Source organism: Streptomyces monomycini (assembly GCF_022271435.1).
GTDB lineage: Bacteria > Actinomycetota > Actinomycetes > Streptomycetales > Streptomycetaceae > Streptomyces > Streptomyces monomycini.
Genome location: NZ_JAFIQY010000007.1, coordinates 230686 through 285482 on the forward strand (window position 1 = coordinate 230686; position 54797 = coordinate 285482).

The window sequence follows — 54797 nt, forward strand, 5'->3', positions numbered from 1 at the left end:
GCCTGCCTACCTCTTCCACCGCCGGGTGCACGAGCACCTCCGCGGCCGGAACTGCCCGCGCGCCGAACGGCTCACCGACCGGTTGCTGTGCCCCTGCCTGCACCCACGGGTCCCCGCTGCCGACGAGCAGCAGATCACCGACGCCATCCGGCAGGCCACCGCCCAGGTCGCCCGCACGTACCCCGCACCGTGACCCCGAAGGACGACCGATGATGGCACGCCGCGCCCCTGCTTCGCCCCGCCCCGACACCCGCCCCGCCGCCCCCGGCACGTCCGCCGACCGCGCCGTACCCGCCCAGGCGGCCCCCGCGGCGGAGCACTCGGAGACCCCGCACGGCCCGTCCGCCAACACCACGCCCGACCAGCCCCGCACTCACCCGCACCGCCGTGAGGTACCGCACGCCCTCAGCTCCGGCCCGGCGTCGGTCCTCGATGAGGAGATCGCCAACCTGCACGAGACCCGTCTGACCGCCCCGTACCCGCGCAAGATTTCCGGCGGGCTGCTGCGCATGGTCTTCATGCTTCCGTTCGGCCACGCCTTCTCGCTGATGTGCAACGGGCCGATGGCTCTGTACGACCTGGTCAACCGCAGTCCCAACATCCCGGCCGTCGCCGAACGGGCCCTGCAGTACGACTGTCTCGTCCGGGAGGGCAACCGCCTCTCCACCCCGGACGGTGTGCCCTACCGCACGATCGAGTCGCCCCGTCCGGTGCGGGAGGCGGACATCGTCGGCATCTCCATGATCAACGCCGGGGATCTGCACAGCGTGCTGCGCCTGCTGGATCTGGCCGGGGTCCCCCGGCGCAGCCGCGACCGTGTTCCGGGCCGCCACCCGCTCGTCATCGGCGGCAACCAGGGCCTGGCCGACCCCGAACCGCTGGCGGACTACCTCGACGTGGTGGCCATCGGCGAAGCCGAACAGTCCCTCGCCGAGCTGCTGCACCTTGTCCATCGGGCCAAGGCCGCGCACCCCGCGGCTGGCACGCCGCCCGCGCGGGCGGCCCTGCTGCAGGACCTTGCGCGGGTGCCCGGGCTCTATGTGCCGGCCCTGTACGAACCGCACTTCGCTCCCGGCGGCGGCGTTCAGGCGCTGGGCCCCCGGAGCGTCAGAGTGCCGGCGCGCGTGCACGCCCAGTACCTCGGCGTCGGCGAGCTGCGCGACGCACACTTCGTCTACCCGATCACTGACGGGACGGCCGCCGGCATGCACCCGGTCATCGGCTGCCGCCACACCTGCTCGTTCTGCAACCTCGGCATCCCGCCCTTCCGGCAGGCACCTCTCCCACTGCTGCTCGCCTACATCGACCGTCTCGAAGAACTCCAGGTCCCCACCGTCATCATCAGCGCACCGACCTTCACCCAGTACCGGCACCGCCAACAGCTCCTGGAGCGCCTGCGCGCCTACGCCCACCGTGCCGCCGCCGCAGGCCGCCAGGTGACCACGATCATCGGTTCTATCCGGGCCGACGAGATCAGCGCCGACTATCTCGACGCCGTCACCGAACTGGGCGACTTCGGCCACCTGTTCACCGAACTGCACGTGGCGAAGGCGCGCGGCGTGATCACCATTGCCCCCGAGTGGGCCAGTCCCGACCTCGTCGCGCTGTACGGCAAGACCCAGACTCCCGCGCGCATCCACCGGGCCCTTGAACTGTGCCGGGCGAACGGGAACATCAACACGGTCATGCTTTACTTCATCCTCGGCGCCCCCGGCGAGCGCCCCGCAGACCGTCTCGCCATCGCCGACTACGCCGTGGACGTGCGGCGGCGGCTCGGTGCCACGGACACCAACGTGATCATCAAGCTGCACCAGTTCATGCCGAAGCCCGGCACGCCCACACAGCGTCTGGCGATGATGGACCCGGACGTGGTCCACGCCTACGGCGACCAGGTCCGCGACCGCGTCCGCGCGCTGGCCGGTGACACGGACTTCGCGGCGCACTACCGGGTGGAGCAGTTCGCCACCGGCCGGATGCACCTGGAAGTCGTCTGCTCCCGCGGCGACCGCCGCGTCGGCCACGTCCTGGAAGACCTCTACGACGCCGGCACCGACCTGGCGGAACTGACCAAGGACCAACTCGTCGAGGCGCTCGACCGACACGGCCTGGACTACGACCGGCACCTGCGGCACATGGACGATCCCGTCCTGCCGTGGCACGTCCTCAACCACGTCAACCGCACCGCCGAAGACCAGCTCGCCACCGCCCTGGCCGCACGAGAGGCCGCCCAGTGAGCGGCGACGGGCTTCTCCCAGGTCCCGGCAAACACACTCTCCCAGCGGTGACCGACCCCACGGAGCACGCCGCCTGGGTACGCTCCCGGCACCCGCATGCGACGCTCACGGGCCTGGCCGGCGTCATCCTCGTCTACCAGCGGACCGTCCTGTACGACGCTCAGGCCCGCTTCGCCGTGCACCCGCTCCCGGGGTGGGTCCGCGGGGACCTGGGACTGATCGAGCGCCACGGCGCGACGGTGGGCCTGTGCGGCGGCTTCGGCCCGGGCGCCCCCGCCGCCGGCCTGGTGCTCGAACAACTGATCGCGCTAGGTGCGCGCACGGTCATCACCGTCGGGACCGCGGCATCACTGCAGACGTCCCTCACAGCCGGAGACGTGGTGGTGTGCTCCCAAGCCCTGCGCGACGAAGGCCTCTCCCACCACTACCTCGCCCCCGCACGCTATGCCCGCCCCGCCTCCGCGCTGAGCCGACGCCTGCACCGGACCCTTCGCACCCACGGCTTGCCGGCACGCACCGGCGCCGCGTGGAGCACCGATGCGCCCTACCGGGAAACCGTGCAGGAGGTAACGTGGTACGGCGCCGAAGGCATCCTCGTCGCGGACATGGAGGCCGCCGCCGTCTTCGCCGTCGCCGAGCACCGGGGCACCGCGGCAGCGGCCACCTTCGTTGTCGCCGATGCGCTCGTCAACCGTCGGCCGCGCACCGACGCCCCGCACGTGCGTGCAGTGCTGGGCGGCGTGGTGCGGACCGCGATCGACACCTTGGCCCCGGCCCCCTGAACCGTCCGGCACAGGGGTGGCGTGCATTACGGTAAGGCGACCAGTAGGTGACGTTGCCGCTACCGAAAGATCCTGCCCGTGAGCACTGGCGCTTCCCGGCCGACCGTCGGCGCGGTCGTCCTGACCATGAACGACCGCCCCGATGAGGAACCGAGAAGCCTGGCTTCCCTCCTGGAGCAGGAGGACGTCACCCTCGACGTCGTGGTGGTCGGCAACGGTGTCGCCCCCGCCCACGTCCCCGACGGCGTACGCACCGTGGAATTGCCGGACAACGTGGGCATCCCCGAAGGCCGCAACGTCGGCGCCGCCAACGTCAAGGGCGACCTGCTGTTCTTCTTCGACAACGACGCCGTCTTGCCCGCCCGCGACGTGCTGGCCCGGCTCGCCGCCGAGCTCACCCGTGACCTTGCGCTGGCCTACGTCCAGCCGCGTATCGCCGACCCCGTCACCGGCGCTACCTTGCGCCGCTGGGTGCCGCGCCTGCGCTCCGCCGATGTGACGCGCCCGGGCATCGTGACGGTCATGGCCGAGGGCGTCGTCATGGTGCGCCGGTCGGCCTTCGAAAGCGCCGGGGCCTGGCCCGGCGCCTTCCGGCTCTTCCATGAAGGCGTGGACCTCGCCTGGCGGCTGTGGGACCGGGGCTATCGGGGCCTGTACCGGCCCGAGATCGTCGTCCACCACCCGGCTACCCATCCGGCCCGGCATGCCGAGTTCTACCGGCTCACCGCGCGCAACCGGGTGTGGCTGGCCCGCCGCAACCTCCCCGCCCCACTGATCCCGCTCAGCCTGGCGACCTGGGTGGTGCTGACCGTATGGCGGGTGCGCGGCTGGGACGCCTGGCGGGCCACATTTGCCGGACTCCGTGAGGGCCTGAGCGCCCGCCCCGGTGCGCGCTCACCCATGAGCTGGCGCACCGTGATCCGGTTGATTCGTGCGGGACGCCCCCCGATCTTCTGACCAGCGGGCACACGGGTACCCAGGCTGCACAGCGCCCGCATTCGACTGTGCTGCCGCCCCAGTACAGTCTGTCGGACACCAACTTCCACAGAAGGACCTGTGTGCCTGCGTCCCAGCGCCCCTCCGTCGTCTTCGCCGGCCTCATCATCGAAAACCGTGAAGGCCTCATTCTGTTCATGCGGCGTGCGAACACCGGGTTCGCCGACGGCATGTGGTCGCTGCCCGGTGGCCGTGTCGAGCACGGCGAACTGCTGGTCCAGGCAGCCGCGCGCGAGGCCGAAGAAGAAGTCGGCCTCCACGTACCTGCCGAAGTTCTGCGCACCGCCCATGTGCTGAACAAGATCAGCGACGACGGCACACCCGTCGTCGGATGGTATTTTCACACCGCCCGGTGGGACGGCGTACCCGAGAACCGCGAACCCGATCGGTGCTCCGAGCTGGCGTGGTTCTCGCCAGATGCCATGGATCCCTGCACCGAAACAACGGACCGCCACGCGGTCCGCGCCTGGCAACTCGGTCGGGCAACAAGCTGGTTCTGACCCGGAGGACACCGGCCGGGGCACCGGGCTGGGCTGCACTTCGTGTCGTCCGGGCCGGCCGGTGGATGGAACAGGCGTCGGCCGGGCGTTGGCACACTGACGGGACGCCTGAGCAGGGCCCCGCCTGGAACAGATCAGTCAGCGGTTGCGGCAGGAGGCAGGTAGCCGCGCCGGCGCAGCTCCTCCACCACGTGCTGCTTCAGCTTGCGCACGTCGGCGGTCGTCAGGTTGTCCGTCGCGGTGATCGCGGCGGCCTGTACCGCCTCCTCGATGTCCCGTTGGAACACCTCCGGGGAGGCCGCGCGGGGTGCCCCGTACTCGGAGGACGTCATGGCCACGGGAGCCTCGTCGGCTCCGGCGAGCACCTCCCGGCAGGCGCCGGTGGCCCAGCCGAGCACGGGCTCGATCTTCCCGTACGTGGTGTCCCGGACGGGTCGGGCGGCCTCGACCTTGTTGTAGGTGTTGATGGTCAGCCCGGCGGCCCGCGCCAGGTCGCTCTTGGTCATGCCCAGCTGGATGCGGCGTTCCGTGGTCAGGTCGGCGAGACGCTGCAGGGCGGCGCTGTCCTGGGTGGCGGCCATGGGGCACATCGTCCCAGAAACCCGCAGAGGCAGCCAGAGAAGCCCGCAGTGGGGGCGTGATCCTCGCAGAACCGCCGACGAGCACCGGCAGAATCTTTCAAATTACCGGCGCGTATTGCTGGTTAATGATATGAGAAACGATTACCTTGCTCTCGTGGAACCGCACCGCCCACCGCTTCGGTGAGCGGGCCGCCACGTCGCACCGGCCGCACACTCCCAGGACGCGGCACCATACGGGTCGATGTGAGCCGCACGGCAGCACGACCCGTCCCCGGCGCCCCAGGTCAGGCGGCCACCAACTCGACGAGATCTACGTGCGCTTCAGGGCCCCGCCGGCCCCTTCGTCCGCCGGACGGTGACCCTGGGAGAAGAGGGCACCGTGCCCGCTAAGACGCTTCCCGTCGTCCACGACGGGTTCATGAAACCCGGTGAGGCAGCCCGGGAACTCGGCTGCGGCGAACGCTGGTTGCGAGACGGCGCCAACCACCGCGGTTTCCCGCACCACCGGCTCGGTAAGTTCCTGCAGTTCAGCCGCCAGGACCGCGACGAGATCCGGTTCCTGTGCCGAGTTCCGACGCACGCGGTGAGAACGGTGCCACGCCGACGACCGAACCGCGCGGGACACCCTGTACGCCCGGATGCCTGACGCGGTTGTGGCCCCGCTGCCGCAGAGCCGCGCGGCGGTCGGAGCCTGGGCCCCTCTCAGCACTCCCTCAGAGACGAGGCAGATCGTGCCCGTAGCAGTTCAGAGCCGCGACGGTACGGCCGTCGTGGTGGTGACTTTCGATCTCGGGTCGGCGGTGCAGCCGCTGATCACCCGCCTCCCGGCCATGGCCGAGGACGTGGAACGGTACCTGCGCCGCCTCACCGAGGAGCCCCTCGACGTGCAGGTCAGTGCCCGTACGGGGCTGGGCGCGGTGTACGGCGGTGATCGCCGCCTGTTCGCCGCGTTCGCGTACGTCACGTATCCCCTTGGCGGGAGCGTGGCGGCATGAGCGACGACGCGTTCTTCGCCGCGCTGACGGTGGACCTGGCCGACGAGTCTTACCGCCCCTTCCGTGCCTTGTTCGAGCAGGCGCAGACGCGCCTGCGGCACGAGCACCCCGACGGTGTCGATCCCGCTGTGATCGGTTTCCGTGCGTGGGAGGGGCTACGGCCGGAGGAGCAGGGGGCGGCGCTGGCCGACCTGTTCTACGTGTACTGGTCGGCGCAGCAGTGCGAGGCGGACGAGCAGGCCCGCTTCGATTGGCAGATCTCCCAGTCGCTGCTGGACGCCCTTGACGAGTCGGTGCTGCAGCACGCTCTGGGATGCCCGGCCGGCGAGTCGGTTCGGGTGGAACGTGCCCGGCTGGCCCGCGTGCTGGCGGAACTGGAGCGCCTGCAGTTGCAGGTCGATGAACTGGTCCGCCAGGTCGGGCTGCCCCTGCCCGAGGGAGGCGAGCCGCATGCCTGAGCCGATGCCTTCCGAGCAGCTGGACCTGGTGCGTCGGCGGCAGCTCGGCGAGTGGCTCGCGGGCCCGTGGACGATCCACGAAGCCGTTGCGTCCGACGGCGAGGTGTGGCAGGTCAAGCACGAGGGGCAAGTTTTGGCGACGCTGCCGGACTGGGCCGGAAACCTGGCCCTGTGGATCGCCGAGGCGCACGACGACGTCCCGCTCCTGCTCGCCGAGATCGACTGGCTGTTGGCTGTCGCTGCGCCCCTGTCGGAGCCGGAACGTGTCACCCTCGGCAGGGAGATTGAGGGTGGTGCTGCATCGACAGACGAACTGCGTGCCGTCGCACGGCGGTTGCTCGCGGCGAATGAGCGCCTGACCCGTCTGTTGGAGCAGGCACAGGGCGAGGCCCGCACCGCTCTGACCGAGGCTGCTGAGTTCGGCATCCGAGTGCGCGCCGGGGACACGGCTGGTGAGCACGTCGTGGGCCGGACACCGGACCGGGGCGTGGCGCGGATCCGTCTGGCCCGGTACCGCGACCGGGCGCCGGACGCGCAGCTCGTGGTTCGCACGGTGCGCTACGGCGCATGGGACGAGGAGCCGTCATGACGGCCCCGGCCCCGCGCTCGGACGCTCCCTTGCCCGCAGATGTCGCCGACCAGCTCGGTGCCCTGTATCGCGAGCACCAATCCCGGGTGGTGGCCTACGCGCGGCTGGGCGGGGTGGACGCCGTTCTCGCGGACGACATCGCCTCCGAGACCTGGCTGGCCCTTGCTTCCCAGCTGCGGCGGGGACGGCTGCTGGTCGGTCCCGCGCTGCCCCGGCTGTTGAGGATGATGGTGAGCAACGCCATCGTCGCCCACTTCCGTGTCGCCCGGAACCGGGAGCGCCCGGTGGCCTGGTGGGCTGACCCGGCCACGGTCGACGAGCGCTTCCCGGCCTGTCGACCTGCTGATCGTGCGGCACCGGACTACGACGGGCCGCAGTTCCCCGCTCGTCTGCGCCAGGCCATCGACTTGCTGCCTGATGCCTGGCGCTGGGTGGTCGAGTTCCGCGGCGAGGGCACGTCCTACGCAGCGGTGGCCTCCCACGTGGGCTGTTCCGCCGTGCGCGTCCGGCAGATCGAGAAGGCGGCCATGAAGGCGCTGCGCCCGGTGGTGACCGGCGAGCGCGACACTCCGGCCGTTCCCGAGCGTGCCCGCGCCCGTCAAGGCGGCCCTCCCCGCATGACGCCGTCCACGCCGCTTCACCTGCTGGAGCCAGCCTGATGACCGGAAACGGAGCAACGGCTCCCAAGCCCACCCATCAGTCCATGCGGGCCGACGCCCTGCTGGCCGAAGCGCGATGCCGCCCGCAGGGGAGGATCACGTCGGGTGCGGCGAGGGCGGCCTACGCCCGTCTCGGGCTTGCCGCGAAGCGGAGGACCGCGCGACGCGACCTCAAGGCGCTCGCGGCCGAGGGCCTGCTCACCGCGTGCGGGCCGGACTCGCAGCGCTACTACGTCGCCACCCGTACGCGGATGGGCGGCAGCCACCCGGGCGGTGAGGCCGATGGCTGAGGTCGGCCCGTCCCGGCCGCCGGGGCCGTGCCTGCCCGCGCACCAGCACTGCCGCGACACACGCCGCGCGCCCAAACCTCCGGAGGACCTGATGAACACCGCGATGCTGCGGGCCGTCCGCGTCGCACCGGACGGCACCTACCGCCCCCTGACGGTGCCCCGTGATGGGGAGGCCCGACGCGCCGCGCTGAGCGCCGCCGTCGGTGGCGCGCCCGAGTACGCCCGCTATGGGCGCTTCGGACGCGGCGCCGTCTGCGCCGTCGTGCACGAGACAGGGCGCGGTGACGGCCTGCCGTCGAACTGGCTGGCCACCGGCTTCGTCGCGCGGGTGCGCGGCGGCCCGCTCCCGTACTGCCTGTACGGCCCCGTCGTCCTCCTCGGATACGACCCGCACACCCGCCAACTGGCCGATCTGGGCGATGAGGACCGCGCCACCGTGGAGCAACTCGCCGTGCGGCGAAGCGCCCCCGGCGCGCCGCACCCGCCCCAGGGCGGCCCGACCACCGCCGACGAGCGGACGGTACCCCGCCCGTCACTCCGCCCACGGAAGACGTGATCTCCATGAATCAGACCGCCCTCAACACCGCTGTGGCCGCCGCATCCGGCCTCTCCCAAAGCCAGGCCGCCCGGGCCGTCACCGCCCTGTTCGACGTCGTCGTGCGTACGGTGACAGCCGGTGAGCCGGTCAGTGTCACGAACTTCGGCACCTTCCGTCCGGCGCAGCGGCCCGCCGGTACCCGTCAAAACCCCCGCACGGGGGAACGGTTCACCGCCGACGCGAAGACGTGCATGCGCTTCAGGGTGTCACCGAAGACCCGCCGCATCGTCGCGGCGGGCGACCCGAACGCGGTGCGCCGCAAGGGCACCGGACAGCGCCACGCCGACCAACGGGGCCTCAGGGCCCGCTGAGTGCCCCCACCGCGCGGGCCGTGCGGCACTGTCCCCCAGCGCCCGGCCCGCCCCCGGCCGCCCGCCCCCCCTCCTTGCTGCGGGCGGCCGGGTTCTCTCGCTCGGATGTGTCATCGCCTGACCGCCAACCCGCTATCGGGAGCCCACCATGGGAACGCTCCTTCACCGCGCCGTGCGCCGTACCGGCCTCCGGTACCAGCCGCACTGCGCCCGCCCGCCCCTGACGCCCGGCCCGGCCCAGTGCATCAGCCGTGCCCGCCGCGCCGTCATCGTCGTACCCCGGGCGCGTGCCGCATCGAACCACCGCACCGGAAGCGCCGCCCGATGAGTACGCTCACCGACCCCCAGCTGAAGGTTCTCCTCGCACCGGTCAGCCCTCAACGTGTCAGCATGTTCCGGGGACTGGCCCACATGGAGGCCTGGGACATCCGCCGCCAGCTCCTTCGTGTCTTCGGTTTCGGTGGCTACGGCATCCGCACTCTCGCCCTGGACCTGGTGGCCGAACACAGCGCCCAACTGCGCAAGAAGGACGCCGACGGCCGCCCCTACGGTGCCCCGTACACGGCCTGGACCGTCGTCTACCGGGCACAGGTCCGTCTCACCGTCTATGCCACCGACGGCCGCCGGATCGGAGCCTGGGACGACGGCGCCGTGGGCGAGGCCGTACACCAGCCGTCCTTCGGCGACGCCCACGACATGGCGCTGAAGACGGCTCTGTCCCAGGCGCTAAAACGCTGTGCCACCAACCTGGGGGACCAGTTCGGTCTGTCGCTGTACGACGATGGCTCCCGTGAGGCGGTCGTGCGCTGGTCGGCCGCGCACCCGCCCCCAGGCGACGCCGGGAAGACACCGGCTGCCCCAGATCTGAACGCCGACCCACCCGTACGTCCGGAACCCCGCACGCCGCAGCCCACCGCGCCTGAACCAGCCGGACGGGACACGGCTGCGGGGCACCCGGCGTCACCGGACGGCGATGCTGTCGCCCGTGAGGCCGCGCTGGCCGGCATGTGGGACGCCGCCCGGCAGATCCAGTTCACCGACGCCCTGCCCGAGCAGTTCGCGGACACCTTCGGCCACCCCCTGTCCAAAGGGACCACCACCGAATTCCAGCAGGCCCGCGCGCTGATGCTGGGAGGCGAAGCGGCATGAACGTCAAGGACGCGGTCGCCCGCGAGGCGGTCCTGCGCGCCCTGCTGGACGCGATCGGCACGGCATACCAGCAGGCCCGCGCCGAGGCCCAGCAACTGCTGGACGCGGCCGCACAGGACCATGGCCTCCGCCAGGTCGCCGCCGCGCTACCCGACGGCCGTCAGGTCGCCGTGGTCAGCCTCACCGGTAGCACCGCCGAAGCACAGGTCACCGACGAGCGGGCGTTCACCCGATGGGTGGCGGCCGAGTACCCCACCGAAGTCGAGCGCCGGTTCGTCACCACCGTCCGTCCCGCGTTCGCCGAGCGGATCCTGCACGACCTGACCGCCACGGGCCGCACGGCGTGGGCCGACCCGCAGACCGGGGTCCTGCACGAGGTGCCGGGCGTTCGCATCGCGCCCCGCCGGGCCCGCACGCACTCCGTGCGCTTCGCCAGGACCGGCCGCGCCGATATCGCCCGCGCGTGGCACGACGGGCACCTGACTGCCCTCGCCCTGCCCCACCTTCCCGCCGACCCGGGGAAGTCTCCATGACACGGAGGCGCGGGCAGAGTCCGCGCGGGCGGCCGTACGCCTCGGCACCGTCTGTGGCCCCGGACAGAGTCGAGACCGCGTGGCAGCGCCGTGCCGCCTGCCGCGGCCAGGACCCCGACCTGTTCTTCCCCAAAGGCTGGGGCGCGCTTTACCACGCTCAGATCGAGCGGGCCATGGCCATCTGTGACGGGTGCCCGGTCCGCGCCGCCTGCCTGTCCGCGGCCCTGACCATGGAAGACGGCAAAAGCATCACCGAGCGCGCCGGGATCTGGGGCGGTGCCACCGCCCTGGAGCGCCACCGGATGGCGCCTTCCGTCGGGCTCCCGGCACCGCAGACCACCGCCTCCGAGCGCCGCACAGAGGTCGCGCACCTCGCCGCGTACCATCTGGCCGAAAACGAGATCGCCGACCGGCTCGGCCTCACCCGCGACTACGTCCACAGCCTCCTACGGGTGATACAGGGGCCGACGGTATGAGCCCGCGAGACCACGGCTATGCCCGGTACAAGCTCGACGGCTGCCGCTGCTACGTGTGCGGCTTCGCCGTCGCCCAGTGGCGCGACGCCCGCGAACAGGCCGTACGCCGGGGCCAGTGGCAACCGTACGTCGATGCCGCACCGGTCCGCGCACACCTGCGCCGGCTGCAGGCGTGCGGCCTGGGCCTGCGCCGCATCGCCCAGGCCGCCGGGGTGGACCGCAAGCGGCTGCAGGCCGTCCTGCACGGCCGTCCCGAACGCGGCACCCCACCGCAGCGGCAGGTACGCCCCGGCCTCGCCCAAGCCGTTCTGGCCATCGAACCCACCGAGGACCTCCTCGGACCGGCCACCGTCATCGACGCCACCGGCACCCGGCGGCGCCTGCAGGCCCTGGTCGCCGCTGGATGGCCGCAGGCCCGTCTCGCCGCTCGCCTGGGCATGGCCCGGGGCTGCGTCAGCGCCCTGATGGCCCGCGAACGGGTGTGCGTGCGCACGGTCCGGGCGGTCAAGGCCCTGTACGACACACTGTGGTGCGCCGATCCGCGTCGGCACGGCGTCGATGCCCAGGCATACAGCCGCGCCCGCAACCAGGCCCGCAGCCGATACTGGGCACCGGTGGGGGCCTGGGACGACGACACCCTTGACGACCCCGCAGCCGTTCCCGACACCGGGGCCGCAAACGAACCGACCCGTATGGAGCGGACCGCCGCCCGCCACAACGAGATCATCCACCTGGCCTCGTTCGGCCTGTCCGCGCTCGAAATCGAAGCGCGGCTCGGTGTGTCCTCCACCACCGTAGGCACCGTTCTCCGCGCCGAGCGCGCCGAGCGCGCCGAACATGTCGTCCACCGCCGGGCACGCTCCGACGCGCGGCCCCGGCCCCCGCCCCGGGTCACCGCGCCCGGCGCCGCGCCGAACCGCGACTACGCCCGAGCTCCCGCATCTCTGCGAAGGAAGACCGGCCGTGGGCATTCACCTGTTCACCGAGGTGCTCGATCACGCACCCGACAGCCTGACCTGGCGCGAGCGCCACGCGCTCAGCGTGCTCGCCGAATGCGCCAACGACGCCACCCGTGAGTGCTGGCCCGGCATCGAGGACGATCCGCAGCTGGTGCGGCGCATGCGGGTGACCGGGCGCTCCGGCCGCTACGCCGTGCTCCGGGCGCTGCGCGAGAAGAAGGTCCTGCAGACGGTGGTGGCGGGACACCGGGGGCAGCGCGCGGTGTATCGCATCGCAGAACTCGCCCCGGTAGCGGGTGCGGAGCCCCCGGACGCTCGGGGAGCGAAAGCGTGCGGAGACCGCGCATCCTGTGGTGCGGAAAGGAACCGGGAACAGCCACGGAAGGGTCCGGACCCTCCGGGGGAAGAAGTGTCCCGGCTCTGGGGACACTTCGGGGAAGGAAGGGTCCGGGATCGGCCTCCGAAGCGTCCGGAGATTTCGGATGCTAGGGACGAGGAAGCGTCCGGAAACCCCGGACCCAAAGGAGCAGAAAGGGTCCGGGAACAACGCCGGGAGGGTCCGGATATCACGGACCCCTTCCCCTCATATGTCACCAGCCGGCCAGCTGGCCGGACCGGCCTCGCCTACGGCATTCCCGAGGCGGCACGCCCTCTCGTCGAAGGCCTCACCGCTGCCGGTGTCACCGTCCGCTGGCCCTTCCGAGGCGACGGGTGGTTCCCCGTCCTTGCCCTGATCAGCAAGACCGGCATCCCCGCCATGGTCGAACACGCCGTGAAGGCCGCCGCTCGGGCCCCGGTCGACTCCGCCCGCTACTTCCTGCCCGGCTGGGCCGAACTGCCGCCCCTCCCGGCCGGACCGCACCCTGCGGTGCCCGGCACGGCGGCCGCCCCTTCGCCGCACTGCGGCGCCCTCGACTGCCACCCCGAGACCCGCCTGCGCGAAGTCCAGACCGACGACGGCCTCCCCGTCCTCACCCCCTGCCCGCTGTGCCACCCGTGCGCTCAAGGAGCCCAATCATGACCGCACGCTACGACGAACCACCGCCCGGCCACTGCGGCCTCCCGGCCGCTTCCGACGCCCCGTGCGACGCCGAAGCCGAACAGGCCGTGCTCGGCGGCATGCTGCTCGCGACCACCGGCATCAACGACGCCGAACGGGTCCTCGGCAGCGGCCCGGCCTTCTACTGGCCACGCCACGAGACCATCTACCGGGCCATCCTCACCCTGCACGGAGCCCCCGACACCCGCCCCGACCCCATCACCGTCGCCGATCACCTCAAGCGCAGCGGAGACCTGGAGAAGATCGGCGGCGCCTCCTACCTGCACCACTGCGTGCAGATGATCCCCACTGCGGCCAACACCGAGTGGTACGCCGCCATTGTCCAGCGCCTGTACCGGCTGCGTCGCCTCGTCGCGGCCGGCCTCGACGCCGCGGCCGCCGCCCGTACGGCCCAGGCCGAGCCCGAGGCGATCCTCGACCGGACGCTGGCGACCCTGCAGACGCTGTGCGCGGACGCTGCCGGCGGCGCTGCACCGGATCTGTCCGTCGCCGGGACCTGGCCTGCCTTCGTCGACGAACTCAGCGCCGGCCACGACCCCGAGGCCCTGGACTCCCCATGGACGGACCTCAACGCCACCGTCCAGTTCAAACCCCGCGAACTGACCGTCATCGGCGCGGCCACCGGCGCCTACAAGTCGCTGACCGGCATGAACCTGGCCGCACACGTCGCACTGCGCCGAGGTCGGCCGGTGCTGTTCGCCTCGATGGAGATGGCCCGCAAGGAACTCCTGGCCCGCCTCACGGCAGCCGAGGCCGGCGTCAAGCTCGGCCACCTGGTCCGGCGCCGGCTCACCGAGGACGACTGGAAACGTATCGCGCAGGTGTCGGACCGGCTGCAGCACGCCACGAACTTCGTCCTGGACGACTCGGCCGCCCTGACAGTAGCGAAAATCCGCGCCCGGGTGCGCTGGATGACCACCCAGGACATGTCGCCCGGCCTCGTCGTCGTCGACTACGTGCAACTGGTCACCCCCGAGGCCACGCCGCAGGGTGAGGCCAACCGCACCCAGGAAGTCGCCCGGATCTCCCGCGGCCTCAAGCTCATCGCCGACGAGTTCGCCGTCCCCGTGATCGCCTTGGCCCAGCTCAACCGCGGCAGCACCGGGCGCAAGCCACTCATCACCGACTTCAAGGACTCCTCCCAGATCGAGCAGGACGCCTCCGTGATCCTGCTGCTCTACCGCAAGCCGACGACGGCTCTCGGTTCCGCCGCCAGGCCGGCCGCCGACACAGTCGGCCTGATCGTCGGCAAGAACCGCAACGGCCGACAGGGCCAGGAAATCACCCTCCACGTCCAAGGCGAGTTCGCCCGGCTTCGCTGCCTGGCCCCCGCCCCCGGGACATCCGGTTCCACGCCCGGCGACCGGACCTGACCGTGCACGACACCGACCACCTCCCGTCAAGGAGCGGCCCATGACCACCTCCAGCAGCGTGCGCCCCAGCACCCTGACCGGCTTCGTGACCACCACCCGCCCCGAGCTGGTGCGCGATGACGAGGGCGCCGCCGTCGAACTGCGCTTCCGCCTGGGCATCCGGGTGTATGACGCGGCCTGCCGCTACCGCCGCACCGAGTATCACGCCATCGTCCTGCGCGACGAGCACAGTGACATCGCCCTCGCCTATCAGCACGCCCTGCATCCCGGCACTCGCCTGCATCTGCACGGGGACTGGCGTCAGCGCGACGACGGCACCGACGGCGACGCAACGGACGAGTTCGTGGTGCGCCGCCTGTACACCGAACTTGCCGTGCCGCCCGGGGCCTGGCCGGGCCGGGTGGCCGCGCGGCGGGAGACGTGGTGATCGCGACGAGGGTGACGCACGCGTGGCTCGTTGCCCGGCGTGGCGTCAGCCGTCTAGTTGCCGCAGTGGCCGGGGCGCTGGGAGCCGGGGGACGGACAGCCCCGTCCTCGGCCCCACCGGTTCCGGCCGAGCCCCCGACCGTGCGTGGTAGCGACGCCGCCGCAGGGCACGCTGGGCAGGAGCCAGGGGCGGCCCCGCCCGACCCGATGCGCGTCCTCCTGACTCGGCTGATCACCGATGGGGCGCACCACGCCCGGTGCGCCAAGCACGGTCGCGAACGGCGGCGCCCCACTGAATGCATCGCCGTACAGCAGGGATTCGCTGCAGGGTGCTGCCTGGCCGCCAGCTACGTCGCGGACCTGGTCGTCAGCGGACAACTGCGGTCCCGCGGCGGTCACCGGGTGCCGGACGCCGACGAAGACGCCGCCGTGCGGGTGGCCGACGGACTCGCTGATACGCCGCAGGGACGGGCGCGTCAGATCGTGGACGCCATCTATGGGGGCGGGCTGGACCGCGCGGTAGGGGAGAGCCGGTGAAGAAGCTGGACGCGCAGTCGGTCACCGGCATCGGAACCCGGGGCGGTGACGGCACGGCCGCTACGACGATCCGGCCGAACCCTCCCGTACGGTTGCCCGACCGTTCCCACGGTGGCCTCCCGTCGTGAACGCCGGTGCCTCAGCGGCCGCCAAGGCCGCGGCGATCCGGGCGGCCGGGCGCGGCCGGTGGTGGCAGCGCGTCCTGCACGCTCTCGGTTTCCGGACGCAGGCCGCCGCCCGGGCGGCCTCAGCGGCCGCCCGCTGGGAGGCCGGCGCCGAGGGGGAGCGGCGCACCGGCCGCCTGCTGGCGCCCCTGACGTACGACGGCTGGTGGTGCTTCGCGGACCGTGCGATACCAGGGGCCGGGCAGGCGAATGCCGACCACGTCCTGGTCGGCCCCTGCGGCTGTGTCTGCCTCGTAGACTCCAAGCTGTGGCACCGTCGCGCTTCCGTTTACGCGGCTGGAGGCCGACTGATGCACGGCAGCGAGGACCGCGACCGGCATGTGGACCGGGCCCGGTTCGAGGGACGGTGCATCGGCAAGGCCCTGAAGCGCCCCGTAGCGGTGCTGATCACGGTACACAACGCCCCAGTCGCGGATGGTGAGTTCACCCTGCGCGGCGTCCTGGTCCTGTCCGCTGAACACCTGGTCGAGGCGCTGCGCCGCACCTGCGGGCAGCCGGACCCGGCGCGGGCCCGGCGGGTCGCCGCAGCTGTCGACGCGCTGTTGCCTCCGTACGTGTCGTTTGATTTCAGGGCTCGGAAGTGTCGATGAGATATAGGAACACTGCCGACCCAGGAGCTGTGCCGATGGGCCCTGAGATAGCGGGCCGCGTCCGCTGTGACGGTGATGCTCGGGCGTGTTCCGGACGTTGTGGTGGGGTGGAGACAGTGCACCACCCCAGCAGGTCAGTTGCCTTCGTGGGCGGTGAGGTTGTTCAGGGTTTCGTACGATGCGTCCTCGCCGGGATAGAGGACCTGGACGTTCAGCGGCAGGGGTGAGCCCGGGTCGATGGTCTGGTTGGGGTTGGTGTTCTGGAGGACCACCGTGCCGTCGCTTCCGTCCTTGGCGACGTGGTAGGTCTTGTTGAACACCTGCTTCCAGTCCGGATCGACGGTGGTGTTCGCGGGTACGTCGAAGCTGATGTTCCACAGGGATACGCGGGTCCGCTTCGCCTGCACGGTCAGGGTGTAGGAGTAGATGAACTGGGGTTGGTCTCCCACTGCTTGCGCCAGTGGCTGTCGAAGTGCGGAGTGACGTGCAGGTTCGGATCCTTGGCCGTGAAGTGCACGGTCGCGGGCTGGGAGGTCCGGTCGGCTTTGTGAGCCACGGCCTGCACGGTGTGGGGTTCTTCGGACCAAGGGGGTGACGGGGTATAGGTCCACGTCCCGGTGCCGGTGCTCAGGGTGGCGTCGCCGAGCGGCTCGCCGGCCTCCGAGAGGCTGACCTTGTCCACGCCGTCGGCCATTGTTCCGCTGATCACCTGGTCGGTGTCGACCGTTGTCCCGTCCTTGGGGGCTGTGATGACCGGGGGCGCGACGGCGACGGTGAAGTGCACGTTCGCGGGGGCCGAGTCCCGCTTGCCGATATAGGCCACGGCCTGGATGGTGTGGTCGCCGCCCGGCCAGGGCCGGCCCGGCCGGAACTCCCAGGTGGTGAGGGTCGTGAGGGTGGCCGGGCCGAGCAGCTGAGGCTGGCCGTCGAGCAGTTCGAAGACCTTGACTGTGTCGATCCCTTCCCCGTCGGTCACGGTGCCCTTGATCGCCTGGCTCGGGTCGAGGTACTGCGCCCGGTCCTGCGGTTCCGTGATCACCGGTGGGTCGAGCGGGGTGATTTTGGTGATGACTCCGGCGGCGTTCATCACTTCGAGGTCGTCCACGGGCAGCGGTGTCCGGCTGAGTCGCTGCGATGTGCCGATCTGGCTCGGAGTGATCGGGTGGTCCCTGGTCGACGCGGTGAGGTCCAGGGCGTTGGCGTTGCCCTTGGAGTCGATGGCGTAGAACATGCCGTCCTCGCTGAAGAAGACGGCGGAGTACGACTTGCGTCCGCCGCTGGAGCTCTGTTCCGCCGGTGGGAAGACCTGCTGCTTGAGGGTCTGTTTCATGGGTGACTGGGTGCGGTCGATGAGGAGCAGGTCGCCGTTGTCGCCTTCCACCGCGTAGAGGCGGCCGTCCTCGGGGTGGTAGGCCCAGTCGTCCCAGCGTCCGCTGCCTGGGGGGTTGCCGGGCGTCGCCTGGTGGCCGGCCAGGTCGATGTCGTAGGAGGCGATGTTCGGGTCCGGGCAGATGAACAGGGACTTCTTGTCGGGTGTGACGTCGCCGCCGTACCAGGTGGTGTCCGGCAGGTCCTGGATGGCCTGGGTGGTAGGTGTGCCGCCCTTCACCGGGTCGATGGTGACGAGGTTGTGCCGGCTCATCGCGTACAGCAGGCCGTCTCGCTCGCCCATGGCGGTGTAGCCGGCGGAGAAGGCTGGTACCTGGCTGACCAGTTCGATGTCCCAAGTGTTGGGGTCGAAGCGGTAGATCTGGGTGTTCGTCCTGCCCACTGCGAGATGTACGTACTGACCGGCCATGCCGGCCCACCCCCTTCGCTGTGGTGGAACCCCGCCCGGGGCACGAGGGTGGCCACGCTTCCTTCGTCTGAGGGGCGGGGCAAGGCCGCAAAGCTGCCAAGGTCACGCGGACGCGCGCTCCTGGCCCTGGGCCCGGCCCTACCATCGGGGGATGCGGTCCGGCTGCCCGGGTGAGCCTGCTACTGCTTGGCCGATGTGGGCATGACGAATGCTGGCCAACTATCGACGGCGTCTTCGGCGACGGGGGGCGGCGTTACCGTCCGGCCAGCCACTACCGCGCCCCTTCGTACGTGTACACAGTGACCCAGGTGATCTGCAGTTCGGCGCTGCTGCCAGGTGCCGCGTACGGGCCGTCCAGTGCGGACTCGTTCTGCAGGACCCACGTCAGCGGCTGCGTCGGCACGCCATCGGTGCTGCGCCCGATCAGCCTGCCGTCCAAGTAGAACCGCACCGCTTCCGGTGTCCATTCCAGGGAGACGGTGTGCCAGGCCGTCCAGCGGGCTTCGGTGGGGAAGGCATCCTGGTCCTCACCGGTGCAGGGGTGGTGGAAGGCGGCGAGAGTGTCGGTCCAGTTCTGCTCGGGGTAGTCGATCTCGCAGCCGTCACCGTGATGCAGCCAGGCGCTCTTGTAGCCGGGCGCGGCGCGGGTGACGCGCAGGCGGGCGGAGAACTTGCCGTAGGCCTGGTGCATCGCCGCCTTGGGCACGATAGCGGCGGCGTGCACGGGGCCGCCGTCGGGCGGGCGCCACATGCGGATGCGCATCCGGCCGTCGCCGTCGGCGGCCGGGCCGACGCTGACCGTGTCCTCGGGGTGGTAGCGGCCGCCCACGGACCGGCCGTCGTTTCCGTCGGCGCCCGAGGCGGCCGTGTCGGACCAGCCGGTGGGGTAGGCCCACCAGTCGGCACGGTACTTCCCGCGCAGGCCGTCGCAGAAGGCCTCGGGCTGTCCGGCCTGGTGGTCGCAGTCGGAGAACGCGCCGAGCGGCACGGTGTCCCCGTTGAAGTTCTCGGCGAAGGTCTGCCGGAAGGAGCCGCAGTCACCGCGTGGCACGTTGGTGGTGACGGTGTGGCAGGCGTCTTCGGAGGGGGTGGTCTGCGAGGCATGTCCGGGCGGGGCCGGCAGCATCATGCTCACCAGCAGGGTGGAGGCCGTCACGAGTGCCCTGTGGAGTAGACGGTTCATGTGGATCATTCCCTTCGCGCGGCGAGCGGGAGGGGCACTGATCCGTTCGCCGCCTGAATGCTTGGTTTCGAAGTCGTTGCCGGTGCCGAATCCTGCCGGGTCTGGCCGTCGGCCCGTCGGTGTTCATAAGCAAGTGACGGATTCGGCGCGTACCCGCTTCTTTACGCCCAGCTCCAAACCGTCGCTCGACGGCGCATCCTCATAGGGTCAGCCGGAACGAAGCCCCGGTGCCGCATACCTGCGGCACCGGGGCTTCCGTCTTCGCCCATACAGCCATCACGGCTTCCCCCTCGGAGCCGGCCACCTTCGGCGCGGTACGATCTTGAAGGTGTCCTGGTGGGCGGAGTACACCACCTCAACATCCTCACCAGCCGCCCGCAGCTTCGCGACCAGCGCGTCCAAGGCCGGCAGCGAACGCGGATTCCCAGCAGGCAGCTCACGTGCATCGGTGACAACGTTCATGACGTCACCACCTCGGCCAGTTTCCGCAGGCGCGCCGCATGTTCCTCCATGCTCTTGGCCACCGAGGACGCCAACGACGCATCCAGCTTCACGACGTCACTGTCCTCAGCCACCTCCAGAGACAGCGACACCCGGCGGTCGCTTTCCTGGTCTGCGAACGGCCACTGGACGAGCCGCACAATGAGCACCTGTTCCTGGCCCGAGGATGATGAGGGCACTGACAAGGCCGTCGGCGCGCTCTCGTGCACCACATCGTCGAGGAGCGCGTCGTGCGCGTCGTCGTGGGCCGTTACGCACCATGGCGGGCACTCGATCACTACCTGCTGGCCGTGGACGCGCACAGTCGAGCGGCGGGGGACCGGCGGGCACGGTTCCGGCGGGAGGGAAATGCTCATTGGGGGATACTCCCTTCTGAAGTTGCGTCGGTGTGCTGCTGGTTGGAGGAGCGCAGGCCGCTGACCGACTGGCGGTGCGTCCACGGCCACTCCCCCTTGAAGCCGCGTACTCGGGCCTGACCGTGCTGAATACCGGAAATGATCAGTGGTGTCAGCCGAGAAAGTCGCCTGCACGGCTGATCGATCCATCGCTGTAGGGGGGCGCGGACAAGACCGGCGTTGATCAGGCAGTTGTCCGCGGCGTGCAGGCCAGCCGGGGCGGCGGCGCGTACGTGGCGTCGTGCAAGTACGGCTCGATGCCCTGGTGCGACCATGCCGCTTCTCCAATAGCCTGTATAGGAGAGGTTGCGCTTCCTGTTCTGGTGTGTCAATGAGGTGGAGTCGCCCGAGCTTCAACTCGCCTGTTCAGGTGAGGCGTTGCCAGTTGGTTGGACAGGTACGGTGTCCACCACGCGTAGCGGTTGAGGGAGGAACCTTGACGAATCGAGCGCGTCCGAGGAAGCCGCGCTACCAAGAGATCGCGGACGATCTGCGCGCGGAGATCGAGACCGGCGTCTATGACGGCGGCAAGCGACTCCCCAGCGAAGCGGGGCTGATGCAGCGGTTCGGTGCTGCTCGTGGCACTGTGCGCGACGCGATCGCCGTACTGCAGGCCGAGGACTTGACCGAAGCGAAGAAGGGGTCGGGCGTCTACCTTCGTACCTTCGAACGCATCCGCCGAGATGCGGCTCAGCGTCTGGCGAGGAGCAACTGGGGCACGGGGCGCGCAATCTGGGACTCAGACCTCAAAGGGCGTCGTCGCCACGAAGATGTAGAGGTGGAGGAGGTGGAAGCCCCCGAGCACATCATGGCCGTGTTCGGTATGCGGCCCGGCAGCCGCGTCTGGAGGCGAAGTCGACTGCATCGTGCCGAAGGGCGCTTCGTTCAACAGTCCACCTCCTATCTTCCTGCTGACCTCGTTGCCGGTACGGCCATCACCCGGCCTGACACCGGCGCCGGCGGTACGTATGCGCGGTTGGCCGACATCGGGCACGCGCCCATCCGCTTCCGTGAGGAGATCAGGAGCCGCCTGCCGCTGTCTCATGAGGCGAAGGTGCTCGGAGTCACCATGAGCACACCGGTGATGCTCATTGCTCGCACGGCATTCGACATAGACGGCCAACCGGTCGAGGTGAACGAGATGATGTTGGACTCCAACAGCTATGTCCTGGAGTACAACTTCAATTCTTGACCTGTGACATTACAAGGGCCCTGCCTGTTCGCGGCGGGGCCGTTTTTTTGCAATGCAGGATGTTCAGTAGAGATGGATGGCTACAGCCAGCCGTATGCGCTAACTTGTCCAGAACAAGAATTGGCTCGCATGGCAGTTCCATCGCGTAGCTCGGAGCTGCCTCGGTGGCAGCACACTCGCTGCCCGGACGGTTGATGGGGTGACTGTCACCCTTCCTGGTCTTCTGATCGACCACCGCCGTCATCACCAGTATCCGAAGGTCCACGCGGTGCGTGGAAGACGCTCTCATGATCGAGCTTTCGTCCCCGCCTGGGGGCGCCATCAACAAGCGTTTCGAGCGCTGCTGTTGATCCTAATGACGTGATCTCCCCCCTGCCGCCCGTGGCGATCTCCGCGAGCCGGTGACGTCCGGCAGGCGTGGTAGGCGGCGGCCGGGACGGGAAGCTCCGTGCCACGTGGTCTTGTCGGCTCTGCTGTCAGTTTCACCGGAGGTGTTTGATGAACTCCTCGAAACGGTCTCTGACCTTTGAACAGGCGCTTGCCGAAGGCAGGAAGGTCGGTGCACGCCGCGCTGACGACCCGGCGCTGATGGCGCTGTTCTGCGCCGAGACCTTGCAGTACGTCGTCGGTGCGGTGTCCCCGCAGCTCGTGTGGGAGGGGGCACAGGCGCAGGGCCTGCGAACCAAGGACCTCGTGCGTCTGTGCGCCACCGACGTTCTCGCCGTCAGTGCCCTGATGTGGGCCGAGACGGGAGGTGCCTGATGCGCCCCGCCGCCTGGCTCGCTCTGATACTGGCGGGGGTCCTGTGCGTGACGTGTCCCGCCTTGCCGGCCGCAGTGCTCGCCATCGCGTCGTGGGTCCTGTTCACGCCGCTGGCCGCTGCCGCCGCGCTGGCGGTGACGCTCATGTGGACCGCCGTCCGGCCCGAGGGCGAACGGAGGATGGCGCGATGACCCGGCGGAACCCTCGGAAGGTCCTCTTCGTCGAAGTCGGGCTCCTGGCTGTCAGCGGCGCGCTCGCAGCTGCTCTCGCTGCCCGGCTCCTCGAACGTGGCGTGGGCACTGCGGTCGTAGCCGCCGTTGTCTGCTGCACGCTCACCGTCGGTCTGTCGCTGGCCGCTCAGTTCGACCAGGGCATGCGCACCACGCTGTACACGTGCCCGGTCAGCGGCTGTGCCGTTTCCGTACGCGTGCGTGGTGCCAGCCCCGAGGCGCTCTGTCGGCTCCGAGCTCTGGCGACGGACCACAGTCGGCATGGAGCCACCTGATGACTCCGCGGGCCCGAGCCTGGACTGAGCAGCGTGGCCCACTGCTCGGCCGACGGCGGCGGCTTCAGCGGCGTTGGCCGGGCGGCTGCTGGATGTGCTCGCGCACGCGGGCCGTGGGCCTGCCCACTCCCAGCTCTCCGCTGGATGTCGGCTGCGAAGGGCACGACCGGCGAGACGCCGATCGCTCGTTCCCTGGTGCGGTTCCAGAAGAGCGCTGCGGCCGGGGCCACTGGGGTCGCCTCTTGCCTCGCGACCGGAGGACTGATGTGAAGTGAACTTCCCGGAGCTGCTGCGCTGGTTCGGCGAGCACGCTTCCGTGACCGTCGGAGGCGCAGGGGCGTGCGTCCTGGTGGCGATTGTGCTCGCGCGTCGCTGTCGGCCAAGTGCTCCTGGCCCCGACCGGCACCGGCCGCCCGCTGCCGTCCTGGTGACCGGGCTCGCCGCGGCCGGCTGCACCGCTTACAGCGCCGACACCTCGTGGCGCTTCGCCGAACACGTGCTGGGCATGGTCGCGCTGGAAGAGCGGGCAACGCTGTTCGGCGCCGCTGAGCTGGCGCTGTTCGCGGTGGCTCTGATGGCTCGGCAGAACCTCCGGGTGAAGGGGATGCCGGGTACACCGGGTGTGCTCGTGTGGGTCATCACCGGCGTGCAGATCATCCCGGCGTTCGCGGAATCCGGATTCTGGGGCGGCATCGTCCGCGCCTTCGTCGGCCCGGTCATGGCGGCCTGGCTGTGGCACCTGGCCATGGGCATCGAGCTGCGTCACCGTCAGCCCGATGCCGAGTCCCAGTCGCTGCCGAGCGTGCTGTGGCGCGAGGGCCGTAAGCGGCTGCTGTCTCGCATCGGGCTGGCGGTACGCGACCGTACGGCTGAGCAGATTACCCGCGACCGGTGGACCGTCAAGGCTGTCAGCCTCGCCACCCGCCTCGCCGAGATGTCGGCCGACGACAAGCAGCGGGAGCGGGTCGCCCGCAAGCTGTCCTTGGCCGTCGGCCGCGCGCAGGCCGGCGCGCACCCGGAGCAGAAGCAGATGTTGCTGCAGCTGCTGGCCGCGCGTCGGCATGCCCGGTCGCTGGCAACAGTGGAACTGCCCTCACCGTGGACGCCGGAGGCGGACATGTCCGACCGGCCTCGGTCGCCAGCCGCTGTCGCCCACCGTGCACTCGTTGGAATGCACCCGATGGATGCCATTCGCAAGGTCGCGGATACGCATCCGGATCTGGCCCCCGCCGAGCTGGCGAGTCTGCTCATCGAGCACGGCGTCGTTGTCTCCGCGACCTTGGTCGAGATCGCTCTGCGCGGCACTGCCGCCGTACGACCACGTGGCCTGGAATGCGCATCCGCTGCTGATCAGCCGCGGTCGCGTGTAGAAGCTCGCTGGGTGCCGGACGGCCGTACGGGTGCGGATACCTGCGACGAGCCGGATGCGGGGGCCGACGCCATCCTGCTGCAGGGTGCCCTCCGCGTTGATCAAGCCGCCCGGGCTGAGACCGGACGCCCGGCCTCCCTACGTCGCCTGCAGACCGAGTTGCGCATCGGACAGAAGCGGGCGCAGCGAATGCAGCGACTGCTGCACGCCCCAGTGGAGTCGGCCGAGGAAGTCCCCACACGGACCACCGATTCCATCCGCAACTAACCGGCGCGCGGCTCCTGGTCGCGCGCACATCGTGGAGACAACCAATGGACACCACCACGACAGGGCCGCCGAGCTCGGACGAACTCATCGACTGGCTCACCGCTCGACTGGATCACTTCGGTCCCGACCAGCGCATCACCCCGTTGACCCTCAAGGCCGCACACCCGGGCCTGACCTGGACGCGCGCCAGGAACGCCCTCTATGAGCTGTATTCCAGTGGTCTGCTGCATCGGACGGGCCGCGGCAGCGTCTACGCGCTCCGTCCCGACCTCCCTGTCAGCGGTACTGGCCACCTCTGGCTGCGCCTGAGCAATCGCGCTGGCGCCGCAGTCGAGGTGGTCGCGGCCGTGCCCCGGCCGACCAGCCCGTACCAAGCCGGAACGACGAGGGTGCGCTGGGTCTGCCACGGCTGCGCCCGGGGAGAGGCTGACGCGGGTTTCGGCGCCGCCGCGGAACAGGCCGAGCATCATGCGGCCGGCTGCCGCGGCGAGGACTTGTCGGATCTGGCCGGGTAGCGAGAGCCAGGTCATGGACGAGGACGTCAGGGACTTCGGGAAGACGCGGCGGCAGCGCCGCACCGTCCGGATCGCGGCTCACTGGCAGTACAAGATCAGGTCGGGCGCGGGGGAGCGTGAGCGTGCCCTGGTTCGGTGGGACTGGCTGCGCACCGAGGTCTCCCGTCTGCCGTACGAGCGCCGGGAGGCCGCCTGGAGCACGGTCTCCGCAGCCCTGGACCGGTGCCGACGACAGATCGCGGGGCGGTGACGCACGGTGAAGTACCCAGCCATGTACCCACCGACCGACGTCTGCGTACCCGGTTCCCAACGTCAGCCGTCGCGACGCACGCGGGTGCGCGTCGCGCGCGAGGCCGCGCCGACGGGCCGTAACTGCGAGCGTGAGAAGGGAGGGCGTCATGCCTGGACTGGAAGCGGGGATCAGCGTGACGGTGGGTGTGGTCGCGCTCCTGGTCGCCGGCCTCCTGCACTTCGTCGGCGGCCGGGTGTGGCCGCGTATCACCGTCGTACTGATCGTCGTCGGGATGATGTCGATCGTGGGGACCCCGGTGGGGCAAATGCTGCGCCGCTGGGTGGGCACCGCCGACGGGTGGCTGTCCGGTGTGCTCACGACGTGGTTGGGAACGGCGGTCACGGGACTGATCGGGATCACCGTGGCGGTCGTCCTCGGGCTGGATGTGTGGAAGAAGCACATCGGCACGCGAACCCTGGGCTGCGCGGTGGCCCTGCCAGTGGCTGGGGCCACGATCCCCGGCCCCGCCGGCGCGGTCGTGATGGGCCTCTGCGGGGCCCTGGCGGGCGTGGTCGGCGGTGGCGGACAGTGGATGTTCGGGGGCTGACATGATCCTGCTGCTCATCTTGATCATGGCGTTCTCCTTCGGCGCCGCACAGGGGGCGCAGGCCGCTCGACGGGAGATGGGTGACCACTACCGCCAAAAGAAGGTCCAGAACGCCGACCGGAACGCGGCAGCGATCGGGGAAGCGGGCGGCGTGTCCCTGGGGGCCCTCGCTTCGACGACGGCGCATTCGCTGGGCCTGGCCGCCCGCGGCTTCAACAAGGGCTGGCGGCGCGGCTGGCCGAAGGGCCGGGAGTGGGTGCTCGACCGTACAAACCGGCGCAGTGTTCGGCCGTACGCAGGCCGCGACGCCGGTCTCGTACGGCCGAAGAAGCCGTACGAGATGACGACCGCATCCGCTCCGGACCCACTGCCGAAGAAAACCTCCGCGAAGACCGGTCCGGTCAGGTCTGGTTCCCGTGCGGATGACGACAACCTGCCCGTGAGGGCAACCGAGTCTGACAACAAAGGAGTACGCACCATGCCGATCACTACGACCACCGCGGAGGCCACCAACCACACCGCGCTGCTGACCGCGCTCGATGCCATCATCCACGAGGCCGCGGCGAACCACGACGACGCCTCGGCCGACCTGGCCCGCTCCAACCAGGAGGTCACCAACGTCGAAGCGCTGGCCGCCGGGCTGGCCAGCGAGGAGATCGCCCTGGACCCCGAGTCCGTGGGCCAGGTGCAGGCCCTGGTCGAACCGTTCCAGCAGCGGGCGATGGCAGCCGAGCAGCGGCTGGCCTCCTGCGAGGCGCTCAAGGCGCAGGCCGAACAGGCCAAGCAGATCGTCGTCGCCAAGCACCAGATGATGAAGGAAGCCCACGACTCGAACCCCGACGCCGCGCAGAAGGCGTATTACCAGGGCGATTGAGGTCTTGCGGGCCGGCCGTTCCTGGCGGGCGGCCGCCGCTGGATGATGCTGCACGGAAGCTGATCGGATGCTGCTCACCGTCATGAAGGCACGGACCGACCGACACCAGGGCAAGGTTCTGGGGCCGCGCCGCAGCGTGTCCGCCACCGGGCTGTGCCGGGCGGGCCGTTCAACACGGGCGTTGGTGCGCCTCGGCATCAAGTACCGGAAGCGACTGGCGCCTCTGTACGCGACGGCCGGCCTGACCGGCCTGGGCGGGGTCCTGGCAGCCAGCCGGGGTGGGGCGCCGACGGCCGCCGTGCTGTCCGCTGCCGGGGCCGCAGCACTCGCCTGGCGGCTCCGGCGCCGTGCCGCCCGTAAGCGGGCGGCCACGCCCCGCGTCCTGCTCTGGTACCTCGCCACGACTGGCGGCGCGGCGGCGCTGCTGATGACGATGGCACTGATAGGCCCGCTCACTCCGCCCGTGCCGGGGCTGACCCTGCTGTGGTTCCTCGCGGTCGCCGGTCCGTACTGGTGGCGTCGCCGGATCCGTCCCATCGCACCGCTCCAGGAGACCGAGCGGGCGCAGGTGTGGGCCGAGCGCATCGCCGCACAGGGGAAGGCGCTGCCCGGCTCGGTGCTGGCCGAGGTGCAGGATCTCGTCAACGGATACGGCTGGAAGGCCACAGTCGAGCTGCCGGCCGGGGACCTGACTGCTGAGCAGGCCATCGGTGCCGCGGCGCGGGTGGCCAGTGCCTACCGGGTGCCGCTGGCGTCCGTCGTCATCGAGCGGATGCCCGACGGTGCCGAGGACCACGCCGCGCTGACCGTCTACACTGTTAATCCGCTCCAGCGAGTCCATCCTTGGCCCGGCCCCCAGGTCCTGAACGAGACGACCGGAGTCGCGCAGATCGGGGTGTACGCCGATGGCACCCCAGTGCGGTACCGGTTCTGGCGCGCTGGCTCCGGCCCCGTCCATGACTTGATCTCCGGCGACACCGACAGCGGCAAGTCGCGCCTTCTGGACGCGCTGCTCGCTACAGAGAAGCACGCGGCACTGATCCACTCCTGGGTCATCGACCCGCAGGGTGGTCAGTCCCTGCCTGATTGGCAGGACGACGTCGGCTGGTTCGCCGACTCCGTCGAGGAAGGCCTCCTCCTGCTGATGGCCGCGGTGCGGATCATGTACCAGCGCTCCGCCGTCCTCTCCCGGACCGAGTGGACCGACGAGTACGGCACCACGCGGCGCGGCTTCAAAGGTTTCACGCCAGGCTTGCTCGGCATGCCCCTGCTGTCGATCACTATCGACGAGGCGCACGCCGTGTTGCGTAACCCGATCGCGGTCCTGCTGTGCCAGGAGATCGGGAAGATGGGCCGCAAGTGCGGGATACGGCTGCGACTGGTCACGCAGATGCCGTTGCTTGACCAACTGGGCAACTCGCACGTCCTGCGGGCGCAGGTCGCCGCCGGAAACGTGATCGTGCTGCGGACCTCGATGGCCATCTCCGGGCAGGTCGCCTTCCAGTCGGCATTCCCCGTGTACCCCCACAAGCTGCCGCGCGAATGGGGCGATGGCTCCTCCACCTCGGGCTTGGGCTATGCCCTCGGCCCCTCGGCGCGCCCGTCGGTGATGCGGACTCTGTTCCTGGCCGACCCGCTGCGGTGGGCGCGGTCCGGGACCGAGACGACGTTGGAGCAGTCGGCCGTCACTGCGGCCGGGAAGCCGTTCGCAACCTGGCGCCGGCGGCGCGAAGAACGCTGGCAGATGCCCGTCGACGCGCCCGCCTTCGCCCTGGAGGACGGGGACGAGTCCGGTGGTCCGGTCCTGCCGCAGACGCCCGCCGGCCAGGAGGCCGCGGCGCGGGCGGGCACCTGCAAGCAGGCCATCCTTGATCACCTCATCGGCCTGAACGGCGCCTTCGCGTACACCGGCGCGATCGCCCGGGCGCTGGACGTGCCGTTGCAGACCGCGTCGTCGGCCCTGGCCCGGTTGGCGGACGAGGGCGCTGTCACCAAGGTGGCGCGCGGTACGTGGGTCGTCGAGCACAGCGCGCACGACGAAGCGGAAGACGAGACGGCGTCAGCCGCCTGACGGCTGCCTGTGGCCTCGGGGACCGGGACCGCGGGGAACCGGCCAATCGGCCGCCTCATTCGACTCAGGAGATCGCCATGCGATGCGTTCACTCGCACCTGCCGAGCGACAGCCCCCGTACGCTCGCGCAGGACGCGGATCTGGGGCGGATGCGTGAGCAATCCGCGGATCGGGAGGTCACCTATCCGGCGGGCGCGTACACCGTCGAGGTGGAACCGGAGTGTCCTGCCAACGCAGTCCCCGACGCGAAGGAGAGCGTCACCCGCCTTGATGACCGGGCGGTGACGGTCGTCGGCCCTTGCGTGCTGCTGCGCTTCGGCGCCGTCCCCGGCCGCCTGGCCCGTCGGAGCGACGTCAGTGCTGTCGACGACGATCGCCCCGCTGCCTGACCCTGCCACCGGTGCGGGGCCCGCCGTCACCGGGCCCCGCCCTCCACCTCTCCGGAGATCGCACCATGACCGATCCGACACCCCTCACTTCACAGCAGCGCACCACCGTCGAGCGACTTCTCGGTGAGGCGTTCCCCGACTCCGCGCCGTACGCCCCGGCCGCGCCGCCAGCGCCGGTCCCGTCCGGCTACACGATCCGCCAGACGCACCGCACCGGCCCCGACGGTGGCACGGAGACGGTGTATGAGGTCGTCCCTCTCCCGGCACCGTCACCGGCACTGCCGTCTTCCTCCCAGCCGCGCCCGAAGCGGCGGCGTCCGCCCGACTGGCTGCTCGCTCATCCCCGGTGCGTCGTCGCCGGAGCAGCTGTTGTCGCCGGCGGTATCGTCGGCATCGTCTGGGCGCCGCAGATCGTGGCAGGCGCCACCGCTGTCGGAGCAGTCCTTGCCGTCGGCTTCAAGCTTCTGGTGGCCCTTGCGGTGATCGGCGCCGTCGTGGCCGTGTGCACACCGCCGGGCCGTCGGCGCACGGGCACTTTTCGGGGCACTGTGCGCGGTACGTGGGAAGAGGACTGATCGACGTTCAGCTCCCGCGGCTCCTGTACGGCGACGCGGCTGGCGCTTACGAGCCGCTCGGCGGCTCAGACCAAGGGCCGGCGGGCGGGCGTGCCGGGAGCTTCGCGCCGGGGCGGCGCATGTACCAGCGTATGAACTCGCGCACGACGCGGGCGCGGGGGCTGCGGCCGGTGGGGTGGGCGGCCTTCGTCGCCGCCTCGAAGGGAACCCACTCGTCGTCGGGCACGCGGATCTGGCGTGGCTTGTCGTAAGTGCCCTCGGTGTCGTCGGTCATGGGGGGAAGGTAGTGGATCGTAGCTACGAGCAACAAGGTCATCTGCGTGTATCTGTAGCTACGAAATCTCCCCCGAGGAGATTGTCTTGTAGCTACGAAGGCGCTATATTTGTAGCTACAAAAACATGGCAGTCCGAATAGAGAAAATGCTTCGCTGCCAGGTACGTCACGAGGTGCACTACGACCTCACTCGCATCCCGCGTCCGGCCATGAGGGAGCTTCCATGTCCGATGAGGCGCTGTTCCGCTCCGCCGAACTGATCGAACCGGGTGACCTGGTGCTCTACCACGGGTCGATCCCCACTCACCACGGCCTGTGGATCGCCTTGCCGTGCCGGTGCGGCAACTGCGCGGCGTTCGACCAACTGGGCTTCCCCGTGATCCGGTTTGCGCTCGCTGACCCCTGGGGGGAACTGCCTGGGCCGCACCACGTGCGCCGAACTTCCCTCACCCGCTCCGCCGCTTGCGGCTGAGCCATGCCAGTACGCCGAACGCACTGTCAGGCCGCCCCCGCGCATCCTGGGCGGGCGCGGCCGACTCCGACGAACGTCAGCCCAGTCGTCAAGGAGATCGTCATGGGCTACGACATGTACATCGAACACCCGGCGGAGAACGAGGAAGCCGCCTACCAGGCCGCCAGCGCCGCCTTCCACGCCGCCGTGTGCGACCGCGACGCCCTGCGCCTGCTGAACGGCCATGCCAACTACACGGCCGCGCAGGGCCGGGTGGAGGAGACGTATGCCGCGATGGAAGCGGTGCACACGTCCTACTTCCGCCTGAACATCTGGGGCATGAGCGAGCCTGTTTCGTCATGGAGGCCCTGGGCATGCTCACTCACCTGGCCCCGCCGCCCACACCCGACCCTCAGGACTATGGGACGACGGCGGACGAACTGTGGGACTACGGTCCGGATGACGAGGACGCCCCAGAGACGGTCCGTGCCTTGCACGCGGCCACCCAGGTGGTCGTGGACGCTTCCGCGCAACACCCCACCGGCATCCCGGCCTACAAGTTCTCCAGCAACGACGGCTGGCTCGTCACCCCTGCTGAAATCGACGCGGCTCTGGGATGGTGGGCCGTTGCGCACCGGGAGGTCCAACGGGAAATCACCACCCGGCTCGACTGGTGGCCCGAGTGGATTCGGTACCTCCGGCGCGCCCGCGACGGCGGCGGCTTCCGTGTCTGGTAGCCCGGCTCCGGTCGTCGCTCGGTCGCTCGCGCGCTCCTACGCAGGTTTCGGCGGCACCTGATGGAAGCCACCTTCACCGACGCGGCCTTTACCGTACTGCTCGCCTGTGAGCTCAGCGCGCCCCTCAGGGATGCGCTGGAGCGCGCGGTCTACAACCCGGCGCACCACACCTGGCGGGTGCGGGTGAGTGCTGCGCAAGAGCAGCAACTGGTCCTTCTGCTGCGGCGCGGTAGCGCTCGCCAGATAGGTCGGGAGGCAGTGTCCACAACGCCCGCGAACTCGTCACCGAGCGACTTGCTGCCCAGCCTCCCCGAGGGCGGATTGGGGCGCGGCGGTGGCGCGTGGGTCAACCAGCTCCCCGCCCCTTGGCGCTACGTCGGCGTCTGGGGCGGAAACGGCTGGGAGCTCGGGAGCTGGCCGTATCAGATCTTGGTGCACTGCGACCTGCCTCTGCGAGGGGGGTACGGCCTCGCCACCTACGTCGCGGGCGAAACGGCGGTGGAGGTATTCGCCAGCCGCGAGGAACGCGACGCTGCCACTGACCGGATCGCCGTCCGGTGGTGGACCGACAATGGTAACGGGCCCGAGGGCCTCACTTCCGATACGTACCCGGTCCCGGCCCTCTACCGTGGCCCGTACAGCCGCTGGCGCGCCGTGTCGTCGTACAACTCCGTCGTGGGGGAGCCGTGTACGGACCATGCGTCCGCGCTCCTCGACCAGGCTCGGGACGACGAGGACGTCAGCGGAGATGCCATGCGCTGGGTCCCCGACGGTTGATCCCACCGAGCGGTCCGGGGCTGGGTGCGCGCTCCGCCCGCCCCGGCCGCGCTGGCGCGCACCGGCTCGCTGCAGCGCCGCCGGGCCTTCTGCGTCCCGCGAGACCGCGACTTTGCTCAGAGGCCCACGCTGACCGACGCCCCAGGACATTCACCGCCGTCGCGGCCGGCCCGGCCCCGGCCGACTGTTCCACCACTGCAGCAGCACGCCGAGCTCGTACGTCCCGTCGGCCGCAGGGCGCGGGAAGCCGGGTCTGTCCCGGTACTGGTAGACGCTCGCGCCGGGCTGACCGATGGCCCGGGCGAAGCCGTAGAGGGTGACACGGGTGTCCGGTGGAAGGCCGAGTGTCACGGGAGCCGGCCGCTTGTCGTCCTTGCGGGCTCGTACGTACGCCAGAGCGGGAGCGCGCCGATAGACCTTCACGCCCCGGCCGCGCGGAATGATCCGAACCGGTGCCGGTGCGCCTTCCTCGCCCATCCACCGGTACACGGTCACGACGTGGACCTGCGCTTCCTCGGCCAAGCGGACGAGGGTGATTTCGTCAGGTGCTAGGCGAACCGGCGGGTGACGGGGCACTGAGGAGCACTCCAGGGGCCAGCGGCTGATCGGTGCACCGTATCAGCGCCGGGCCACCGGCTCTACGCTGGGAAGGCCCCGGTTGCGGGGCGGGTTGCCGCGGCCGGCGGGCGGCGCCAGACCCGCGAGGGTTCGTCCGTCGGCCGTATCGGATCCAGGAGGGGCGGCAGGGCGGCGGTGCCGCATCGTCCCAGACGTCCATTCCTGCGACGTGGCTCTGGCCCGGAGCAGTGCGCCGGGCCAGAGCCGTGAGAGTCGTCGGCCGAAGAGTCACCCCAAGCCGAACTGGTCGTCCACCAGCGCGTCGGCCAAGTCGGCCACGCTGCCCCGAACGACAATCTCACCGTCGCAATCGGCCCGTTCCGTGTCGATGCACCCCAACAACGAGGTGTGCAGCACGTTCGCCACCTTGTCCGGAGGCGGAGCCTCGTCTGTACAACGCCGCACCACGATGGCGGTGCGGGAGGCGAAGCCGGTCACCCAGTCCAGGACCCGGGCAGCGCTGGCGATCCCGCGCTGGGTGTCCGGCACGACGATCAAAGTCAGGTCGCTGTGTTCCAGCAGTGCGGCGGCTGCGTCGGACGGCCCCCGGGGAGCGTCCACCACCACGATGTCCTGATCGGCTTGCAGGAAATGAAGCACCGGCAGGTAATCCTCGGGGTCGATCCCACCGCACACCCCGACCGGTCGTGTGGCGCAGACCAGCGGGGCCGCCTCGTCGCCGGGGCCGTCGAAGGCGTCCGGGGCCTGATGGGTGGCCACCTCTTCCAGGAGGAGCTGAAGCGCGCGGCCGACCGGATCGGCGTCCATCAGCGCCACCCGGTGGTGGGCTCGCCGGGCCGCCATGGCCACCGCAGTGGCGAAAAGAGTCCCGCCTGCGCCGCCGCAACCCGAGAGCACGGCGACGGTGCACGTGGGGTCGGACCCGCGTTCGGCGTACAGAACCCGGCGGCGCAGCGTCGCCTGGTCGTACGGCAGGACCATGACGGTGGAGGCGTCCAGGGAGTCGGACCGCTCCCACACCTGAGCGTCATCGGGGTCGTGGCCCACCACGATGACGCGGTCGCGGTGCGCGGGGTGCTGCTCGGCCAGAGCGGTTGCGCTCCGGTCACCGACCAGGACGAGGTAGGCGTCATGCCACTGCTGGTCGGTGAGGGATTGCGGAGTGGTGGCCAGGACGGGGACGGGGTCGGCGAGCCAGGTGATGTGGTCGCGCAGATCGTGGTCCTCGGTCACCAGAAGTACGGGTAAGGCTGCTGGGGTCATGATGTCTCCCCGGAGAACGGGTTGCCGGTGGTCCGGCCCACCCAGGGGCGCCAACCCGAAGGGACGGGCCGGAAGGGATGTTCAGAGACCGAGCGCCGTGGTGACGGCGTCGGCGACCGTGAGCACTCGGCCCGCGCTGTCCTGCGCGGCCTGAGGGGTGGAAGCCCACCCGGCGACGTACGGGACGGAGTAGGGCAGGGTGTCCAGTCCGGCGCACGCGCTGACGATGCAGGCGACGGACTCGGCCTCCACCTCCGCTGTAGGCCGGGACAGACTACGGGTGTCGTGGTCGAGGCGGATGTGCGCGAGTTCGTGCACCAGCGTCTTGGTGGCTTGAGCCGCTGCGACATCAGCACGCACCCGCACCGTGTGGCGAAGGAAGTCGGTGTGTCCGTAGGCGCCGTGGCAGTCACCGCGTTCCACGGTGAAACCGTCGTCGCTGATCACAGCGACGGTTGCCTGCCACAGCCAGGCCGGGGCGTCGCCGGTGAGCCGTTCCGGGGTGGCGCTGGCCGGTGCCGGAAGAGGCGCGCCGTCGGTCTGGGCCACGTCGAAGACCGGGACGAGGACGAATCGGGTCACGATCGCGGACTCGTCCTGTGCGTCCTCGGGGGTGTCCGGGTCGGGGCGCCTGCGGGTCGACGGGGCCCAGATGCGCAGGGCGTGTTCGCCCTGGCAGACGTGCCGTCCGACTTCCTGCCAGGCGCGGAAGGAACGCACGTCGGTGGCGCCGGGACGCTGGGCGAGGATCAACAGCACGTTGTTCAGGCTGTAGGACCTCAGCCAGCGGCGAGCGGTGATCAGCTGCTGCCATCCCGCTGAAGTCATCAGGGATTCCACCGCGCTTTGGAGCTGTTCATGGGCCTGTGTCAGCCGGGCGGACCGAATGTCATCGGTGAGCCGGGGACGTTTGGCGATTGCGGTCATGGTATCCACTTCCTTGAATGTGGCCGCAGCTCCTTTCTGATAACTAGCAAATTACTAATAAGGTGAGATCGAGTCAATGGGTATTTTCGAATCGGATGCGCGAGGTTGATGATTTATTCGCGGCATTTGAAGGGTGGTGGTCATTTTGTCACTGCTTAGGGTCGCCCTGAGTTGATTGTGACCAGGTGGAAACGACTAAGGGATCGCATCGTGGGACCGGGGCGGGCGGGGTGAAGGGTTGGTGGTGCGGATCCGCGCTCGGTTGCCGCGTTGGGGAAGGTGATGAGCGTCTGACGGCTGCTGGCACGGGTGCCGACTGGCTCCGTGACCGGCGTGCACATTGCCGCACTGACGTGGGCAGTGTTCAGTCTCGGCCGACAGCGGTAGGGGTGCCCGGGGGCGAGGCCAGCGCCTAGGGCAAAGGCTGAGTGTTCCTGTTTAGGCGGAAGCCCGCGCGGCAGGGGTACCCGAAGCGTCACCTATAGGCTAGACAGCCGGTCACGAGAAGGGGGTGCGTGTCCTAAGGGTTTTTGTCGGAGCCGGTGATTCCCGCTATCGATCGGCGGTCGCGGCAGGTGTGGCACCGCCCTGTTATCGAGTCCAAGAAGCATTGCGCGGCAAAATTGTCACATCGAGAGTTTCTGTGTCCCGGACGCGCCGACGACGTGGTGGGCCCACGAGGCCCATATGCGGCCCGGACGGTGCGTTCGACCGCAAGCTGGATGGGGCCACATCTTCGACTGTTGACACCTGCAAGTTCGGCGCTGCGTCAGCGCAGAGCGGTGGCTCGGCGGCGGGCCGGTCAAACGTCGACAATGAGCGTCTTCAGCACTCCCCGCGTCTCGGACAGATCGGCTAGCACCGCGTGCGCCCCGGCCTCGTACAGCTCATCGGAGCTGCTGCGCCCAGTAGCCACCCCGACGACGCGCACGCCGGCACTGAGGCCCGCCGCCACATCCGCCGGCGTATCCCCGACGAGGACTGTTACGTCTGCCTGGTGACCAACGCGCTTCAGAGCGATCGCCACCAGCTCCGCGCGTTCCTCGGCGTCCTCGCCGTACGCGCCGACCGGCAGGTCCAAGTGGTGATCGAGACCGAAGGTGGCGACCTTCACCTCCGCGGCTGCCCGCACGTTGCCGGTCACCACGGTCTGGCGTAGACCGCGGGCGGCCAGCGCGTCGAGGGCCGAGGCAGCGCCGTCGAGCGCGTGACCGCGCTCGCGGAGGTCGGCCGCGCGCCGGACGTGCAGTTCGCCGAGTGCTTGAGCGAACCCGTCGAAGTCGGCACGGTTCGTGGTGAGTCCGTGCAGCTTGGCCGTCTCGCGGAAGATGACTTGCTCCGTCAGACCGTCGATCTTCGCCTGTTCCTTCATCTCCTGGCCCGTCACCTGACGGAAGGCCTCCGCCCACAGGGAGCGTCCGACGCCCCGCGTGCTCACGAGGGTGTGGTCGATGTCCCAGAGCACGAGCTGTGTCATCCGTGCACTCCTCTGTCCGCCGTCTGCTTCACACGGTAGTCAATGCCCTACGCCGTGGGTGCTCAGGCCTCTACGCTGCAAGACGAAACAACTCGTGGTCGAAGGGAGCGGGGCATGGTCGCTCCGGACCTGCCCATCGGGGACAGGGTTCGCCACTACCGTAAGGGCCGCCAGCAAGACGTCGTCGCCGGCCTCGTCGGCATCACGCCCGACTACCTCTCGCAGATCGAGCGCGGACTCAAGATGCCGTCCCTGCACATCCTCTACGCCATTGCTCGGGAGCTTGGAGTGCCCATCGCAGCCCTACTCTCAGACCAGACCACGTCAACTCCGGCCCCACCGCCCACGGCGGAGGCCGGCGTGGTGCGTGCGCTCATGGGCTACGGACCCGCGCTGAGCACACCTGCCGTCGGTCCGCGCGAACTGCGGGAGCGGATCGAGGCGGCGTGGCGCAGCTGGCAGCAGTCGCCTACGCGGTTCACCGATGTCGCGAAGGTGCTGCCCGGCCTGATCGCCGAGGTCGAGCACTCGGTGCGCGCCCACCGATCGGGTACGGATGGGCAGCAACGGCGACAAGTATTGCGAGTCGCAGCCGACTTGTACTTCCTGCTCCGGTCCTACCTACGCCGGACCGGCCGCCTGGACCTGTCGCTCATGGCAGCCGATCGGGCGGTACGAGCTGCCGAGGACGCGGACGACCCACTGCGTGTCGCCGCGGCCCAGTGGAACCTGGGACACGTCCTGCTCGCTACAGATGAGCACGATGGCGCCGAGCACGTCGCCATGCACGGTATCGCGGCCCTGCACGCCGAGGTACCGGACGACGGGGAGCGCGCGGCGATGACGGGAGCGCTGCATCTCGTCTCCACCGTCGCTGCCTCTCGGCGTCGCGACTGGGACACGGCACGCGATCGCATCCGCGAGAAGGCGGTGCCGGCCGCCGCCGTGACCGGCGAGGGCAACTTCCTGTGGACCGTATTCGGACCGACGAACGTCGAACTCCACCGGGTCACTGTGGAGATGGAAGCCGGCAACATCAGTGAGGCCCTGTACCTGGCGGACCGGGTGGACACGAGCGCCGTGCAGTCGATCGAGCGTGAGTTCACCTTCGCGTTGGAGGTGGCGCGCTGCTACGACCTGAGGCGAGAGGACGCGGCGACTCTTCTGCACTTGCTGCAACTGGAGACAGTGGCACCAGAGGACTTGGCGCGTACCCCTATGGCGCGCGGCCTGGTGCTCGGGCTCGTCCGGCGGGCACGGGCGATGCACGCTCGGCAGGCCGAAAGCCTCGCCCACCGACTCGGCCTCTTGTAGTAGCCGAGCCTGTGGTTCGCCCGAACTCTCAGTTCGGGTGGCCGGTTTTCCCTGCCCTTACGGTCCTGCACATGAGCACTGGTCCCATTCCCACATCCGCCCGCCCAACTGCGGACTTGTACGGAAACAGCGGCGGGGCGCGGCCGCTCGCGTTCATCTACGACCGGAACGCGACGCGGTCCCACGTCGTCCTGGACATGCGGCTCGAAGGCTGCCTTACCTACGCCAGGCGTCACGACTGGCAGGTGGCGGACCAGTGGATCGACCGCGGAGATGACGCCTTGGGCTCCAGGCGGCCCCGGTTCACCGCTCTGCTGGAGATCATGCGGACGCAGGCCCGCATCCGGCCGGTGCTCTGCCTGGTGCACACGTGGGACCGTCTCGCTCACGACGGCGAGCTGCGCATCGCGCTGCAGCAGCGCGTGGCCCAGGCCGGCGGCTACGTGGCGACGACGTTCGACGAGTCCGATGAACGGGCACACGCGGTGCTCGTCGGCCGCTCCGATGCCTGACCGGTGGCGCCAGGCCGCGTACGTCCTCATCGTCGTGGCGCTGGCCGGGGCGCTGGCGTACGGCGTGGCGCGGCCGCGGGCGGCTCTTGTGGCTGATACGTGCAGCAACCACTGTGGGGCAATCCAGGGCCTGGTCGAGGTCCAGGAGTTCGACCTGGTCGGCCTTGGCTGGACGTACCTCCTGTGCCGGTCCTGCGCGACGCGGGCGCCGTGGTCGTTCACGGAGGCCGAATGGGAACAGCTTGTCGCGACGTGCGGGAGGCGACCGACATGAGCGAGCAGTGGGCGGCTCCGCCCGGCAGTGGGGCGACCGTGATGCCCATTGGCGATGCCTGGGATGTGGTCGAGGTCCCAGCCGCGACGGTCACATGGGCCTGTCGGCTACGGCACGTGGAGGCGCCGGCGATCGTGGACCCGCGATCTGACCGGGCCTGGTGGCTCATCCCCCGGGGCGGTGCCGACCCGGCCTCCTGGCTATGGCAGCGGCTTCAGCCGGCGGTCGTGGTGCGTGACACCGGCTCGTTGATCGTGCCGCATGCGGGCCGCACGGAGGGGCTGCGGTGGGCGCGGCCACGGTACTGGTCCGGCATCTACCTGGCACAGCCGCAGCATCTGGCGGCGGTGCTGAACGTCCTCCGTAACGCCACCGATCTGTGCAGAGCCTCCGTGCCGCCTTTCCACGCTCGGGGCGGTACGGACGCGGGGCCCGGTTGACGGGTACGAGTCAGCTCCGGCCTTGCGGCGGCTGCTCGGCGTAGCTACGGCGCCGCCGAGCAGCCGTGCCCATACGCCCCGCCGCAGCGACCTCCCCCGTGGGTCGGGAGGGGCAGACGGGCCGGCCGTCACCTCCAGGGCGGTCGGCCCGTCGAAGTATGTCTCGGCTGGTGCGTATCGCATCCAAGGGGCAACTCAGACAGCCGGTGTGCTGATGCGTCGGGTGAAACGCGGCCTGGCCCCTGATCCCGAGTGGCATATTGATCGATGCTCTCCTTAGGCCCCGTCCCGGAGGTGCTGCTCTCCGCTTCTCCCAGGGGCCAGGAAGGACTGCTCCCACTGGGTCAGCGGCGGCTCGGTCAGCTGCTGGTCGCGAGAACCGACCAAGGTGGCCAGCAACGCTTTCGGCGTAAGAAGGCGGGCAGGGGAGTGGGCGAGGGTGAGCACACCGAAGAACGCTTCGGCGGCCGCAGGGTGGGCTGCCGCAGCCCTCATGAGCTGCGCCGCGCCGTGCTGGGCAAGATGATCGGTGACTGTGGGGCGGGGGCCGTCGGTGCCGATGAGGAGACGGTCCTGGCCCGTCGCCACCGACCAGGCCACGGTCACCGGGCGGGCGACCGCTCGTTGGGCTCGGCGCGTGGTTTCCGGGAGGACGCCGTGCCGGGCCAAATGGCGGTCCAACGCCACGGCACCGAGAGCCGCGACCGTCATGCCCTGCGCGTAGATGGGGTTGAAGGCAGCGGTGGCGTCCCCCAGGACAAGGAGCCCGTCGGGCCAGCGTTTCAGGTTCTCGTAAGCGCGGCGCCGGTTCGCGGTACTGCGGCTGACGTGAGCGGAGCCCAGCGGTTCCGCGTCGGCGATGAGGTCTCCGATCAGCCGGTGGCGAAGCTGTTGGCGGGCGAAGGCGGTGAACCCGCAGGGTGCGGTGGGAGGCTCTCCGCCGCGGGTGCCGGCGAGGGTTACGAGCCACCGCCCGCCTTCGATCGGCAGAAGCGCGCCGGCCTGGCCGTAGCGAGGTTCCCCGGTAGCCGCAGCGATGTTGACCACGGGGAAGTCCCTCGCCCCTTCTGGGGCCCGGAAGACGCGGGTGACGTACGTCAGGCCGGAGGCAACGGTGGTCTCCCGTACGGTGGGAAGGCCGCAGGTCGCCAGCCAGTGGGGCATGCGGGAGCTGCGTCCGGTGGCGTCCACCACGAGGTCGGCCGTCATGGTGAACGCCTGGCTGGTGTGTTCGTTCAGTAGTCGTACACCGGTGATGCGGTCGGCGCTGCCCGTAATGCTGGTGGCCGTGAGGCCCGGCCGGAGGGTGATCCTCGGGTGCTGTTGCAGGCGTTGCCGTATCACCCAGTCCAGCAGGTCTCGGCTGCAGCCGATCACGTATTGCGTCTCCGGCCACCGGCGCAGCCACCCCTGAGGGGTGAAAGAGAGCAACTCGTTGGGCATGCCTCTACGTTGAGCCCCTGCGTCGAGGAGTCGGCGCAATGTTCCTGGCAGCAGGGTTTCGATCGCCTGTACCCCGGTGGACAGCAGGATATGGGTGTGCCGCGCCTGCGGGAGCCCGCGACGGGCCTGGGGGCGCGAAGGAAAGGCATCCCGCTCGATGAGGATCACCCGGTCCAGGTGCCGCGCCAGTGCCGCTGTGGCCAGCATCCCGGCCATGCCGCCCCCCAGCACCACGGCCTGCGAGGTCGGTGGCCCCACTGTGTTCTTTCGCTCGTACGTCGGTGTCACGTTGCTCGCGCCCCTTCCTGGGAGGGGTCGATGCTCGCGGCCTGCTGTGCGCGGCCGACGATGGGGGAGTGGGCGAAAGCGTGCGCGATCCGGCATAGCCAGGCCAGCTCGCTGGCGCCGTCCGCACCTCCGCGCTCCCCCTCGGCCTCGCCGGGAGACGGCGAGGGCCGGGTGCCAGAGGCCTTCGCGGCGGCCGCGGCCTTGAGCCGGGCAGCTTCGACAACCGCGGTCAGCTCGTCGCCCTCCAGGCCGCGAAGCCGGCCTTCACGGCAAGCCGCTTCCGTGACGTGAGCATCGGTGTAGGAGCGCAGAGCGAGACGGCCATCGTTGATTTCTGCTAGCCGCCGGGTCAGACGCAGGTCGATGTCCCACCAAGGCGGACGGGCCGGCGGGACGATCTGGGGCGTGGCGCGGCGGAGCGCGTCCCACAAGGGGTGCAGTTTCCGGTAGGCGCGATAGCGGTGCCAACGGTCCCAAAGACGAGTCAGGTTCTGGCCACAGGCGGGAAGCGCCACTCCGACAGCGGCGAGCAAGGGGGCGGCGAAGGCGAAGGCGGGGGCGACCTTCGTGTTCACCGCGTCCCAGTTCACACCGGCCCAGCGGGCCGCGACAGCGGCCAGCCGGATCGCGCAGAAGGCCACCTCGGTGGCAGCGCTGGCGGTCAGGACCCGCAGCCCTCGTCGCAGCCAGGGGCGACCGGCTACGGTGGCCCACCGCCAGCACGTCACCCCCACGCTGGCGGCCATCGCGGCCAGTGCCAGCAGGTACAGCACGATGCAGGCGGCGATGAGAGGGGTGGTGGCGTAATAGGTGTCGAAGTCCGTCAGCCGTTCCACGGGTGCGTCCCCGAGGGCGAAGAGCACGCACATCACAGGGATCAAAAGCGCGTAGACGGCGGCCCAGCGCCAGGCTGCCCGGCCCGCAGGCTCCGTGGGGGAGTGCCAGTAGCCGAGCATGAGCCGGGCCGAGGCTCCGACGGCGATCAGCAGCACGTACAGCACCAGCATGCCGAGGTTGGGCACATCGAAGAGGAGGTTGAGGTAGGTGATCGTTGCAGGGGCGCTGGAGGACACCGCTGCGCCGGCGAGGAAGAGCGCGGCGCAGACCGTCCACCGTGCGGGGTTCCCCGGACGCCGGAACAGGGCGCGTACCTGGTAGAGCGCTGCTGTCCATACGAGCGCTGCGGTGATCCAGGCGGCGATGCTCTGGCCCGTCACCGTCTGCCTCCGTCGTGGTGATCCCTTCCCAGGGCTGACTCCAGGCGCTGGACGACGGCGGTGGCGGAGTCGGGCACGGTCCATGTCTGTTGGGGCAGCCAGCGGCTCACCTTGGTCATCAGCACACAGGCGAAGAAGTCGGCCTCCTGCTCAGCGGCGGCGCCGCAGTGGCTGCGACGGGCGACGATCCGCGCGACCACATCGGGGCGGAGGGAGGGGAAGACCTGCTGCATCGCGGCGTCCTCTGGGGCATGGGTGGGGGCGTGGTCGGCCTCGATGTGCCAGAACTCATGGCACGTGATGAGGAGTTGGTGCCAGGGGCTGGTGTGTTGCTCGCACAGGACGAAGTGCGCGTCGTCCGTGGCGACCCACAGGCCGCTGACCGTGTCGGGAGGAAACGGGACGAGGAGGTGGCGGACATCCTTGCCCAGGCGCTGCCGCATCCGGCCGCACAAGGCGGTGATCAGTTCGTGCGGCTCCGAGGGGACGGGGAGGTCGAGGTCGTGGACCAGGGCGTCGCAGGTGCGGCGCATCGCCTTCAGCTCCATTGACCCGCCCTTCCCCTGCGCTGGGCTCGTCTCCCACACCAGGACATCCACTGCGGTATCCGCCTCATTCCTGGTCCGGTTCCGCGACGTGGGAGGAGTCCGGCTTCGACTGGGCACCGGTCGCCAGCACGTGCTCGACGATCTGTGTCACCGCGGCCAGTCCCTCGGGGGTCAGCTCCAGGGCGCGCAGGGCGAGCTGTCGGACCCCGAGGTTGTGGGCCACCTTGGCCAGCTCGATCTCCGCATCGGTGCGGGCGGCCGTCGCCGCGTCGAGGAAGTAGGCCGCAGGTACGCCGAAGAACAGGGCTAGAGATGTCAGGAGCTCGGTGGAAGGATTCTTCTTCGCCCCGGTTCGCAGGGCGGAGAGGTAGGCGCCGCTCACCCGGATATCCGGATCCTTGTTCTTGATCGCATGTGCGACCTCGTCGTTGGTGTACGTACGGCCGCGTGGGCCCTGGGGGCGGATGTCGCGGAACAGCCGGTTGAGGCTGTCGGCCAAGGGCGTGCGCGTCTGCGGGTCGGGCATCGTTCCCACCTCGTCGCTGTCGAGATCAACCGGGGGAAAACCCTCAACTGACGTCATTCAACCAGAGGTTGACAGGACCGCCAAGGCTCCTACACTCGCTCCGTACCAGGAATCAACCGGTGGTTGATCGGCATCGGCTGCGACTCAACCGCGCGGCTGGCGAATCACCCGCGAGGACATCTCGAATCCAGCCTCGGGGACGGTGTCACTGCCGTCACGGCGGGCTCTCCGGGCCCCGGGCCTTCACCTCTCAGACAGGGGAGCCTCCATGAGTCCTGTGCCGCTTGCTGCCGCGCGGTCCGCCGACGGGTCGGACTGGGTCCCACATCACGGGACGCACCGGGTGACGAAGGTCGGGGTGTGGTGGGACATCGTCCGGGTCTCCGGGGAACTGGGCATCGCCGCGCTGCAAGCGCTCCGGCAGCGTACGGAGTGCCCCATCGGACCGGTCGCCGCCGACCCGGACGGATTCGACGTTCCCCGGCTGTACTTCTTCGTCCCGCCGGGGACCGCCGACCACTGGGACGTCTTCGGGACCACTGCCCTCGGCCCGGCCTTCTACGTCGTCGTGCCCGACGCCGCGTGCGTCCAGCCGCCGGGACCGCACTGGGCCGTGCCGCCGGACGCGGGGCGCATTCTCACCTGCCCGCGTGCCCTGCGCGAGGCGGTCAAGGCAGCGGCGCAGTTCCCCTGAGCACGCATTCGGAGGTGGAACGATGAGACGGCACGCCGTTGGCTCCCGGCCGCTGCGCGGGTGGCGCCCGGTGGGCCGGATGGGCCGCATGATCTCCAGTGGGGTGCTGGCCACCGTGCTGCTGATCATGCCCTGGGGGGCGTGGCAGGCGCTGGCGGCAGCCTTGGTCAGCGTGGTGCTGCTGGCGACGCCCGGCCGCCTGGGCGGCCGGCATCAGACGGTGGCCCTGCCTGTCCCGGTTACGGCGGCCGTGGTTCGTACTCTCGGCGAGCACACCGTCGAGCCCCCGGTCCGGCAGCGGCCTGGCGGCACGTCCGCCTCCGGTCGTTCCCCCACGGTGACGGTGCGCTCGCCGTGCCATGGCGAGCACGACAGTCTGTGGCGGATCGCGGCCCGGGAACTCGGGGACGGACGGCGCTGGCCGCAGATCTATGCCCGGAATGTGGGGCGTACCCAGCCGGACGGAGACACCCTGCGTCACCCTGACCTCATCCGGCCCGGATGGGTTTTGCGACTGCCCCCGCGGCGGACGGCGCCTACCGTCCCGCCGTCCCGGCCGGCGCCGTCCCCGTCCACGCCTGGTCCGGCGTCTCCCGGTCCTACTGCTGCGGCCTCTACGCAGCCGCGGCCCGCTCCGAGCGGGGACGACGGGTTCCCGGACGGGGCGGTGGTCGGCCTCATACTGGCGGCTCTGGCCGCCGCGTTGGGCGCGGTGCGCGCCCGTCGGCGTTCCCGAGCTCGTCACCGCAGACACACCCGTCACCGCGAGGGTGCTGTTCCCGGACCGGTGGTACGTGCACTGCCCCCGGTCGGCGGGGACGTCTCGCCGCCGACCGGACGAGCTCTCAAAGATCTCAGTACGTCCGGTGTATCACCGACCGACACGGGAGCCAGGGCTCCCGACGGCCGGGACACCGCCTGGCAGCTGGCACGGCGTGGCGGTCTGGGCTTGGTGGGGCCCGGTGCGCTCGCCGCCGTGCGCGCGCTGCTGCTGTACCGGATGGTCGAACCGCCGGCGGCAGCGCAGATCACGCTGGTGGTGCCGCAGGACGATGCCGCGCTTCTGTTCGGCACCGTTCGGTCCGCTCTCGTCCAGGTGCCCGGGGTGCACCTGGCTCCCAGCCTGGATGCCGCGCTGATGGTGATGGAAGCTGCCACAAAGTACCCCAGGGTGTCGGGGACACCGCTTGTCCGACCGGAGGAACAGACAGAGGTGGTGCTGGTGGCTACACCGGCCCCGTACGCCGTGCCGCGGCTGCGCACGGCACTGGACCTTCCGGCAGCGTACGGGAGGGCGGTGCTGCTGCTGGGGTCCTGGGCACGTGGCGGAACGATACGCGTGCAGCCGGACGGTACGGTGAGCGCCGCTTTCCCGGCCGCGGCGGAGCAGTTGAACGGCACACGGCTGTTCACCCGCCCGGAGCCGGAGGCCGCCACGCTGGTGGAGTCTCTGCGCGCCACGCACCCCGCCCCGTTGTGGCCGCAGGCTTCGCCCGCCGGCGTCGACGCGCCCGTATCGGATCCACTGTCGGCCGAGGCGGCCCCGGCGGTCCGGATACCCGAGCAGGACGCGCTGGAACTGTGTGTGCTGGGCCGGATGAGCCTCGTCCACCGGCACCACGGACAGGAACGCGAGATCACCGACGTGACCACACCCAAGCAGCGGGAAGTACTGGCGTTCTTGGCCTTGCACCGTCAGGGGGCGAGCCGGGAGGCGATCGCTGCGGCACTGTGGCCCGAGACACGCTCCGGCCGTCCGTACAACGCCTTCCACGCCACGCTGAGTCAGCTGCGCCGCGCCCTGCGCCAGGCTCTGGGGGGCTCGCTCGATGGCGACGACATCGTCCTCCATCACGACGACCGTTACGTTCTGGACGCACGCCGGGTACGGGTTGACCTGTGGGCCCTGCGTGACCAGTTGGACCATGCCGACGGCGCGGTTCCCGCCGACCGGGCAGACTTGGAAGAGGCGCTGGCCCGCTACCGCGGTGATCTTGCGCAGGAGGTGAGCGGTGAGTGGCCCGACGGCCCGCGTGAGGCGCTGCGGCGGGAGGTGCTGGACACTTACGGCATCCTCATACAGGCCGCCCAGGCCCACGACCCCGTTCACGCTCTGGCACTGCTGGAACGGGCCCGGCCGCTCGACCCGTACAACGAGGCCCTCTACGAGGACATTGCCCGCACCCAGGCCCGCCTCGGTCGCCCCGAAGCCGTCCCGCGCACCCTTGCACTGCTGGCCACCAACCTTGCCGAGATCGACGAAGAGCCCTCACCCGAGACGGTGGCACTGTGCACCGCCCTGGCGCGCCGTGCCGGGCCGAACCGATAGCAACGCGACCGCCACAAACACAATCGCCGCGCGTGTGAAGGAGAGCTGCTGATGCCGTACCTGCCCCAGCACAACCGCCCACGGACCTTGACCGGGTTCGTCTCCACCACGCAGACCGCAGGTGGTTCGGGATGCCCTGGACGCAGTTTCGGAACTGCGCTTCCTCCTCGGCACGAAGATCTACGACAAGGACCGCACCTACCGCCGCACCGTCTTCCACCGGGTGGTGCTGCGCGATGAACACAGCGATATCGCCTTCACATGCCTCCATGCCCTGCACCCGGGCACGCGGCTGCATCTGCACGGCACCTGGCGTGAGCGTTACGACGACAGCACTGGTGGCGGCATGGTTGACGAGTTCGTGGTAGCTCGCCTGTACACCGAACTCCCTATGTCGGCCCGGCTACCCGGCAGCTACGTGCCCATCGCGAAGGGCGAGCAGGGCACGCTGTAGGCAGCCGCGATGCGTGGCGGAGCGGCGGCGCTGTTGGGGCTGGCGGTCACCGCACGGTTCGTGTGGTAGGCCGTGTCCAGCCGAGGAGGTCGGTGCCGGCTTCGCGGAGGGTGGCGGTGCGGATGCGGGCGCCGGGGTGGGGAGCGTGGATGACGTAGCCGCCGCCGAGGGAGAGGGCGACGTGGTGGACGCGGCCGGGGGTGCCGTAGAAGACGAGGTCGCCCGGCAGCGGGTCGGTGCCTGCGGGAAGTTGGGGGCTGGCGTCGTACTGGGCCTGGGCGGTGCGGGGCAGGTGTACTCCCGCGGTGGCGTAGGCGGCACGGGTCAGACCGGAGCAGTCGAAGCCGGTGTCACCGTGGGCGGGGCCGTTGCCGCCCCACTGGTAGGGCAGGCCGAGTTGGCTTCGGGCATAGGTGACGGCGGCCAGTGCGGCCGGTGCCGGGTACCGCCCGGTGGGCGCGGAGGAGGTGCCGGTGGTGCGGTAGCGGGCGGCTTGGGCGAGGACGTCGGCGACGTACCAGGAGGCGTGGTTGTAGGCGTAGAGGGCGGCGCGGAGGTTGCGGTTGCCGCGGGCGCCGTGGTCGCACAGGTAGGCCGCGGCGGCGTGGACCGCGTCGTGGACGTTGTACGGGGAGGGGGGACGGGCGCCACCCTCGGGGAGGCGGTGGCGGGCGGTGACCTCGGCGAAGGTGGTGGGCAGGAACTGCATCGGGCCTTGGGCGCCGGCCTGGTTGGCGCCGGAATGGACGCCGGGGAGGGCGGAGCGGCCGTGGTCGGTCTCGACTTTGCCGATGGCAGCCAGAACGGACCAGTCCAGCCCGGGGCAGTTGCGGGCGGCAGCGGTGTACTGAGCGAGGTAGGCGGGCGGAATGTCAGCCAGTGCTGAGGTACTGGGCCGACTGCCCGTGGATCCGGAGGAGCCGCCAAAGGCGGTGAACACACCGGAGATGACTGAGGCGAGCAGCACCAGGAGCAGCAGGAGGCCCGCGGCGACGAGCCCGAGCGGAGCCATGACGGCGGTCACTTCCTGTACGGCACGGGCGGGGCAGGTGCGGGCGGTTGCAGAGTGCCGGGCAGGGCGCCACTGCCCGTAGGACCGGGCGGGGGCAGGTCGGGCCAGGCGGTCGGCAGGCCTGCGAGGGGCAGGCGCTGCTCCGCGTGGTCGGGGGCGACAGGCAGCCAGCGGGCGGCGACCGGGTCGGTGGCGTCGTCGGAGAGGGGGATGTCGTGGGCGGTGGTGGCGACCGGCAACGGCGTCGGAGCGGTACTGAGCGCCGGGGCCAGGGCATGGCGGGCGGCTTGTTCGCGGCGGAGGGTAGGGAAGACGAAGAGGGTCGGTGTGCGGATGCCGGTGGCCTGGGCCAGGTGCTGGTAGTCGGAGAGTTTGGCGGTCAGGCGGGGCAGGGGTTCGGTGCCGGTGTCGTACTCCAGGAACCATTCCAGGTCGCTGTGCCGGCCGGTGCGGGTCCAGCGGCCGTAGGCGTCGGGGCGGACGAGGTCACCGAAGTGGCGGGCGCAGCGGGTCTCCGGCCACCAGGCCGTCAGCCGTCCGTCGTCTTCCGTGCGGCGGGCGTGGGCGATGAGGGTGGTGAAGAAGGTGTTGACGCCGAGGGTGTGGGCCAGGCGCAGTGAGTGGGCGATGCCGATCGCTCGGGTGTGCCGGTAGCCGAGCTGGGCGGGGTCCAGGCCGTCTTCGCGAGCGAGGACGAGGGCGCCGGCGGTGTCGAGGACGTAATGCAAGGGAGCGGTGCCGACGGGGGTGAAGGGCTGGAAGCGGTCCAGGACGCGCCAGGTGTAGAGCCTGAGCAGGCGCAGGTTCGCCGCGCGCTCCGACGGCCAAGCCAGCTGAGCAACCTGGTGGGTGGTCAGCACCCGGTGTTCGTGCAGCATGCGGGCCAGCCAGCGGTCCCGCGGGGTCAGCCGGGCGGCCAGGTGGGCGAGGTGGGCGGGGCTGGTGGCGGCGCGCGGGGTGGGGCGCGGCGGACGGTGGCCGCGCAGCGCCCGCTGGGGGAGGGGAGCGGTGGGCATGGTGAGGTCGCCTCCGGCGGAGGAGAAGGTTACGGAGCACGGCGAGGGTCGGCCGGGACGACGTCTTGGTCCTTGGCCAGTACGACGGGGCGCGGACAGGGCTCGGGCCGCACCGTGCTGATACGGGCGTGGTCGGGTCGGGGTGGGGGCAGGGGTTCGGTGCGCAGGGTGAAGGCGGGGACTTCGGCGCCGTGCAGCACGGGACGGACGACGGCCTGGAAGCGCCCGAGATGGGACAGGTCGTACTCGTTCAGGCGCGGGAGGGTGTGGCGGGCGAGGCGGTGGGCGTCCTCGGGGGAGACGTTGAAGAAGACTTTGGTGCGGGCGTTGGTACTGATGGCTTCTTCGAGGTCGTGGGGGAGCTGGCTGAGGTACTGGTGGGCGAGGGTGAGTGAGAGGTGGTAGCCGCGGGCCTCGGCGAGCAGCATCTCCAGCGGGTAGGGCAGGTGGAGGAAATGGTGTGCCTCGTCCAGGTAGACGGCGGCGTCGGGGCGTTGGCCGGGTGGGTGGCGGGTGCGGCGGGTGGCGGCCTGCCAGGCGGCGGCCACGGTCAAGGAGCCGATCAGGTGCGCGGTGTCGGCGCCGAGGGTGCTCTGGGGAATGCGGACCAGGCAGATCCCGCCGTCCAGGACGGTGTCCATGGAGACGGTGGAGGGCCCGCTGGCCAGCACGGCCCGGACGAACGGGCGCAGTAGTAGGCCGCGGAGCTTGTTCAGCAGCGGGGCGGTGATCTGGGCACGGGCCGGGTCGGACAGCTGGCCGTACCAGGCCCAGAAGCCGCGCAGCACCGGGTCGCTCACCTGGGCGGTGGCCCGGCGGCGGAAGGCCGGGTCGGCCAGCAGGCGGGGCAGGTCGGTCAGCATGGGGGTGCCGGGCTGGGCGTGGAGGGTCAGGAGGGCGGCGCGCAGGATGTCGTCGGTGCGCGGGCCCCAGGAGGCGGCGTAGATGCGGGCGAAGACGGAGACGACGTGGTCGACGCTGCGGGCGGCTTCGCGGTGGTCGAGGGGGTTGAGGACGGGCGGTGGGGCCAGGCTGTCGGCGTCGAACAGGATGGTGGTGGCGGCGCGGTGGGCGGGCAGGCGAGGGAGGAGGTCGGTGACGAGGTCGCCTTTGGGGTCGATGACGAGCAGGCCGCGGCCGGCGGCGGCGTCGGACAGGGCCAGGCGGGCGATCAGTTCGGATTTGCCGGCGCCGGTGGCGCCCAGGATGTGGATGTGGTGGCGGGCGTCGGTGACGTGGAGGCCGACGGGCCGGTCCGGCCCTGTATCGCTGACGCCGAGGGGCTTGATGCCCTCGCCGGTGGCGGGGGTGCCGGGTGGGGGCGGCACGGCTTTGGCGGCGGCCCGCTCCAGGCCGGCGACGGCTACGTCCCACGGCAAGTGGGCGACGGCCGCCAGCTCGGGGGTGGACAGGAGCTGCCCGCGCGTCAGGCGCCGTTGCGTCAGACGCCGCAGCGAGCGGTGCGAGCGGGTGCTGCGGTAATGGTTGTGTTCGGTGAAGACCGCGAATGCTGCGGCGAGCGCACGGGCCTGGGCACGCAGCCGGCCCTGGGTTCCCTGGCGTTCCACGGTTCCTGAGGCGACGGGAACGGTCGCGGTGAGGGCGTAGCGGAGGCGGGTTTCGAACAGGGGGCCGCGCAGCTTCGTGGTGATGGCGCGGTCTTGTGCGGAGGCGGTCAGGCTCGTTTGGTGGTCCGGGCTCATTCCGGCGTTCCGGGGCCGGGTCGCCGGGACAGGGGTGAGGGCGTCCAGGAGGCGTCCGAGGGGGCGGGCGGCGTGACCGGCCTGCAGGTGCCGGGCGGTACGGCGGGTGCGGGCGACCCGGCGCATGGTGGCCGGACGGGCCAGAATCTGGACCACGGCGTCCTCGCCCTCGGAGAGCCCGGTCGGTGTGCCGAGGAGGGCGCGCAGGGGGTCGGTGGGGAAGTCGGTGCGCAGCGGCAGGGCGTCGCTGCGGGCCAGCCGTAGTTCGCCCCCGGCGGCGTAGCGACGGTATCCGGACGGGGCGGCGGTGGGGCGTGGCGGTGCGGCGGGCGTAGCGCGGGTATGGGCGCCGGGCCAGGCGGCCTCGACAGCCTGTTCCACCGTGTCCGGAGGAGTCGAGCCAGGCACCCACAGGCGGATGCGGACGGCGTCACGGTCAAGAAGGTACTCCCAGGAGAGGTGGGGGCCGGGAATGAGGCGGTGGCGGCGGGCGGGCGTGAGCAGGCCGGTCAGGTGTGCCCACAAGGCTGCTGCGCCGTCCGGGCCCACGTCGGGCGGCGGCAGGACGGTGATGAACTGCGCGCCCCGTGCGAGGCGCCGGTGAGCCTGGTGCTGCTGCCATGCTCGGCCGAGGCGCAGGAGGAAGGCGCCTGCGGCCAGGACGGTGGCGGAGGCTGGCGCCCAGGTGGTCAGCGTGTTGCCGAGGTGGGTGAGCAGGGCGTGCCAGCTGCCGGCGGGGTCGCGCAGAAAGTCGTGCAGGGGGCCGCTGGCGGCGGGGCTGCGGGCCGAGGACCAGACCCGTACGGTGATCAGGAAGCGGCGGAGCACGGGCGGTCCTGCCTTTCTGCAGTGAGTCCCCGTCGCCGGTGGCGGCCAAGGGCAACGCCCCGGGGCGGGCGGCGGCGTAACCAAGGGGTACGCCGGCGCAGGCGCCGGCCAGCCGTGTGAGGCTCACGCGACACCGGACTTGGCCGACGGGTCCGGGGTTTCGTCGAACAGGTCCATCTCGTGCTGACCGGCAGGGGTATGCGTCACGGCGTCCACGGCCGTCTCCGGCTCGTAGGCGGTGAGTTCGGCCGGGTCAGTGGTGATCAGCTGGTGTTCGGCGGGAGAGGCGGCGGCCTGGAAGGCGGTGCGGTGGGTGCCGGTGGACAGCAGGCCCTGGCCGCGGTCGGCGGCGAGGAGGAAGGCCCGCTCGCCCTCGGACAGGTCGAAGACGGCGGTGACTTCGTCGATGGCCTGCGGGGCCTGGCGCAGCAGGATCTGGGTGGCGGCGTTGGTGACCACGGCCCGGCCCAGGTCGGTGGCCAGGACGTCGGCGGTGTCCTGGGTGGCCACGGTCAGGCCGGCCCAGTGCTTGCGGGCGGCCTTGGCCATGCGGAAGAGGAAGTCGGCGCCGGCCGGTTGCTGCATCAGCAGCCAGGCCTCGTCGGCCACCACGTAACGGGGGCGGCGACGGGCGGCGTCGCTGACGTGCTGCCAGATCGTGTCGAGTACGAGGAGAGTGGCGATGGCGTGGAGCTCGTCGGGCAGGTCGCGCAGGCAGTAGACGACCAGGTGTCCGTCGGGGCGGGTGGTGGTCGGCCCGGTGAACAGGTCGGCGAAGGCGCCGCGGACGAAGGGGTGCAGTTGGTCGGCCAGGTCCCGGCCCGTCGGCTGCGCACAGCCCGTAAGGACGGCGGCGAGGTCGGCCAGCAGCGGGGGCGGGTGGGTCCAGGTGCGCGGGTCGGCGGTGATCCCGGCCCGCTGATAGGTGGCGGTGATGGCCTGGTCGAGGACGGCGCGCTGGGCCGGGGTGAGCGGGGTGCCGAGCAGGACGGCCAGCATGGTGTGCAGGAACAGGGACCGGCGCACCAGTGCATCGCGTGGGGCGGTTGGTTGGCCGTGGGGGCCGGTGCGCAGTGGCAGGTCGAAGGGGTTCAGGCGGACGCCGTCGGCGCCCAGGCGCAGGCAGACGCCGCCGACGGCCTCGGCGAGGCGGGTGTACTCGTCTTCGGGGTCGATGACGTGGGCGTCGATGCCGCGGTAGAGGGAGCGCAGCACTTCGAGTTTGACGAGGTAGGACTTGCCGGCGCCGGAGCGGCCGAGGACGACGGCGTTGTGGTTGTCCTGGGCGAAGCGGTCCCAGTGGACCAGGCCCTGGCTGGCGGTGTTGTAGCCGTACAGCACGCCTTCGGGGGCGGCGGCCGAGGCCGGGGCGGGGGACGGCAGGTCGGGGCTGGTGAAGGGGAAGGCGGCGGCCAGCGCACTGGTGTCGACGGTGCGGCGCAGCATGATGCGGTCCAGGCCGAACGGCAGGCAGGTCAGCCAGCCCTGGAGGCTGCGGTAGGTGGTGGGCTTGGCGTCCAGCAGCAGACTGGCCGCCAGCGCACGCACCGCGGCCACCTCCTGCGCCAGGTGCGGTGCGCTGGTGGCGCGGACCGTGAGGTAGAGGCCGAGGCGGAAGAGTTTGCCTTCGCCGCGGGCGACGCGGGCGGACAGGTCGTAGGCGTCCTCGGTGGCCGCCTCGGTCTGCGGGTCCGGCAGGCGGCCCTTTTCGTGGGTGTGGCGGCGGCCGGATTCCAGGCGGGCGAGCTGGCGTTTGAGGCGGCGGGCGGCGGTGATAGGGTCGATCGGTTTGATGTGCAAGGCGACGTCCAGGCGGCCGGGGTAGGTCAGCAGGGGCTGCAGCCAGCCGGGCTGGACCTCGCGCGGGTAGCCCGTGACGGCGAAGGACGCCACCCACGCGTCGCCGACCTCCAGGTGGCGCGGCGCAACGGTGACGGCGTCGGGCAGGAAGGCCGCGGTGGCGTCGGCGGCGGGCGCCGTGGCGCGAGGGCCGGAGCATCGGCCGTATCGGGCCCGTGCTGCGCGGCGGTGCTTCACCACGAGGGCTCCCTTGGCAGATCCGGGTGCCCGGTGTCGTCGTCCGGCGCAAAGGCGGCCTGCGAGTCGTCCCGCGAGGGGCAACTGTCGCTCCAGGCGGACGGGAGGAGGGCGGGCCCGGGCCCCGGGGGCGGTGCAGGGGCGGCGGTGATGATGTGGTGGGCGCCGGCCGTGTGCGGGGAGGGCGCGAGGAAGCTGTCGGGGGAGCAGGCGGCGGCGAGTACGGCGGTGGTCTGGCCGACGTCCAGTGGGCAGACGGCGATGCCGGCCAGGCCGAGAAGGGTGGTGGCGTCGGCCAGGCGCCGGGTCACGCGGACGCCGACCGCGTGCCGCTCGGCCTCCGTGCGCGCCGGGGCGCTGCGCGGGGTGCGGCGGGCGGCGAGGGCAGCCGGGAAGCCGGGGCCGCCGAGACCGTCTACGGAACTGGCGGCGTTGCCGGGTTCACGCAGCACGAGGAGCACCTGGCGGCGCAGCAGGTCCTGTTCGCGGGCGAGCTGGTCGAGGAAGTCGGCGTGGTCGACGGCGGCGGCCTGCAGGGCCGGGTGGGGCAGGGCGGGGGCCTGGGCGCGCAGCTCGGCGACCGCGGCGGTCACGTCCAGGCGCTCGGCGCGCACCAGCACCTGCACGGGAGCGGTCAGGGAGTGCAGGTAGCGGCCGAAGGCGCCGATCAGCGCGTCCTGTTCGGCCGGGGTGCGCAGGGCGAAGTCGACGGTGGTGCACTCCGCCACCAGCACCACCCCGTCGGGTCCGAGGTCCACCAGGCCGGTGCTGGCGATGTCGTGGGCGGGCAGGCGCAGTGGCACTGCGGCCGCTCCGGTCGTCGTCACGCTTTCGGGGTGGGAGGTGCTCGCGGCGGTGAGCCAGGCCGGGACGGAGTGCAGGCCTTCGGGGGCGGCGAGGTGGCGGTGGGGGGCGAGGCGCTGGCGGACGGCAGCGAGCAGCAGGCGGTCCAGGGGCAGGCCGTCACGCCGGCCCAGCACCAGGACGGCGGTGGTGACCGCGACGGGCAGGGCCACGACGGCGAAGACGGCCAGGGGCAGGACGGTGCGGGTGGCTGACCACAGGGCGTACAGGGCCAGGCCGGTGCTGGTGAGGAGGAAAAGCTGGCGGGCGGTCAGGCCGTGCCAGAGGGTGTCCTCGCGGTCGACGTCGGCGGGGATGCGTACGGGCTGCGTCATCGTCGGTCACCTCTGTGCGGCCCGCCTCGGGGCGGGGGCGGGCTGGAGCGGTGTGGCGGGGTGAAGGCCGGGGGCGGCGGGGGCTCGCGGCGGGTGCGCGGGGCACGGCGCTCCTCGGGTACGGGCGGGCGGAAGACAGCCGGAGGTGCGGGACCGGAGGCCCGCACCGGGCCGGGGGGCTCGGGTGCGGCCTGGATGAACACGGGCCGGGACGGCGGTCGGTGTGTCGTGCCTGGGGGAGGTGCGGGTGAGGGCTGTGCGGGGACCGGCGGGCGGAAGACCGGTGGGGCGGGGGCCGTGGGGCGCGTACGCGGTGGCGGGGCGGCCGCGCGGGGTATGGGCGGCTGGAAGACGGGGGATCCCGGCGGAGTGCGTCGGATGGGCTGCCCCGGCCGTACCGGCTGTGCGGGGGCAGGGGAGCGGAACTGCGGCAGCGGCGGCGGGGTGGAGCGGTGGAACAGCGGGCGTGGGGTGCCCGGTTGAGGGCCGGAGCCGGGCCCACTCCGGGGGACAGGCGGAACGGGCCCGGGGCCGCCCCCGCGGGGACCGGGCCGGCCGGCGACAGGGCCGGGGCCCGACGGTCCACCCCTGCCGCGCGAGCGGGCGGACGGGGCGGACGGGGACGCGGCGTGCAGCGCGTGGAAGGTCTTGGCGTACAGCAAGGAGCGGACCAGGCCGACGGCCAGGGGGCCGCGGTAGCCGGGCACGGCCGAGCGCAGGATCCAGAAGGGGAGTTTGATCAGGATGTACATCAGCGCCAGGGCGACCAGCACATGGGCCAGGCCGGTGGGGGTGGGGCCGAACAGGGCGTAGCCGTCGGGGGCGAGGAACAGCCGCAGTGCGGTGATCAGCGTCAGCGACTGGGCGAGTTGCACCCCCAGCAGGCCGGTGAAGACCCGCCACCACCAGCGGGCGATGCCTTCAGTCTGCGGCAGGGCGTGGCACATCAGGGCCAGCGGCGCCCCGGCGACCAGGATCAGGGT

General features: G+C 70.8%; 62 protein-coding genes (2 of these 62 only partly in view). 42 read left to right on the plus strand and 20 right to left on the minus strand.

Going from position 1 to position 54797, the window contains the following annotated elements:
* From JXZ78_RS12030 to JXZ78_RS12050, 5 genes are all read left to right on the plus strand, one after another.
* On the plus strand, positions 1-193 hold the end of the coding sequence (locus tag JXZ78_RS12030) for a DegT/DnrJ/EryC1/StrS family aminotransferase (RefSeq protein ID WP_238782980.1). 1013 nt of this gene lie to the left of the window's left edge; only the last 193 of its 1206 coding nucleotides appear in the window; the start codon falls outside the window, past its left edge; the stop codon is at positions 191-193.
* Between the two features lie 16 nt (positions 194-209).
* On the plus strand, positions 210-2234 hold the full coding sequence (locus JXZ78_RS12035) for a B12-binding domain-containing radical SAM protein (protein ID WP_238782981.1): 2025 nt from the start codon (positions 210-212) through the stop codon (positions 2232-2234).
* A gap of 47 nt (positions 2235-2281) precedes the next feature.
* Complete coding sequence (locus JXZ78_RS12040; protein ID WP_238782982.1) at positions 2282-3016, plus strand: nucleoside phosphorylase; 735 nt, start codon at positions 2282-2284, stop codon at positions 3014-3016.
* A 78-nt stretch (positions 3017-3094) separates the two neighbouring features.
* The gene (locus tag JXZ78_RS12045) at positions 3095-3973 is read left to right on the plus strand and encodes a glycosyltransferase family 2 protein (protein WP_238782983.1); all 879 of its coding nucleotides are present in this window, start codon (positions 3095-3097) and stop codon (positions 3971-3973) included.
* A gap of 101 nt (positions 3974-4074) precedes the next feature.
* Positions 4075-4512 carry an NUDIX domain-containing protein gene (locus tag JXZ78_RS12050; RefSeq protein ID WP_238782984.1) on the plus strand — a complete coding sequence of 146 codons (438 nt, stop codon included), beginning with the start codon at positions 4075-4077 and terminating at the stop codon, positions 4510-4512.
* 134 nt (positions 4513-4646) lie between these two features.
* Here the strand turns inward: JXZ78_RS12050 and JXZ78_RS12055 are convergent, their stop codons facing one another.
* Positions 4647-5093 carry a helix-turn-helix domain-containing protein gene (locus JXZ78_RS12055; RefSeq protein ID WP_238782985.1) on the minus strand — a complete coding sequence of 149 codons (447 nt, stop codon included), beginning with the start codon at positions 5091-5093 and terminating at the stop codon, positions 4647-4649.
* A gap of 731 nt (positions 5094-5824) precedes the next feature.
* Between JXZ78_RS12055 and JXZ78_RS12060 the strand changes: the two genes are divergently transcribed.
* The 16 genes from JXZ78_RS12060 (at position 5825) to JXZ78_RS12135 (ending at position 16281) form a co-directional block, all read left to right on the plus strand.
* Complete coding sequence (locus JXZ78_RS12060; RefSeq protein WP_238782986.1) at positions 5825-6088, plus strand: hypothetical protein; 264 nt, start codon at positions 5825-5827, stop codon at positions 6086-6088.
* Entirely contained in the window at positions 6085-6546 is a 462-nt protein-coding gene (locus JXZ78_RS12065) for a hypothetical protein (protein WP_238782987.1), read from the plus strand. The genes JXZ78_RS12060 and JXZ78_RS12065 overlap by 4 nt, the downstream gene beginning before the upstream one ends.
* Positions 6539-7135, plus strand: a complete 597-nt coding sequence (locus JXZ78_RS12070) for a hypothetical protein (protein WP_238782988.1) — start codon at positions 6539-6541, stop codon at positions 7133-7135. Before JXZ78_RS12065 ends, JXZ78_RS12070 begins: the two co-directional genes overlap by 8 nt.
* A complete protein-coding gene (locus tag JXZ78_RS12075) occupies positions 7132-7794 on the plus strand; it encodes a sigma-70 family RNA polymerase sigma factor (RefSeq protein WP_238782989.1) in 663 nt (220 codons plus the stop codon). Before JXZ78_RS12070 ends, JXZ78_RS12075 begins: the two co-directional genes overlap by 4 nt.
* Positions 7794-8084: a hypothetical protein gene (locus JXZ78_RS12080; protein ID WP_238782990.1), complete on the plus strand. Its 291-nt coding sequence runs from the start codon at positions 7794-7796 to the stop codon at positions 8082-8084. The genes JXZ78_RS12075 and JXZ78_RS12080 overlap by 1 nt, the downstream gene beginning before the upstream one ends.
* Positions 8077-8640, plus strand: a complete 564-nt coding sequence (locus tag JXZ78_RS12085; RefSeq protein ID WP_238782991.1) for a hypothetical protein — start codon at positions 8077-8079, stop codon at positions 8638-8640. Before JXZ78_RS12080 ends, JXZ78_RS12085 begins: the two co-directional genes overlap by 8 nt.
* A 5-nt stretch (positions 8641-8645) precedes the next feature.
* The gene (locus JXZ78_RS12090) at positions 8646-8993 is read left to right on the plus strand and encodes an HU family DNA-binding protein (RefSeq protein WP_238782992.1); all 348 of its coding nucleotides are present in this window, start codon (positions 8646-8648) and stop codon (positions 8991-8993) included.
* A 324-nt stretch (positions 8994-9317) separates the two neighbouring features.
* Entirely contained in the window at positions 9318-10142 is an 825-nt protein-coding gene (locus JXZ78_RS12095; protein ID WP_238782993.1) for a Rad52/Rad22 family DNA repair protein, read from the plus strand.
* Positions 10139-10675 carry a hypothetical protein gene (locus JXZ78_RS12100; RefSeq protein WP_238782994.1) on the plus strand — a complete coding sequence of 179 codons (537 nt, stop codon included), beginning with the start codon at positions 10139-10141 and terminating at the stop codon, positions 10673-10675. The genes JXZ78_RS12095 and JXZ78_RS12100 overlap by 4 nt, the downstream gene beginning before the upstream one ends.
* A 53-nt stretch (positions 10676-10728) precedes the next feature.
* Complete coding sequence (locus tag JXZ78_RS12105; RefSeq protein WP_238782995.1) at positions 10729-11151, plus strand: WhiB family transcriptional regulator; 423 nt, start codon at positions 10729-10731, stop codon at positions 11149-11151.
* On the plus strand, positions 11148-12227 hold the full coding sequence (locus tag JXZ78_RS12110; RefSeq protein WP_238782996.1) for a hypothetical protein: 1080 nt from the start codon (positions 11148-11150) through the stop codon (positions 12225-12227). The genes JXZ78_RS12105 and JXZ78_RS12110 overlap by 4 nt, the downstream gene beginning before the upstream one ends.
* A gap of 640 nt (positions 12228-12867) precedes the next feature.
* Complete coding sequence (locus tag JXZ78_RS12115) at positions 12868-13131, plus strand: hypothetical protein (protein ID WP_238782997.1); 264 nt, start codon at positions 12868-12870, stop codon at positions 13129-13131.
* The gene (locus JXZ78_RS12120; protein WP_238782998.1) at positions 13128-14543 is read left to right on the plus strand and encodes a replicative DNA helicase; all 1416 of its coding nucleotides are present in this window, start codon (positions 13128-13130) and stop codon (positions 14541-14543) included. The genes JXZ78_RS12115 and JXZ78_RS12120 overlap by 4 nt, the downstream gene beginning before the upstream one ends.
* A 40-nt stretch (positions 14544-14583) precedes the next feature.
* A complete protein-coding gene (locus JXZ78_RS12125; RefSeq protein WP_238782999.1) occupies positions 14584-14970 on the plus strand; it encodes a hypothetical protein in 387 nt (128 codons plus the stop codon).
* A 140-nt stretch (positions 14971-15110) separates the two neighbouring features.
* The gene (locus JXZ78_RS12130; RefSeq protein WP_238783000.1) at positions 15111-15506 is read left to right on the plus strand and encodes a hypothetical protein; all 396 of its coding nucleotides are present in this window, start codon (positions 15111-15113) and stop codon (positions 15504-15506) included.
* Between the two features lie 124 nt (positions 15507-15630).
* The gene (locus JXZ78_RS12135) at positions 15631-16281 is read left to right on the plus strand and encodes a nuclease-related domain-containing protein (RefSeq protein WP_238783001.1); all 651 of its coding nucleotides are present in this window, start codon (positions 15631-15633) and stop codon (positions 16279-16281) included.
* Between the two features lie 134 nt (positions 16282-16415).
* On the opposite strand, the gene JXZ78_RS12140 is transcribed toward JXZ78_RS12135, so the two are convergent.
* The 4 genes from JXZ78_RS12140 to JXZ78_RS12155 all read right to left on the minus strand — a co-directional run bounded on the left by JXZ78_RS12140 (position 16416) and on the right by JXZ78_RS12155 (position 20119).
* Positions 16416-16730 carry a hypothetical protein gene (locus JXZ78_RS12140; protein ID WP_238783002.1) on the minus strand — a complete coding sequence of 105 codons (315 nt, stop codon included), beginning with the start codon at positions 16728-16730 and terminating at the stop codon, positions 16416-16418.
* Positions 16691-18079, minus strand: coding sequence for a hypothetical protein (locus JXZ78_RS12145; protein ID WP_238783003.1), 1389 nt, complete (start codon positions 18077-18079; stop codon positions 16691-16693). The genes JXZ78_RS12140 and JXZ78_RS12145 overlap by 40 nt, the downstream gene beginning before the upstream one ends.
* Positions 18080-18350: 271 nt before the next feature.
* Positions 18351-19262, minus strand: coding sequence for a glycoside hydrolase family 16 protein (locus JXZ78_RS12150; protein WP_238783004.1), 912 nt, complete (start codon positions 19260-19262; stop codon positions 18351-18353).
* Between the two features lie 458 nt (positions 19263-19720).
* Positions 19721-20119 (minus strand): DUF6907 domain-containing protein, encoded by a 399-nt coding sequence (locus JXZ78_RS12155; RefSeq protein ID WP_238783005.1) that lies wholly within the window; start codon positions 20117-20119, stop codon positions 19721-19723.
* 475 nt (positions 20120-20594) lie between these two features.
* Between JXZ78_RS12155 and JXZ78_RS12160 the strand changes: the two genes are divergently transcribed.
* From JXZ78_RS12160 to JXZ78_RS12210, 11 genes are all read left to right on the plus strand, one after another.
* On the plus strand, positions 20595-21350 hold the full coding sequence (locus JXZ78_RS12160; RefSeq protein WP_238783006.1) for a GntR family transcriptional regulator: 756 nt from the start codon (positions 20595-20597) through the stop codon (positions 21348-21350).
* A 498-nt stretch (positions 21351-21848) separates the two neighbouring features.
* A complete protein-coding gene (locus JXZ78_RS12165; protein WP_238783007.1) occupies positions 21849-22112 on the plus strand; it encodes a hypothetical protein in 264 nt (87 codons plus the stop codon).
* Positions 22112-22303, plus strand: a complete 192-nt coding sequence (locus tag JXZ78_RS12170) for a hypothetical protein (RefSeq protein ID WP_238783008.1) — start codon at positions 22112-22114, stop codon at positions 22301-22303. Before JXZ78_RS12165 ends, JXZ78_RS12170 begins: the two co-directional genes overlap by 1 nt.
* Before the next feature lie 585 nt (positions 22304-22888).
* The gene (locus JXZ78_RS12175) at positions 22889-24253 is read left to right on the plus strand and encodes a hypothetical protein (RefSeq protein WP_238783009.1); all 1365 of its coding nucleotides are present in this window, start codon (positions 22889-22891) and stop codon (positions 24251-24253) included.
* A 44-nt stretch (positions 24254-24297) separates the two neighbouring features.
* A complete protein-coding gene (locus JXZ78_RS12180) occupies positions 24298-24768 on the plus strand; it encodes a hypothetical protein (RefSeq protein WP_238783010.1) in 471 nt (156 codons plus the stop codon).
* A gap of 13 nt (positions 24769-24781) precedes the next feature.
* Positions 24782-25018 (plus strand): hypothetical protein, encoded by a 237-nt coding sequence (locus JXZ78_RS12185; RefSeq protein WP_238783011.1) that lies wholly within the window; start codon positions 24782-24784, stop codon positions 25016-25018.
* A 148-nt stretch (positions 25019-25166) separates the two neighbouring features.
* Positions 25167-25607 (plus strand): hypothetical protein, encoded by a 441-nt coding sequence (locus JXZ78_RS12190; protein ID WP_238783012.1) that lies wholly within the window; start codon positions 25167-25169, stop codon positions 25605-25607.
* 1 nt (position 25608) lies between these two features.
* The gene (locus tag JXZ78_RS12195; RefSeq protein ID WP_238783013.1) at positions 25609-26481 is read left to right on the plus strand and encodes a hypothetical protein; all 873 of its coding nucleotides are present in this window, start codon (positions 25609-25611) and stop codon (positions 26479-26481) included.
* Between the two features lie 67 nt (positions 26482-26548).
* The gene (locus JXZ78_RS12200; RefSeq protein ID WP_238783014.1) at positions 26549-28552 is read left to right on the plus strand and encodes a hypothetical protein; all 2004 of its coding nucleotides are present in this window, start codon (positions 26549-26551) and stop codon (positions 28550-28552) included.
* 77 nt (positions 28553-28629) lie between these two features.
* Positions 28630-28941 carry a hypothetical protein gene (locus JXZ78_RS12205; RefSeq protein WP_238783015.1) on the plus strand — a complete coding sequence of 104 codons (312 nt, stop codon included), beginning with the start codon at positions 28630-28632 and terminating at the stop codon, positions 28939-28941.
* Between the two features lie 65 nt (positions 28942-29006).
* The gene (locus JXZ78_RS12210) at positions 29007-29516 is read left to right on the plus strand and encodes a hypothetical protein (RefSeq protein ID WP_238783016.1); all 510 of its coding nucleotides are present in this window, start codon (positions 29007-29009) and stop codon (positions 29514-29516) included.
* Positions 29517-29562: 46 nt separating this feature from the next.
* Here the strand turns inward: JXZ78_RS12210 and JXZ78_RS12215 are convergent, their stop codons facing one another.
* A complete protein-coding gene (locus tag JXZ78_RS12215) occupies positions 29563-29790 on the minus strand; it encodes a hypothetical protein (protein WP_238783017.1) in 228 nt (75 codons plus the stop codon).
* Between the two features lie 223 nt (positions 29791-30013).
* Here JXZ78_RS12215 and JXZ78_RS12220 point away from each other — a divergent pair, with 223 nt between their 5' ends.
* From JXZ78_RS12220 to JXZ78_RS12230, 3 genes are all read left to right on the plus strand, one after another.
* Positions 30014-30262 carry a hypothetical protein gene (locus JXZ78_RS12220; RefSeq protein ID WP_238783018.1) on the plus strand — a complete coding sequence of 83 codons (249 nt, stop codon included), beginning with the start codon at positions 30014-30016 and terminating at the stop codon, positions 30260-30262.
* Between the two features lie 353 nt (positions 30263-30615).
* Positions 30616-30978, plus strand: coding sequence for a hypothetical protein (locus JXZ78_RS12225; protein WP_238783019.1), 363 nt, complete (start codon positions 30616-30618; stop codon positions 30976-30978).
* A 60-nt stretch (positions 30979-31038) separates the two neighbouring features.
* Positions 31039-31755: a hypothetical protein gene (locus JXZ78_RS12230; protein ID WP_238783020.1), complete on the plus strand. Its 717-nt coding sequence runs from the start codon at positions 31039-31041 to the stop codon at positions 31753-31755.
* A 150-nt stretch (positions 31756-31905) separates the two neighbouring features.
* Here JXZ78_RS12230 and JXZ78_RS12235 read toward each other — a convergent pair whose 3' ends face one another.
* From JXZ78_RS12235 to JXZ78_RS12250, 4 genes are all read right to left on the minus strand, one after another.
* The gene (locus tag JXZ78_RS12235; protein ID WP_238783021.1) at positions 31906-32277 is read right to left on the minus strand and encodes a hypothetical protein; all 372 of its coding nucleotides are present in this window, start codon (positions 32275-32277) and stop codon (positions 31906-31908) included.
* Positions 32278-32601: 324 nt separating this feature from the next.
* Positions 32602-33597, minus strand: a complete 996-nt coding sequence (locus JXZ78_RS12240) for a CpaE-like family protein (RefSeq protein ID WP_238783022.1) — start codon at positions 33595-33597, stop codon at positions 32602-32604.
* Between the two features lie 81 nt (positions 33598-33678).
* Entirely contained in the window at positions 33679-34425 is a 747-nt protein-coding gene (locus tag JXZ78_RS12245) for an ArdC-like ssDNA-binding domain-containing protein (RefSeq protein ID WP_238783023.1), read from the minus strand.
* 901 nt (positions 34426-35326) lie between these two features.
* The gene (locus JXZ78_RS12250; RefSeq protein WP_238783024.1) at positions 35327-36001 is read right to left on the minus strand and encodes an HAD family hydrolase; all 675 of its coding nucleotides are present in this window, start codon (positions 35999-36001) and stop codon (positions 35327-35329) included.
* 114 nt (positions 36002-36115) lie between these two features.
* Between JXZ78_RS12250 and JXZ78_RS12255 the strand changes: the two genes are divergently transcribed.
* The 4 genes from JXZ78_RS12255 to JXZ78_RS12270 all read left to right on the plus strand — a co-directional run bounded on the left by JXZ78_RS12255 (position 36116) and on the right by JXZ78_RS12270 (position 38541).
* Entirely contained in the window at positions 36116-37315 is a 1200-nt protein-coding gene (locus JXZ78_RS12255) for a helix-turn-helix domain-containing protein (RefSeq protein WP_238783025.1), read from the plus strand.
* Positions 37316-37386: 71 nt separating this feature from the next.
* Entirely contained in the window at positions 37387-37827 is a 441-nt protein-coding gene (locus JXZ78_RS12260; RefSeq protein ID WP_238783026.1) for a recombinase family protein, read from the plus strand.
* The gene (locus JXZ78_RS12265; protein WP_238783027.1) at positions 37820-38101 is read left to right on the plus strand and encodes a hypothetical protein; all 282 of its coding nucleotides are present in this window, start codon (positions 37820-37822) and stop codon (positions 38099-38101) included. Before JXZ78_RS12260 ends, JXZ78_RS12265 begins: the two co-directional genes overlap by 8 nt.
* Complete coding sequence (locus JXZ78_RS12270; RefSeq protein WP_238783028.1) at positions 38098-38541, plus strand: hypothetical protein; 444 nt, start codon at positions 38098-38100, stop codon at positions 38539-38541. Before JXZ78_RS12265 ends, JXZ78_RS12270 begins: the two co-directional genes overlap by 4 nt.
* Positions 38542-38817: 276 nt before the next feature.
* Here JXZ78_RS12270 and JXZ78_RS12275 read toward each other — a convergent pair whose 3' ends face one another.
* The 4 genes from JXZ78_RS12275 to JXZ78_RS12290 form a co-directional block, all read right to left on the minus strand.
* The gene (locus JXZ78_RS12275; RefSeq protein WP_238783029.1) at positions 38818-40242 is read right to left on the minus strand and encodes an FAD-dependent oxidoreductase; all 1425 of its coding nucleotides are present in this window, start codon (positions 40240-40242) and stop codon (positions 38818-38820) included.
* 26 nt (positions 40243-40268) lie between these two features.
* Positions 40269-41489: an MAB_1171c family putative transporter gene (locus JXZ78_RS12280; RefSeq protein WP_238783030.1), complete on the minus strand. Its 1221-nt coding sequence runs from the start codon at positions 41487-41489 to the stop codon at positions 40269-40271.
* The gene (locus tag JXZ78_RS12285; RefSeq protein WP_238783031.1) at positions 41486-42037 is read right to left on the minus strand and encodes a hypothetical protein; all 552 of its coding nucleotides are present in this window, start codon (positions 42035-42037) and stop codon (positions 41486-41488) included. The genes JXZ78_RS12280 and JXZ78_RS12285 overlap by 4 nt, the downstream gene beginning before the upstream one ends.
* 64 nt (positions 42038-42101) lie before the next feature.
* Complete coding sequence (locus JXZ78_RS12290; RefSeq protein WP_238783032.1) at positions 42102-42563, minus strand: helix-turn-helix domain-containing protein; 462 nt, start codon at positions 42561-42563, stop codon at positions 42102-42104.
* Positions 42564-42831: 268 nt separating this feature from the next.
* Here JXZ78_RS12290 and JXZ78_RS12295 point away from each other — a divergent pair, with 268 nt between their 5' ends.
* The 3 genes from JXZ78_RS12295 (at position 42832) to JXZ78_RS12305 (ending at position 46040) form a co-directional block, all read left to right on the plus strand.
* Entirely contained in the window at positions 42832-43257 is a 426-nt protein-coding gene (locus tag JXZ78_RS12295) for a hypothetical protein (protein ID WP_238783033.1), read from the plus strand.
* A 952-nt stretch (positions 43258-44209) separates the two neighbouring features.
* A complete protein-coding gene (locus JXZ78_RS12300; protein ID WP_238783063.1) occupies positions 44210-45586 on the plus strand; it encodes an AfsR/SARP family transcriptional regulator in 1377 nt (458 codons plus the stop codon).
* Positions 45587-45707: 121 nt separating this feature from the next.
* On the plus strand, positions 45708-46040 hold the full coding sequence (locus JXZ78_RS12305) for a hypothetical protein (RefSeq protein WP_238783034.1): 333 nt from the start codon (positions 45708-45710) through the stop codon (positions 46038-46040).
* A 46-nt stretch (positions 46041-46086) separates the two neighbouring features.
* On the opposite strand, the gene JXZ78_RS12310 is transcribed toward JXZ78_RS12305, so the two are convergent.
* From JXZ78_RS12310 to JXZ78_RS12335, 6 genes are all read right to left on the minus strand, one after another.
* Positions 46087-47052: a C40 family peptidase gene (locus JXZ78_RS12310; RefSeq protein ID WP_238783035.1), complete on the minus strand. Its 966-nt coding sequence runs from the start codon at positions 47050-47052 to the stop codon at positions 46087-46089.
* An 8-nt stretch (positions 47053-47060) separates the two neighbouring features.
* A complete protein-coding gene (locus JXZ78_RS12315; protein WP_238783036.1) occupies positions 47061-48068 on the minus strand; it encodes a replication-relaxation family protein in 1008 nt (335 codons plus the stop codon).
* 29 nt (positions 48069-48097) lie between these two features.
* Positions 48098-50599, minus strand: a complete 2502-nt coding sequence (locus JXZ78_RS12320) for a type IV secretory system conjugative DNA transfer family protein (RefSeq protein ID WP_238783037.1) — start codon at positions 50597-50599, stop codon at positions 48098-48100.
* 123 nt (positions 50600-50722) lie between these two features.
* Positions 50723-52639 (minus strand): VirB4 family type IV secretion system protein, encoded by a 1917-nt coding sequence (locus JXZ78_RS40725; protein ID WP_238783038.1) that lies wholly within the window; start codon positions 52637-52639, stop codon positions 50723-50725.
* Positions 52633-53814 carry a PrgI family protein gene (locus JXZ78_RS12330; RefSeq protein ID WP_238783039.1) on the minus strand — a complete coding sequence of 394 codons (1182 nt, stop codon included), beginning with the start codon at positions 53812-53814 and terminating at the stop codon, positions 52633-52635. Before JXZ78_RS12330 ends, JXZ78_RS40725 begins: the two co-directional genes overlap by 7 nt.
* Positions 53811-54797, minus strand: partial view of a TrbL/VirB6 family protein gene (locus tag JXZ78_RS12335; protein WP_505016623.1) — the 3' portion only. It continues 528 nt past the right edge of the window; only the last 987 of its 1515 coding nucleotides appear in the window; its start codon lies beyond the right edge, outside the window; the stop codon is at positions 53811-53813. The genes JXZ78_RS12330 and JXZ78_RS12335 overlap by 4 nt, the downstream gene beginning before the upstream one ends.

Coding starts and splice junctions, on each gene's coding strand:
- JXZ78_RS12035 (WP_238782981.1), top strand. CDS start 210: ATGATGGCACGCCGCGCCCCTGCTTCGCCCCGCCCCGACACCCGCCCC.
- JXZ78_RS12055 (WP_238782985.1), bottom strand. CDS start 5,093: ATGGCCGCCACCCAGGACAGCGCCGCCCTGCAGCGTCTCGCCGACCTG.
- JXZ78_RS12065 (WP_238782987.1), top strand. CDS start 6,085: ATGAGCGACGACGCGTTCTTCGCCGCGCTGACGGTGGACCTGGCCGAC.
- JXZ78_RS12070 (WP_238782988.1), top strand. CDS start 6,539: ATGCCTGAGCCGATGCCTTCCGAGCAGCTGGACCTGGTGCGTCGGCGG.
- JXZ78_RS12075 (WP_238782989.1), top strand. CDS start 7,132: ATGACGGCCCCGGCCCCGCGCTCGGACGCTCCCTTGCCCGCAGATGTC.
- JXZ78_RS12080 (WP_238782990.1), top strand. CDS start 7,794: ATGACCGGAAACGGAGCAACGGCTCCCAAGCCCACCCATCAGTCCATG.
- JXZ78_RS12085 (WP_238782991.1), top strand. CDS start 8,077: ATGGCTGAGGTCGGCCCGTCCCGGCCGCCGGGGCCGTGCCTGCCCGCG.
- JXZ78_RS12090 (WP_238782992.1), top strand. CDS start 8,646: ATGAATCAGACCGCCCTCAACACCGCTGTGGCCGCCGCATCCGGCCTC.
- JXZ78_RS12095 (WP_238782993.1), top strand. CDS start 9,318: ATGAGTACGCTCACCGACCCCCAGCTGAAGGTTCTCCTCGCACCGGTC.
- JXZ78_RS12100 (WP_238782994.1), top strand. CDS start 10,139: ATGAACGTCAAGGACGCGGTCGCCCGCGAGGCGGTCCTGCGCGCCCTG.
- JXZ78_RS12110 (WP_238782996.1), top strand. CDS start 11,148: ATGAGCCCGCGAGACCACGGCTATGCCCGGTACAAGCTCGACGGCTGC.
- JXZ78_RS12115 (WP_238782997.1), top strand. CDS start 12,868: ATGGTCGAACACGCCGTGAAGGCCGCCGCTCGGGCCCCGGTCGACTCC.
- JXZ78_RS12120 (WP_238782998.1), top strand. CDS start 13,128: ATGACCGCACGCTACGACGAACCACCGCCCGGCCACTGCGGCCTCCCG.
- JXZ78_RS12125 (WP_238782999.1), top strand. CDS start 14,584: ATGACCACCTCCAGCAGCGTGCGCCCCAGCACCCTGACCGGCTTCGTG.
- JXZ78_RS12145 (WP_238783003.1), bottom strand. CDS start 18,079: ATGGCCGGTCAGTACGTACATCTCGCAGTGGGCAGGACGAACACCCAG.
- JXZ78_RS12150 (WP_238783004.1), bottom strand. CDS start 19,262: ATGAACCGTCTACTCCACAGGGCACTCGTGACGGCCTCCACCCTGCTG.
- JXZ78_RS12155 (WP_238783005.1), bottom strand. CDS start 20,119: ATGAGCATTTCCCTCCCGCCGGAACCGTGCCCGCCGGTCCCCCGCCGC.
- JXZ78_RS12165 (WP_238783007.1), top strand. CDS start 21,849: ATGAACTCCTCGAAACGGTCTCTGACCTTTGAACAGGCGCTTGCCGAA.
- JXZ78_RS12170 (WP_238783008.1), top strand. CDS start 22,112: ATGCGCCCCGCCGCCTGGCTCGCTCTGATACTGGCGGGGGTCCTGTGC.
- JXZ78_RS12180 (WP_238783010.1), top strand. CDS start 24,298: ATGGACACCACCACGACAGGGCCGCCGAGCTCGGACGAACTCATCGAC.
- JXZ78_RS12185 (WP_238783011.1), top strand. CDS start 24,782: ATGGACGAGGACGTCAGGGACTTCGGGAAGACGCGGCGGCAGCGCCGC.
- JXZ78_RS12190 (WP_238783012.1), top strand. CDS start 25,167: ATGCCTGGACTGGAAGCGGGGATCAGCGTGACGGTGGGTGTGGTCGCG.
- JXZ78_RS12195 (WP_238783013.1), top strand. CDS start 25,609: ATGATCCTGCTGCTCATCTTGATCATGGCGTTCTCCTTCGGCGCCGCA.
- JXZ78_RS12200 (WP_238783014.1), top strand. CDS start 26,549: ATGCTGCTCACCGTCATGAAGGCACGGACCGACCGACACCAGGGCAAG.
- JXZ78_RS12205 (WP_238783015.1), top strand. CDS start 28,630: ATGCGATGCGTTCACTCGCACCTGCCGAGCGACAGCCCCCGTACGCTC.
- JXZ78_RS12210 (WP_238783016.1), top strand. CDS start 29,007: ATGACCGATCCGACACCCCTCACTTCACAGCAGCGCACCACCGTCGAG.
- JXZ78_RS12215 (WP_238783017.1), bottom strand. CDS start 29,790: ATGACCGACGACACCGAGGGCACTTACGACAAGCCACGCCAGATCCGC.
- JXZ78_RS12220 (WP_238783018.1), top strand. CDS start 30,014: ATGTCCGATGAGGCGCTGTTCCGCTCCGCCGAACTGATCGAACCGGGT.
- JXZ78_RS12225 (WP_238783019.1), top strand. CDS start 30,616: ATGCTCACTCACCTGGCCCCGCCGCCCACACCCGACCCTCAGGACTAT.
- JXZ78_RS12230 (WP_238783020.1), top strand. CDS start 31,039: ATGGAAGCCACCTTCACCGACGCGGCCTTTACCGTACTGCTCGCCTGT.
- JXZ78_RS12240 (WP_238783022.1), bottom strand. CDS start 33,597: ATGACCCCAGCAGCCTTACCCGTACTTCTGGTGACCGAGGACCACGAT.
- JXZ78_RS12245 (WP_238783023.1), bottom strand. CDS start 34,425: ATGACTTCAGCGGGATGGCAGCAGCTGATCACCGCTCGCCGCTGGCTG.
- JXZ78_RS12250 (WP_238783024.1), bottom strand. CDS start 36,001: ATGACACAGCTCGTGCTCTGGGACATCGACCACACCCTCGTGAGCACG.
- JXZ78_RS12255 (WP_238783025.1), top strand. CDS start 36,116: ATGGTCGCTCCGGACCTGCCCATCGGGGACAGGGTTCGCCACTACCGT.
- JXZ78_RS12260 (WP_238783026.1), top strand. CDS start 37,387: ATGAGCACTGGTCCCATTCCCACATCCGCCCGCCCAACTGCGGACTTG.
- JXZ78_RS12265 (WP_238783027.1), top strand. CDS start 37,820: ATGCCTGACCGGTGGCGCCAGGCCGCGTACGTCCTCATCGTCGTGGCG.
- JXZ78_RS12270 (WP_238783028.1), top strand. CDS start 38,098: ATGAGCGAGCAGTGGGCGGCTCCGCCCGGCAGTGGGGCGACCGTGATG.
- JXZ78_RS12285 (WP_238783031.1), bottom strand. CDS start 42,037: ATGGAGCTGAAGGCGATGCGCCGCACCTGCGACGCCCTGGTCCACGAC.
- JXZ78_RS12290 (WP_238783032.1), bottom strand. CDS start 42,563: ATGCCCGACCCGCAGACGCGCACGCCCTTGGCCGACAGCCTCAACCGG.
- JXZ78_RS12295 (WP_238783033.1), top strand. CDS start 42,832: ATGAGTCCTGTGCCGCTTGCTGCCGCGCGGTCCGCCGACGGGTCGGAC.
- JXZ78_RS12310 (WP_238783035.1), bottom strand. CDS start 47,052: ATGGCTCCGCTCGGGCTCGTCGCCGCGGGCCTCCTGCTGCTCCTGGTG.
- JXZ78_RS12315 (WP_238783036.1), bottom strand. CDS start 48,068: ATGCCCACCGCTCCCCTCCCCCAGCGGGCGCTGCGCGGCCACCGTCCG.
- JXZ78_RS12330 (WP_238783039.1), bottom strand. CDS start 53,814: ATGACGCAGCCCGTACGCATCCCCGCCGACGTCGACCGCGAGGACACC.